We start from the raw sequence: 57,671 nt of genomic DNA, 5'->3' as shown, positions 1-57,671 counted from the left end.
CCGTGTCGGGGCAAATATCGTGAGACATGGCATCTCCCATCGTCTAGGCGAGTAACTCGGCCGCCGCAAACTCCTCGGGCGTATTGACGTTCTCGAAGCAGAGCGTCGAGCCCGCGGCCTTAACAATCTGCGGCTCATCCATATAACCAGCCTGAACGCGATTGATCAGGCAGCGAATGCGCTGGCGGTCGCAGGCAAGCAGCTCGTGGGCAACCGGCGCACACGCATCACAGCGCCAGACGGCGCAAAGCGGCTCAATCCCCCGCTCCTCGCGCGGCACGCACACATCGAGCGCCTCGGTCTCGACACGATCGGCAAGCGCGCCGATCAGTTCCGGCGAGACAAACGGCATGTCGCAGGCGACGATCGCCACGAGCGGCAATCGGGCCGCGGCCAACGAGCTCGCGATGCCACGCATGGCACCCGCCGGCCCTTCAAGGTCCGCCACCACATGCGGCACCAAGCCGCCAAACGCGTGCTCCTCAAGATAGGCAAGCTCGCTGGGACGCGACGTCGTCACGACCAGCTCGCCGGCAACCTGAGCCAGGCGGCCCAGCACGCGCTCGATCAAAGGCTCGCCGCAAAACAACATCCGTGCCTTATCGCAGCCCATGCGCGAGGACAGCCCGCCCGCTTGAACGACGCAAGAAAGATCGGCCCGTCTTACGGTAGTCATACGGCAAACCACCCCCATCGGCATGCTCGAAACCCAGTGCACGAAGCTAAATACAGCCGTCGAAATAGCGGCGCTACGAAAAGCTCGTGCAAAAACAAAACAGCGCCTTTGCGGCACGCAGCAAGACCGCGAGCACAAAAGCGCTGGTAGCGTATGGCGGGAACGTATGTGAATCGAACACATCCAAGACGTTTTGCACGCCTCGTAACGGTTTTGAGGACCGCAGAGCCCACCGGAGCCCATCCGTTCCCAAGTGCGGCGGTATTTTACCAAACCGAGCAGTCAATCTAGCGCAGGGAGCGCAGGCCGCCGGCCTCCTTGTCGAGCACTGTAAAGCGCACGGCATCCAGGTGTTCCAAGATGCTGATGGCCCGTTTGCGCGACACGCCCAGGGCCTCGCGCAGCACGCTCGTGGTGGCAGCGCCGCCGGCTGCCTCAATGGCGGCGGCGACGAGCTCGCGCGCATGGGCCTCGGCGGCAGCGGACAGGGCAACGTCGCGCTCGACCTTAACGATCGAGCGGTTGAGCGAAAGCTCGCGCAGGGCACGCGTCATGGTGTCGCGTCCGAGCTGCAGCCGTTCGCCAACCTCGGGAAGCGCCGGTGCATCCAGGCCGGCCTCGTCAAGCAGCGCGACGATCCGCTCGCAAGCCTCTCGCACCACGCGTGCCGCCGCGGCGGCCGAATGTGGATCGAATACCTCGGCGCCCTCGGCGGCGCACACACCACGCGAGCAGCCCTCGGCAATCAGAGCCGCGGCAACGCCTTCATCAGCGGCAGGCCACGCAGCATGGGCAACGGCGCCGGGCGTAAAGCCCGTCTCCTTGGGAGCCGCGGCGTGCATGGCTGACAAGGTCGCTGCCAGTGCATCCATCGCGGCGCCGAGAACCGCGGCGTCCGCGAAGAGGTCCGCATCACCCGCGGCAAGCTTGCGAACGGAGCCCTGCGCCACCAACCCGTGCAGCGCGGCATCGACCTCGCCGGCACCAAGATCCAGCGCCTCGGCAACATCAACCGCCGTAACCGGCAGCGCCTGCAGCGCCAGCAAAGCGGCCACACCGCCCGCGGTATCGCCGACCTCAAGCGCCGCAAACAGCGCGCGCTCGCCGGCAGAAAGCTCGCGCGAGCGACGGCAGCGCGAAAGCAGCACGCGCCCGCCGCCAATAAGCATCACGGGCGAATAGGACAGCACCACGGCATGGTCTCCGGCTCGAAGCGGCAGCGGCTCCTCCAAGCGCACCTGAACAATACGGGTCTCGCCCACCGCCATGGGGGCCTCGCCCTCCATGAACATGATGCGACCGACAACCTCGGCCGTACCCGCCATCACATGCACACGCGCACCCGACTCGAGCACACGCGGCTTGGCACCCTCACGACCCAAATACGTAAACGCCATCATAAAGCGCATCGTCTGGCCAAGGCGGCCCGCCACGCCAAGCATCTCACCGCGATCGAGCGCGGCGACGGCATCGCCCACCAGGTTGAGCGCCACACGCTGACCAGGCAGCGCGCGCGGCGTATCGCCATGCACTTGAATCCCGCGCACGCGGCAGACCGTACGCGAAGGCAGCGCGACGAGCTCATCCCCCACCGCGACGGGCGCATCGTGCAACGTTCCCGTCACCACGGTGCCGGCGCCCTTGATCGTAAAGCAGCGGTCGATGGGCAGACGCGGTGCGGCATCGGTGAGCTCGGCACGGGCACGGCAGGAATCCCAGCAAGCGGCAACCTGCTCGTCGAGCGCAGCCAGTAGGTCATCGATTCCCGCGCCGGTCTTGGATGACACGGGCACGATCGGCGCGTCCGCAAACACGGTACCCGACAAAAAGTCATCGACATCGAGCTCGGCAAGCTCGGTCATCTCGGCGTCGGCCAGGTCGCACATCGTCAGCGCGACCACCATATGCGTGACGCCCAGCAGCTCCAGCACATGCACGTGCTCGCGGGTCTGCGGCATCACGCCCTCGACGGCCGAAACCACCAGCACGGCCACGTCGATACCCGTGGCGCCCTGCACCATGGCGCGCAAGTAATGCGCATGGCCCGGCACGTCGACCAGGCCAACGATCTTGCCACTCGGCAGCGCCAGCTCACCAAAGCCAAGCTCAACGGTCATGCCGCGACGACGTTCAACTTCCAGGCGGTCGGGGTTTTTACCCGTCAGCGCCTCGATGAGCGCCGACTTACCGTGGTCAACATGTCCCGCCGTACCTACGATAACGGGACACTCCACCAGTGCTTGAACCTCACTCATCGAGCAATCGCCCTCTCAACGCACGCGACAAACGTCGATGCCGCCGTCTCGATATCGCGGTCGCCCACGAGCGTGCGCACATCAAACAGAATGCGGTCGTGCGAGGCGCGCGTGACGACCGGCGTATCGAAGTCTTGAACGAGCGAGCGTTTGAGCGCGTCGACGGACAGGCGCTCGTCAACAAGACGCACGGCAACGCACATCGTGGGCAACTCCACGGTAGGCAGCGAGCCGCCACCGGGGGCCGACGATTCCTCGACGATTTCCACCTGCACGGCACACGGGCAGCCAGCCTTATCGAGCCCGGCGACCATACGATCGCGCAGCTTGCGGGCACGTCGTTCCAAATGGGCCTGCGGCAGCGTGAGCATGCTGAGCACCGGAATATCGCGATGGGCCACGTCGGCGCCGTCCATGTAGATGCGCAGTGTGGCCTCGAGCGCCGTGAGCGCCAACTTGCCCGGACGCAGAGCGCGCATGAGCGGATGTGCGCCGCAGGCCTGGACCAGATCGCGACGGCCCATGATAATGCCCGCCTGTGCGGCACCGAGCAGCTTATCGCCCGAGCACGACACCACATCGAGCCCCGCCGAAACCGAAGCCGGCGTGGGTTCCTCGCCGCCGCGCACCAAGATGTCATCGGGCAGCAGCGCGCCCGAACCCTGGTCCTCGTAGAACAGCAGGCCATGCTTGTGAGCAAGCGCCGCAAGCTCCCGAGAACCCACCTCCTCGTGGAAACCCTCGATGCGATAGTTAGAAGGATGGACCTTAAGGATCATCGCCGTATCGGGCGTGATGGCACGCTCGTAGTCGACCAGATGCGTGCGGTTGGTGGCCCCGACCTCGACGAGCTTGGCACCCGAGGCCTCCATGACGTCGGGAATACGGAAGCTGCCGCCGATCTCAACAAGCTCGCCACGGCTGACTATGACCTCTTTGCCCGCGGCATGGGTTGCCAGCACCAGCAGCACCGCAGCGGCGTTGTTGTTGACCACGAGCGCGTCCTCGGCACCGGTGAGCGAGCGGATCAGTTGCGCGGCGTGCTCCTTGCGCGACCCGCGCGAACAGGTGTCAACGCTGTACTCGAGCGTGCTATACCCGCGCGCAACCTCGGCCACGGCCTTTGCCGCCGACTCCGCAAGCGGGGCACGGCCCAGATTGGTATGGATGACCACACCCGTGGCGTTGACGGCGGGACGCAGGCTCGGCAGCGCGGAGCGATGCGCACGCCACTCGATGGCCGAGGCCAGTTCGCGCTTGGAACGCGGGGCGGCACCGGCGCGAATCGCGGCGCGCTCCTCGTCGAGCTCGGCCGTCACGGCAGCATGGACCACCGCGTCGCAGGTCTCCCCCGCCGCCTTCACCACCGGCCACTCGGCAAGCAGCTCGTTGACGGAAGGAATGGCGCGCAGGCGGGCGCGCACCTCATCGGACATGTTCTGGCTATCGCTCATGTGCGGCCTTTCAAAAGAAACGTGGATCAGTCAAATACATCAGCTGAGTCAATTACTCGTCATTATCCTCGCGCGCCGCGATCTTTTCCACGCGAACGGCGTTTTCCTGGGTGAGCGCAGCACCCGTCAACGGGTCCCAACGTAACGGCGTATGGTCGAGCGGGCCCACGCCCAAGGCTTGAGCGCCACCGGCATCGGCACCAAACGAACGCCCACCGGGGGCGGCCGAGGTGAAGATGCACGCCGGATGCAGATACGGCGTCGTCTCCACGCGCACGCGGTCGCGGCCCATATCACTCACGAGTTCGACGATCTCGCCGTCGGCGATGCCCATGTGCGCGGCAGCATCGGCATTCATCTGCACGGCATCCAGGTCCGACCCAGCCTCGGCGGCACCTTGGGCTGCAAGCCTTCGCGAGGTATGCGACTCAAAGGGACGGTTGCCGCTAATGAGGCGAAACATCCCCGGGCCCGGCTCCACCATGGGGGCGATCCAGTTGGGTACACGACCCAGGCCAGCTCGTTCCCATACGTCGCTTGCCAGCGCAATTTTGCCGCCATCCAAGGGAATCGCCGGCTCGCCCGTGCGCGACGGCAACGCAACACCCGTGTCGGCCCAGCCGCGCTCCTTGAGCTCGTCCAGATCGATCCCAAAAGGCGCCACCTGGGCAGCCGCCAGGTCGTCAGACGTAAACCGGAAGTACTCGCCAGCCCCACACGCCTGCGCCAGACCGGCAAAAATCTCCCGACCGGGACGTGTGTCGTCATGCTGCACAGGCAGCACGGCGTTGCGGTAGAACACCCGCGAATCGTTGGCACCCACGACTGTGCCCACACCGCGGTCGGCCTCCAGATACGTCACATCGGGCAGCACGAAGTCAGAAGCGCGCGCTGTCTCGGACCAGCGGATATCAATCGTCACGAGCAAGTCGAGCTGCTGCAAAATACCCAACCACGCTCCGGCGTTGCCATAGCCTGCCCCGGGATTGCTAGCATAGACGATGAGCCCGCACAAATCGCCGGCCAGTATCGACTGACCGATGGTCGTGCACAGGCCGCGCACCGGATCGACCAGTGGATAGCGCTCGGACCCCAGCTTGGGCCCGCGAGGCACCGGCGGCATCGCAAAGCGTGCGGGATCGAGGTCGCCCAACACAAGCGGTGTGGACGGGTTGAGGGCACCGCCCGCGTGTCCGATGCAGCCCAGCAGCACATCGACCAAGCAGATAGCGCGCGCGGTCTGAGTGCTATTGGCATACGCGATACCGATGCCACCATGAAAGCCCGCATCCACCACAGCGGCAGGCGCGGCGGCAGCGAGATCGCGCGCCGTGGCGACAATCTCTGCGGCCGGCACGTCGCACATCGACTCGGCCCACTCGGGCGTCCAAGCACGGGCCGCCTGCGCCAGCTCGTCAAAGCCTGTGGTATAGCGGGCAACAAACTCGTGATCGTACAGGCCCTCGGCAATCAAGACATGGGCAATGCCCAGCAGCAAGGCCAGGTCGCAGCCCGGGCGCACGCGCAGCCAGCGGTCGGCAAGCGCAGCCGAGCCGCTGCGCCGGGGGTCGACAACGATGATCTTCGCCCCGCGCCGGCGTGCATCGTTGAGCGCATCAACGGACCCCATCGTCGACGAATCGACAATGGAACGCCCCAGGTACATGATGCAATCGGTATGTGCCAGGTCGGAAGCGGGGCTGTAGCCTAGGCTGTGCTCCCAGCCGGTGAGACGGCTTACCTCGCAGGCACCGTCGGCGCCATACACGTTGGGCGAGCCCAGCGCATGCATAAAGCGATGCGCCCAGTAGCGGTCGAACGAGGGCACGCCAAGCGTCATGCCCAGCGCACGCGGACCACACTCGTCAATAATCCCCCCAAGGCGCGCCGCAATCTGCGCGAACGCCTCGTCCCACGAAATCGCATCGAACCCCGAGCCATCAGCTCGCCGACGCATGGGGTGCACGATGCGGTCGCGCTCGTCAAACGGCATTGCCAGGCGATGCCGTCCGCGGGCGCACAGGGCACGCGCAGCGCACGGGTGCCCCGGCACCGGCAACTCGGCCACCACGCAGCCGTCCTCAACGCGTGCCGCAAAGGCACAATCGGCATAGCATCCCCCGCATGTGGTCACCACGGCGCGACCGTCACGCTCCACAGCAGATGCCATCTCGATTACCCCTTTCACCAGCCAAACACAACAGGTCAACAGCCCAGCAACGAGCCCAGACCAAAAAAGCCTCCCGCACGGCAACGCCCCGCGGGAGGCCCGACGTCAAACAGACGGTACCTTACGCCTCGGACTTCTTGGCGTAGATAAACCAGTAGCCGAGCGCGACCAGAACCGCGCCGCCCACGATGTTGCCCAGCGTGGCGGCGGACAGGTTAAACGCAATGCCCGCAGCGTTGAGCGCATCGGCGCCGGCGACGTCAGCACCATAGCCGCACGCGTGCATCACGGCACCCATGGGCAAAAAGTACATGTTGGCAACGCAGTGCTCAAAACCGCAGGCCACAAAGGCAGCGATCGGCAGCAAAATACCCACGACCTTATCGACCACGGTCTTGCCGGCGGTACCGATCCACACGGCCAGGCACACAAAGATGTTGCACAGGATGCCGCGGAAGAAGATCGTCACCCAGTCGATCGTCACCTTGCCGGCGGCGACGCTCACCATGGAATTGGCAACCGCCTCGCCGTTGAGCTTGTAAATGCCGGCCATGTACACCAAAAAGACAATGAACAGAGCACCGACAAAATTACCGACCCATACGACGACCCAAGCCTTGAGCATCTGAGCCAGGGTGATCTTTTTGCTCTTGAGCGCGCAGACCATAAGAGAATTGCCGGTGAACAGCTCGGCGCCGCACACCAGTACCAGCACCAGGCCCAGGCAAAAGCACAGGCCGCCCACGACGCGCTGGGCACCCCAACCGAGCGTGCTGTCGCTCAAAAACACCGTAAAGAACAGGCCGCCGAAGGCGATAAAAGCACCGGCGAACATTGCCAACAGAAAGGCCTTAGCGACCGGCAGGTTAGCCTTGGTCACGCCGGCGGTCTCGGTCTTGGCCTCGATCGCGGCGGGCGCCAGGCATTCGGGAGCGGGGTACTCCACCTTGGAATCTGCCATGTCAATCACTTCTTTCCTAATCAGCAGAGACAAGCGCTCCTATTGCTCTTGCCCCAAGCGGACAAAGTGGGAAAAGTCGTTGGCGGCCACGGCGTCGTACACGGCGTCGACGGCGTCAAAGACTTCCGGGGACATGGGGTTGTAGAACTCCGTGTCGCCCGGCTGAATCCCGACGAAGACGATATCATCGCACGATTGCTCGATTTCCTCGATCAGAATCGACAAGGGAAGCGAATGCGTGGTGAACATCGACTTGCGGGCCACATCGCGCTTGTCGAGCAAGCGGATGGACCCGACGGGCAGCGCCATGTCGGCGGCATCGACCAAGACCAGGCGAGGCGGACGCTCGCGCTTGACCTCGATGATGTCATCCTCGGGCGTTTGGCCGCCGTCGATGGTGTACCAACCGGCGATGGGTGCGTCCTCCATCTTTTTGGAGAGCACGGGGCCGGCGGCATCGTCGGCACGCAGTACGCTTCCCGCCGTGAGCACGATACCCGCAAACGGGGCTCCGTTCACACGTCCATCCACAACGCGACCCATTACTGCAACCTCCCCGTCAGATACACGCCCGACACATCGCGCACGCGCTCAACCAGATCGCGAAACTTCATTAAGAACGCGACCTGCTGGGCATGCAGGCCAAAGTCGTCGTCGAACACCGAGATGCCGGCCTTGGCCGACCCGCGAAAACCGCGCTCGTCGAGCAACGCATCGCAGGCCTCGAGCAGCGACGGCACCGCCGCCTTGTCGAGCTGGCACTCACCAAAGGAGCGGATGGCCTCAAACTTGGTTTTGGCCTCCCCCTCCGGCAGCGCGTCGACGAGCGAATAGAAGACGTTCACCGGCACCGACAGGCGCGGCTCAAAGCAGTCGAGCACGCCGGTGTGGTGGCCCACGGCGAGCGTGTAGTACAGCACGTCGCAGGCCTCCTGGGGAACGTCTTCCTCGGTCTCCACAAACTTACGCGTGAGCTCGTAGAAGACCACCTGGTCGGGCGCATGGCCCAGGCAGGGGTCGACGACGCCCTCGGCGGCCTCGTCGCTTGCGCGCGAGGCATCGCCAAAGGAGCCGCCGAGCATGCCGGGGCCCGCAAAGTAACCAGAGCGGTCCGTGAGTTCCATCTAGCGACCTCCGGCCAGCACCAGATCCTGCAGCGCCGAGTACACCTCGACGCGGCGCGGATCGTCCTGCTTGTCGATGAGCAGCGCCATGGCACCGCGGATATCGCCCTTGGGCGCACCCTCGAGCGTATCCATAAACTCGTTGGCCAGGTCGCGGCCATAACGGTAACCGCTCATGGCGCGAGCCTCGCGCTCGATGGCAACACGCAGCTTGTACGGCACGCCGGGGTGCAGGATATCGGCCTGCTCGCCAGCGGCCTCCACCGTGGTCTCGGCATGGAGCTTTTGGTCCAGCAGGCCAAGTGCCATGGCAAAGCCGTAGACGGTCTGCGCAGGGCTGGGCGGGCAGCCGGGGATGTAGACATCGACCGGCAGAATCTTGTCCGTGCCGCCCCAGACGCAGTAGTTGTCGTAGAAGATGCCGCCGGTGCAGCCGCACGCGCCATAGGACACCACGATCTTGGGATCGGGTGCGGCCTCAAAGGCGCGCAGCGCCGGCATGCGCATGGCGCGCGTCACGGCGCCGGTGTACAGCAGCACATCGGCGTGACGGGGCGAGGGCACGACCTTGATACCAAAGCGCTCGACGTCGAAGACGGGCGTGATGGAACCGAAGATCTCGATCTCGCAGCCGTTGCAGCCGCCGCAGTCAACACGGTAGACGTACACCGAGCGCTTGATCTTCTTAAGAAGGGTCGCCTTGGCCTTCTCGATGCTCTCGTCGAGCTCGATCTTGGTCGGGCGGTACTGGAGCCGCTCGGGCAAAAGCGTGGGTTCGGCCATGGTTACTCCTCCTTCGTTTCAAAATCCATGATGATGCCCTCGACCGGCGCAGGACCGGCGGGAATCTCGGGCGCATCGGGGTTGAGCTCGCGGTCGATATACTCCGGATTCACACCGTGGCCGCCCAGATACTCCATGCAGGGGCCCTGGGGCTCACCGGACGCAAGCGTCTCGTTGGCAGCCATGCCGCGCGCGTTACCGGTCTTTACGGCCGAGGCGGCGCGCAGGGCGTCGAGCTCGCGCTTGCACTCCTGGCACATACCAACGGTACGGGCAGCCTGGATGGCCTCCATGCCGCCGGCCTTTTGCAGCAGGCGCTTGGCGTAGTCGATCTCCTTGTGCGGGGCAAACGGCTTACCGCAACGCGAGCAGTGCTCGAGCGTATAGACGCTCTTGCTGGTGAGGTCGTCCTTGCTCATGACGGCCAGCTCAAACTCCTCGGTGAGCTTGATGGCCTCCATGGGGCAGGCTTCCTCACAGCGGCCACAGAAGATGCAGCGACCGTAGTCAATCGACCAGGTGATGGTATCGGCCGCAAGGTCGGTGTCCATGCGAATGGCATCGGCCGGGCACGCCACGCCGCAGGCACCGCAGGCGATGCAGAGCTCCGCGTTGTGCTCGGGCTTGCCGCGCATGTCCTTGTTGGTGGGGAACGGCGCAAACGGGTACTTGACCGTCGCGTCGCCGGCCTTGGCGTTGACCTTCCAAAGCTTCAGCATATTAGAGCGCCTCCTCATCGAGCGGAGCGGCCATGGTGCCCTCGCCCGCAAGCGGCGACTTGTCGCGCCAGACGTTCTCGAACTGCTCCTTGTCGAGCACGTGGTCGCGCTTGGCGGCGACATCGGTCACCGTCACACGGTCGGTGCAGGAGTAGCACGGGTCGAGCGAACCGACGATCAGCGCCGCGTCGCCCACGGTGTTGCCGCGGAACATGTAGCGCAGGACCGGCCAGTTGCTGTACGTGGCGGCCTTGGCGCGCCAGCGGTAGCACTTCTGGTTGTTGCCGAGCATCGCCCAGTGCACATCCTCGCCGCGCGGCGCCTCGGTGGCGCCGATGGCGTACTTGTGCGGGGTGTACTCCCAATCCGTGGTGAGGATGGGGCCCGACGGGCAGTTCTCGAGCATGGTCTCGATCATGTCGATCGAATCGTAGACCTCCTGGATGCGAACGGCGGTACGGCCGAAGGCATCGCAGGTGTCGGCCGTGGCGGCGTGCATCTTTTGGACGTCCGGATCGGCGTAGCCGTCGAAGGGGTGGTCAAAACGCACGTCGCGGGCATAGCCCGAGCCACGCATGAGCGGGCCGACCGGCGAGAAATCGCGTGCGATCTTGCGGTCCAAGATGCCAATGCCACTCGTACGCTCAATAAAGTTGGGCGTGGAGAGCAAGACGTCGACGAGTTCCTGAACCTCGGAGCGCAGCTGGTGGATGGTCGTAAGCGTGGAAAGCTTCTGCTCGGCCAAAATGTCTCGACGCACGCCGCCGATCACGTTGAGACCGTAGGTCTTACGGTGACCGGAGAGCTTCTCGGCCAGGTCCATGGACTTCTCGCGGACGCGGAAGAACTGCTGGAAGCCGGAGTCGAAGCCCGTGTAGTGCGATGCGAGGCCAATGTTGAGCAGATGCGAGTGCAGGCGCTCGACCTCGAGCATGATAGCGCGGATGTACTGGGCGCGCGGCGGGACATGAATGCCCTGGGCGCGCTCGACGGCCTCGGCATAGGCCACCGAGTGGGCGCAGCCGCAGATGCCGCAGATACGGTCGGCGAGGAACGTCACGGCATCATAGTTCAGGCGCGTCTCGGCAACCTTCTCCATGCCGCGGTGCACGTAGAACAGACGGTAGTCGGCGTCGACGATCGTCTCGCCCTCAACGAACAGACGGAAGTGGCCGGGCTCGTCGGAGGTAATGTGCAACGGGCCCATGGGGACGAGCGTCGTCTCCTTGCCCTTGGTATCGGCCAAGAACTCGTAGTTTTCCATATCGCTCGCGGGAGCGGGACGGAAGCGGTAGTCCATGGAGTCCTTGCGCAGCGGGTACAGGCCGCTGGGCCAATCGTCGGGCAGCACCAGGCGACGACGATCGGGCAGACCCTCGGGAATCAGGCCGAACATGTCGCGCAGCTCGCGCTCGCCCCACACGCAGGCGGGGACGAACGGCGTCACGGACGGGAACGTCATCTTGGCGGGATCGACCTCGGTGCGCACGGTCACCCAGCCGGGGTCCTCCCCCTCCATGGAGATGACGTAGTACACGGCGTAGCGGCCGCACAGGCTGCGCTCGTCGTTGCCGACGATCACGGGGATCCAGCCGTAGCGCTCGTAATACAGGTAGTGGACGGCCTCGGGCAGCTTGTCCTGCTTGACGGTAATCGTCAGCTGGTCCTCGCACTGCCACTCGACCTTCTCGATGCAGCCCGGAACGGCGCGGCGCAGGGCCTCGACATGGCTCTCGCAGCGGCGGGCATACACCTTGTTCTCAGTTTCAATCATTCGTTACTCCACCTCGCTCTGAGCGGTCTCGGTACCGAACACAGCGCGGTACATCGGCGTCGCGTGAAGTTCCTCGGTGCTCTGCTCGAGCACGATGCCGGTCGCGGTCTCCACACCGTGCACGAGGGGCAGCGGGGTGGCGATGCCAAACCACAAGATCATTACAGCCAGGATGATTTCGGGGATAAGCATGAGCGCCGGGGCCTCATGCTTGCCCATGCCCTGGGGCGCATGGCCGAATACCGACTTGAGTGCGATGCGGGTGAGCGCGGAGATGGCCACGGTAAGACCGAGGGCGACCACGACGACCAGCCACATGGGACCGGCGGTAACACCGGCGACAAAAGTCAGGAACTCGGAGATAAACATGCCAAAGGGCGGGAAGGCGGCAAGACCGAGCAGCGCCAGGATGGCGAGCGCGGCGGTTGCGGGGGCAACCTCGACGACACCCTGGATCTTGGCCAGGCTACGCGTGCCAAAGGCGTGCTGGATATTGCCGGACACGCAGAAGGCAAGCGTCTTGGTAAAGCCGTGGAACACGCAGTGCAGCAGGGCCGCGGCGATACCCAGCGGGCCACCGATACCCAGGCACAGGGCGATAACGCCCACGTTCTCCACAGACGAGTACGCAAAGCGGCGCTTGAGGTCGTCCTGGCGAAACATCGAAAGTGCCGCCACCAAAATGGACAGCGTGCCGACGATCAGCAGCAAAAGTTGCGGATACTCGGCGCCCACGGCCTGGATAGTAAAGCCGTAGAAGCGCATGATCACAAGCATGGCGCACTTAAGCAGCACGCCCGAGAGCAGGGCCGAGACAGGGCTCGGGGCCTGGGAGTGGGCATCGGGCAGCCAAGTGTGCATGGGGAACAGACCGGCCTTGGTGCCAAAGCCGATCACGATAAACGCAAAGGCGAGGCGCATGAGCGTCGGGTCGAACTGGTCGGCATACGGCAGCACGCACGACAGGAACGCGGCCTCGTGGGCGTTGGGAATCACGTCAGCTGCGTTGGCGTAGATCAGCAGCGTACCGAACAGGCCAAAGGCCACGCCGGCGGTGCAGACCATCGCATACTTCCAAGAAGCCTCGAGGGCCGTCTTGTTCTTGTAGATACCCACGAGGAACACGGTGGAAAGCGTGGTTGCCTCCACGGCGGCCCACGTGAGGATCATGTTGTTGGACAGGCACGCGAGCAGCATGGTGAACACAAACAGGCTAAACAGCGCAAAATACTGCTTGGCGCGCTCGGCGGGCATGGAGCCCTCCTCGATATCGGCCTTTACATAGGGCAGCGAGAACAGTCCCGTAAGAAAACCGATAAAGCCGATGAGCATCACAAAGATGGCGCCCAGCGAATCGAGGTGGAACCACAGGCCAAGAGCGCTCGCGGTGTCGCCGCTCATAAGGACGTCACCGGCCGTCATAATCGACAGCACCAGGACGGCTGCGACGGAGACCAGGTTGAGACCGGCAAACACGTTATAGGACGTGTTCTTGGGCAAAAACGCCATGACCAGCGAGAACACCAAAGGAGTCGCGAGCAGGGCGAGAATCAACGTTTCCATGGACTACCCCCTCAGCTCGGACAGGTCGCGCGCATCGAGCAAGTGGGAGTCGTCCCAAATGCGACGCACGACGATGGACATGATGATGACGGCAAAGATGGCGTCGGTGGCGATGCCGATCTCGATGATCTCGGGAGCGGTGGGGGCCAAAAGCGCGAGCGTCACATGGCTGCCGTTTTCCATAAGGCAGTATCCAAAGATCTGCTTCATGATGTTGCGCTGCGAGATGATGCAGGTGAGGCCCACAAAGAAGTGAGCGAAGCTAATGGCGAGCGCAGGCGTTGCGACCTCGGCCGTGGGCAGGCTGATCTGCGTCACGACGGCAAAGCAGATCGCGACCTCCACGGCGATGATGCAGATGGCCCACGCGGGCTTAAGGCCGGCCTTGAGCGATGCGTCGCTCGGCTCGCCCATCTTCTTATATGCGCGGTTGAGGATATAAGGGACCAGGACGACCTTGGTGATAAAGGCAGATCCGGCCCACATAAGCAGCTCCTGCGCACCGGTGGTGGCACCGAGCGTGGCGAGCAGCCCCACGAGCACCAGCGACTGCACCGCATACCAACGGATGGCGTGCTTGATGTTCTTGGAGACGACCACCATGGTGGACGTGACGATCAGAAGGCCGCCAAGGATGTTGACGATCGAATAACCCATGTCGTTCTACCTCCTAACCGATCCAGCTGGCCGAAAGCGGACCGCTGACGATGACCATGATGATGAGCACGATGAACACGAACGCCATCGCGCGGGGAAGCGGGGCTCCCGCAGCGACCTCTTCGCTCGGCTCGCCGGGCAGGCAATAGCCCATCCACTTAAGGAACCAGGCGAAGGTGGCGACGGTTTCGGCGACCATGATGCACACGAGCACCAGGATCGCGACATTGCCGGCACCCACGGAAAAGCCGCCGGCGATGATCTGAAACTTCGAGAAGAACGTGTTCATGGGCGGCACGCCGGCAATGGCGAGTGCCGCGACACCAAAGCCCACGCCCGAGATCGGGTACTTCTTCACGATGCCGCGAAGCTTGGGCAGCATACGCGTGCCGAGCGTAAAGGAGAACGAACCGGCGATCAGGAAGAACAGCGTCTTGGCGAAGGCGTGGTTAAAGATGTGGCACACGGCGCCATCAAAGGCCAGCTGGCTGCCAAAGACCGAAAGGCCCAGACCAAAGAACACATAGGAGAGCTGGGCGATCGTGGAGAAGGCCAGCAGGCGCTTCATGTCCTTTTGCGGCAGGTACATAAGGAAACCAAAGAGCATGGTGACCATGGCGTCGATAATGGCGACCCAGCCCACGATCTCGGGAATCTCGCCGGCAGAGACGAGCGCACGCGCGAACACGCACACGCCGACCTTAACCATCGAGGCGCCATGCAGGTAGGCCGAAACAGGCGTCGGCGCCTCCATGGCCGAAGGCAGCCACATGTACATGGGAACCTGTGCGGACTTGGCCCAGGCCGCAAACAGCACGAGCAAAAGGACGATAGCCTTGAGCTTGGCGTCGAGGCCGGCAATCGCGGTAATGGCGAAGGTGCCGGTGTGGGCAAACACGATGGCGGCGCCCAGATACAGGCCGAGCGCACCGATATGCGTAATGATCAGGGCCTTCATGCCGGCCTTCTTGGCCGTAGGCGACATGTAGTAGCTAATGAGGCCCCAAGAGCACGCACCCGTGATCTCAAAGAACACGAGCTGGCCCAAAAGGGTCGAGCTGTACACGAGACCGGCCATGGCACCGATGAAGGTCGCGAGGTACGCGTAGAAGCGACGACGCGGTGCGTCGGGGTGCTCACGGTTATTCTCGCTCATATAGGGAATCGAATAGATCACGACAAGCAGGCCGATACCCACAAAGGCGGGCGCGAGCAGCGTGCTCATGCGATCGAAGGTGAATCCCATGACGAGGGTCTGCCCAAACGAGATCAGGGGGACCTGCGTGTCGGGCATGCCGGCGCCGGCGAAATTCGCGGCGAGGGCGATGGTGCAGGCCGTCGAGACGGCGGCACCCAAAACGCTGAACCACTTGGCGTACGGACGGGGGAACAGGGCGACGAGCACCGAGGCCACCATCGGGGCCGCGATAGCGACCAAGCCGAGAAGGGACAGACTGACTGCAAATGACATTGTTTCTCCCTTCTCCTACACGCCGACGACCACGAAGACAAACGCCAGAACGGCGATGCCCACGACGGCCCAGGTCTGATTGCCAAGTACCTTAAAGCGCGAACGCGAGCAGGAGTTCTCGATCACGCCGCACACGACAAAGTCGACCAGGCACTTAACAAGGAAGATGACCGCGCCCAGAACAGCGGCGGCACCCACGGTCGCGGGCTCGCCCCAGGGGACGAAGATCGCGCAGAACCAGGCGACGACCAGGACCTGCTTCATGGACATGGCGAGCTTGGCCATGGCGAGCGACGGGCCGGAAAGCTCGGCGAGCGGACCTTCCTGAAGCTCCTGCTCGGCCTCGGCCTGGTCAAACGGCAGCTTGCCGAGTTCCATGTAGCAGGCGATCGCAAAGGCGATGCCGGCGAGGATCACGGCGACCGGCGCGTCGACGGCGCCCGCCATGATGTGCTGACCCATGGTGGCGATGTCGGTGGAACCGCACACCAGGGCGGCGGCAAACAGCGCAAGCAGCATGGACGGCTCGATGAGCACGCTCATGAGCAGCTCGCGAACGCCACCGATACCGGCGTAGGCGTTGGACGAATCCACACCGCAGAGGGCGAAGAAGAAGCGTGCGAGCGCCAGGCTGTACATGATGGTGATGGCGTCACCAAAGACCGGGATGGGGCTTTGCGCCGTAAAGAGCGGCAGGCCCATCGCGAGCATAAAGGCGACGGCGAAGAACAGCGGCGGCATGATGCGCAGCGCAAAGCTCGCATCCTCGCTCTGGGACTCGGGGCGCGCAAAGAGCTTGGCCAGGTCGCGGTAGTCCTGCATGATGCTGGGGCCGCGACGGTTGTGCATCTTGGCGCGAATCACGCGGCCGAGACCGGAGAAGAACGGCGCGACGGCCATGACGACCACGCCCTGCAGAACGGCAAGTACGATGTTGTTCATGCTCTCCCCTCCTTAACCCATTTGCACGGCGAGCACGAGGAACACCACGAGTGCCGCGACGATGTAGCAGATATAGATGCTGTAGTTGCCGCCCTCGAGCTTAGTCGCGAGGTCGGCGAGCTTCTCGACACCCTTATGCGGGGCATCGACGAGAACCTTGTCGGGTACGGGCTCCACAGCCTCGGCCACACCGGTGAGCTTCTGGAAGAAGTGTGCGACGGACCAGCAGACGGCCGTGCAGCGGTCGCGCAGCGTGTAGAGCGGCTGCATAAACCAGGACACCTCGGAGGCAAAGGTCGTGGCCACGACGGGCATATGCTCGTTGGGAGCATAGCCGCATGCCCACGGCTGGGACTTCTGCACCTTGCCGACGGTCTTGAGCTTGCGATAGCCGCAGGCAAGGCCGACGAGCACCACGAGCGCAATGGCGATCGCGGGCGTGGAGGTGGCAGCGCCGGAGTACTGGTTCATGAGCTCCATGCCCTCGGCGACAAACACGCCACCGTACGGATGCAGTACGGACGCGGCGACATCGACCAGCACGGGCGCGATCACGGGAGCGCCGATGCCCAGCACGACGCAGATGGCCGCGAGCAGGCCCTGTGCAAACACCATGGGGGCGGGAACCTCCTTGGCATTGGCCGCGGCCTCGGAGCGGGGCGCGGAGGCAAAGGAGACGCCATAGGCCTTGACGAAGCACGTGACAGCCAGCGCGCCGGTAATGGCAAGCGCGACGGCAGCGAACACGGCCACGATCATGACGGCCTTGTCGCCCTGCATGGCGGCGTTAAAGAGCGACTGGTAGGTAAACCACTCGGACACAAAGCCGTTGAAGGGCGGGATGGCCGAGATGGCAAGCGCGCCAATAAGGAAGCAGATGGCCGTTGCCGGCATACGACGGAACAGACCGCCCATCTTCTCCATATTGCGCGTACCCGTGGAGTACAGCAGCGCACCGGCGCCCAAGAACAGCTCGCCCTTAAACATCGCGTGGTTAAACGTGTGGTAGAGGGCGGCCATCAGAGCCAGGACGGCGATGCCGACCGAGTTGAGCGCCATGGCGGCCATGGAGGCGCCGACGCCGAGCAGAATGATGCCGATGTTCTCGACGGAGTGATAGGCCAGCAGGCGCTTGATGTCATGCTCCTGCAGTGCGAAGGCCACGCCGAGAACCGACGAGATCGCACCGAAGACCATGACCATAAGGCCCCACCAGACCTGAACGCCCGAGGCGGAGAGCAGGTCGAGACCCACCTTGAGGATGCCGAAGATACCAATCTTGATCATGCCGCCGGACATGAGGGCACTCACGTTGGACGGCGCCTCGGGATGTGCCTTGGGCAGCCAGCCGTGCAGCGGGATGATACCGGCCTTGGCACCAAAGCCAAAGAAGGCGAGCACGAAGCACACGGATGCGACCGCGGGGCTAAACTGCGTAGCGCGGAAATCCGCAAAGGCAAACGAACCACCGGCGAAGTTGGTCATGGTGAGGAAGCTCGCCATGATGAGCACAAAGCCCACGTGCGCGATTACAAAGTAGAGCCAACCGCCATGGATGGAGTTCTCATTCTCCTCGATCACGACCAGGAAGTACGAGGTCAGCGACATGAGCTCAAAGGCGACCAGGAACCAAAACACGTTGTCAGCAGTGATGACGAGCATCATGGACGCCACGAAGGTGTTAAAGAAGAAGCCAGCGCGGCCCCTTTTGCCCGGGTACTCATCAAAGTAGTTGAGACCGTAGATCGAACCGGCAAACGCGAGCACCGAGATGAGCGCCACGAACAGGCCGGACAGCTGATTGAGCAGCAGCTGGAAATGGGCAAACGGGAAGAACACGATGGTGTCGACCGACGTGACATCGCCCAGCATGGCCTGGATACCGGCCACAAACGAAAGCACCGCAGCGACGGCGCCGATAAGGCAGCCGGCGGTCTTGGCGGCATTATCGGCCTTGATCAGCAGAACCGAGGCGAGCGCACCGATGCACGAGACGGCAAGCGATGCGATAAACAGCGTCATGCTATCCATTGTTTACGCTCCCTTCTGCTTTCTCGGACAGGCCCTGGGCCACGGCGGTAACGTCGACAGTCGGGCCGTTTTCGATCGAGCGCAGGCGCTTGGCCTCGTCGAGCTCGCGATCGGCCGCGCCGCCCATGACGGTCAGCGCCTTGGTGGGGCACGCCGCCACGCAATGCGGGCCGTCCGGATCGAAGGCGCACAGGTCGCACTTGACAGCGCAGGTGTACTGGCCAGGAGCCCACGTAAGCAGGCTGCTCAGGGACTTAGGATACGAAGGCGTCGGGTCGCACATGCCTGCGACACCGGCGATAGACGTGCCATCGGGATGGATGGCTCCAAAGGGGCACGCGATGGCGCACAGCCTGCACCCGACGCACTCCTGCTCCTTGACGTGGATGCGGTCGCCATCGTGCTCGATGGCATTCACCGGGCAAACCTCGGCGCAGGGGGCACCCTCGCAATGGTGGCAGGCAAGGGCGGCCGAAATACCGCCGGTCTTCACGAGCGCCAGGCGCGGCGTATCCTGAAGACCCTGCATCCGGTGGGCGTCGGCACAGGCGGACTGGCATGTTCCGCAGCCGATGCACCTCTCCGGGTTGATGTCGATGAAGCGGTTCATCCCCACTTCCTTTCAAAATAACGGGCCGGGCTCCCGAACGTACGGGACGCCCGGCCCAAAAAGCCAACGAGAACGGGACTACACGATTTGATTCACGTGCGTCTCGTCGTCGAACTTGGCGGCGCCGGGCTCAACGTCCTGGGGAGCGGCGGCGTCAACCAGAGCCTGCTTGAGCTCGGTGTACTGACGCTCGACTTCGCCCTCGGCCCAAACCTGGTCGGCAATGGCGTCGACCTGGCAGGCAGAGAACTTGTCCTCGGGCGTATGCGAGACCGGGTCGACCTTGTGCATGGTCAGCTCGTTGCACTTGCCGATCCACCACTGGTAGGTCATATAGACCGTGCCCTTGTTGATACGGTCGCTCACGTCGGCGCGGCTGTATACCTGGCCGCGGCGGCTGTGAATCGAGACGATGTCGCCGTTCTTGATGCCGCGCGCCTGGGCGTCCGCGGGATTCATGCGGACAAAGCCGGGCTCGTCGGCAAGCAGCGCCAGCGTCTTGCAGTTGCCGGTCATCGAGCGGCAGCTGTAGTGGCCGACCTCGCGGACGGTGCACAGGATGAGTGGGTACTCATCGTCGGGAAGCTCGGAGGGCGCCTCCCAGTCGTGCGCCATCAGGTTGGCGCGGCCGTCCTTGGTGGTGAACTTGCCACCAGCGAACATGTCGGCCGTACCGTGGTCGTTCACATCGGTGCTCTTGACGGGCCACTGAGCGTAACCGCCCTCGGGAGCCATCTTCTCGTAGGTTGCGCCCACAAAGTTGGGGCACAGGCTAATGCACTCGTTCCAGATCTGCTCGGTGTTGTCGTAGTGCATGGGGTAGCCCATGCGCGTGGACAGGTCCGCGAAGATCTCCCAGTCGTGGCGGCACTCGCCCTTGGGCGGAACGGCCGCGTCAAAGTGCTGGAAGCTACGGTCGGATGCGGTAAAGACACCCTCGTGCTCGCCCCAAGAGGTGGCAGGCAGGATGACGTCGGCGAGCATGGTCGTCTGCGTCATAAAGATGTCCTGGCAAATGAACAGATCCAGCTCGGAGAGCGTCTTGCGCATACCGGCCGAATCGGGCTCGGTCTGTACCGGGTCCTCGCCGTAGTTGTAGAAGCAGTGCACCTTGCCCTCGTCGACCAGGTGGCCCAGGTCGGTGAGCTTATAGCCCTCCTCGAGCGGGAGCTTTTCCTCGGGCACGCCCCAAGCCTTGGCAAACTTGGCACGCACAGCCGGGTCGGTGACCTTCTGGTAGCCAGGGTACAGGTTGGGCAGCATGCCCATATCGCAGGAGCCCTGGACGTTATTCTGACCGCGCACGGGCGCGAGGCCGGAATTGGGTTTGCCGATCTGGCCGGCAACGCAGGCGATGGAGGCGATGGTGTGCACCGTCTTCAGGTTCTGCTTCTGCTGGCATACGCCCATGCCCCAGCCAATGATGGCAGAAGGCTTCGCCGTGGCGTACATCTCGGCAGCTTGGTGGATCAGCGCGGGATCGACACCCGTGATGTCCTGTACGGATTCGGGAGTGTAGTTCTTGATGGTCTCCCACCACTCGTCAAAGCCGTTCGTGTGCTCGGCGACGAATTCCTTGTCGTAGAGGCCATCGTTGACCAGACAGTTGGCAAAGGCGTTGAGGAACGCAACATTGCAACCGTTCTTGATCGGAAGGTAGAGATCGGCGATACGCGCGGTTTCGATATGGCGCGGGTCGGCGACGATGATCTTGCAACCCTTTTCTTTGGCTCGCACGATACGCCTTGCGACGATGGGGTGCGAATCGGCAGGGTTATAGCCGAAGAGGAAAATGCAGCCCGCATCCTCCATACCGGGGATGGAGCATGACATGCAACCTGAACCAACCGTGTCCATCAGACCGAGGACAGTAGGGCCGTGTCAAGTACGAGCGCAGTTGTCTACGCTGTGGGTGCCGATGCACGCACGCGTAAACTTCTGCATGACGTAGTTCGCCTCATTGCCGCCGCCTCGCGAAGAGCCGGTGGTCATGACAGCGTTAGGACCATATTCGTCAATTATGGCCTGCATCTTAGATGCGGTGAAATCCAGTGCCTCGTCCCAGCTTACGCGCTCAAGATCCGCGCCCTTGGTGCGGCGGATCATCGGGTGCAGTACGCGAGGAGTCAAGATCTTGGTGTCGTTGATGAAGTCGTAGCCGCTCATGCCCTTAAGGCACAGCTCGCCCTGATTGGTGATGCCGTTGAGCGGTTCGGTACCCACGACCTGGCCGTTTTGGACCAAGAGGTTAAACTGGCAACCGGCACCGCAGTACGGGCAGATCACTTTATGCTTCTCCATGACACCCTCCTTCCTTTCTCTGCTACCGATTAATCGGTACGTATTTGACAATCGTCGGGCCTGTATGGCCGCCCGCCTACGCCTCGTTTTCGATGGTGGCGCGGGCACGCTCGGCGGTCAGTTCCGCCAGGCGCTCCTCGTCTACCAGGGTGAGGCCCTTAGTCGGGCACGCCTCGGCACACGCCGGACCGCCGGGACGGTCCACGCACAGGTCGCACTTGAGCACGAAGCTCTTAGTCTGCGAACCCACGCGCACGTCGCCCATCAAGACGGGGACCTGCGTGGTCGCCACGCTCACGGCGCCAAAGGGGCAGGCCATGACGCAGCTCTTGCAGCCGATGCAGTTGTCCTCGTTGACGCCGATGCGATGGTTCTTTGGATCAAAGAACAAGGCACCCGTGGGGCAGGCCTTAGCGCACGGGGCATCCTCGCAGTGATGGCAAGCCACCGGTGCGGAGATCTCGTACGTACGCGTCACGCGCAGACGCGGCGCGGCAATGTTGCCGGGGATGTCGTGTGCCTCGATACACGCTGCCATGCAGGTTTGACACCCAATGCAGCGCGAGGAATCGGCTACGACTCGTTTATTGCCCATGTTGTTCACTCCCTCCTGAATCCCATGCCGGAGAGACCCTGTCGACGTTGCCCCGGACCGCCCGTGGTCCGGCATCGGCGTATCGAGAGCATGCGGCGAAACAGGCACTCGGTAGAATATCTCCAACGGTATACAGGTTAAATATACGCAGTTGCAGGGGGTAAACTTGAGCATAGGCCCTGCATTACGAGTGTATTGCAGGGGTTTGGGCTGGTTAGGATTATTCTCAATAGGATATAAAAGCGAGTGTATTACACGCGTACGTCCGAGAGAGATTTTGCGCCATTTCTGAAGGATGTAGTACGTTTGTAATATCGTTTACACTCAATTACTCGAGTGCAATAAAGTAGTTGTTATAAAATTGGCAATTACTAGCCGAAGCTGTATTTGACTATTCATATTGCACGCTCATTAAGGGAGGCCAGTGATGTCATCGACTCAAAAACGAGCCATCCTGCAGGTGCGCATTCGCGAGGAAGACAAGCAGCATGCCGAGCGTCTCTACGACGCCATGGGCACATCGCTCGCCGAGGCTGTCCGTCTATTTGTCGCGCAGAGCATTTTGATGCGCAAGCTCCCCTTTCAGCCGGTCGCCGTGCGCTCAAAGGACGGCACCGCCGCCTATGGATCGCTCAAAGCATATGGGGACCCCAATCGCCGCTCCAAGGAGCGCAATGCCTGGATTGAATACCTTGCTACAGAAAGCGACGATTCGATTTTGGGTCCCGAGGAAGTAGATATCCATGAGTAGCACCATCATCGACGAGACCGTCATCCTGCGCTATCTGCTCGACGACGACGAGGTCCTGTCGCCGCGCGCCGCCAAGGTCATCGCCACGCGCACCGCTCGTGTCTACCCCGAGATCATCACGCGCGTCGTGGTCACGCTGCGCGACGTCTATAAGGTTCCACGCGTTGAGATTGCTGCGGCCATGAAAAGGCTGATCGATGACGTCATGGTCGACGAGCCCACCGTTGTCGCCCTTGCCGTCAAACTCTTTGGCAAGACCCATATGGACTTTACCGACTGCCTCCTCGCAGCCCGAACAGCCATCTACAACGATGATGTCGTGAGCTTTGGCAAGCCCATCATCCAAGGCATGATCGATTACCGCCGCAAGCGCCAAACCGCAGCCGACGCCCGCGACCGCGCCGCCGAAGCCCGCAGCCACGGCACCGACGCCACCATCGACAAGCTCCGCCACCACGGTCGCCACTAACCCCATCCCCTCCTAAGTTGCGGTGAAATACGGACTGATTTATGCCTTTAAAGGCCTCAACAGTCCGTATTTCACCGCAACTTATTGAAGGTGGACCGCGAACGATTTCGCTATCGGGATTCGGCGTAGGGTTTTGTTGTCGGAATGCCGTAACCGCGCATCATGGCACCGAACGATTCTACGTCGTAGGTGTCCGAGAGTTTGAAATGAATGACGTTGTGGCCCATGGCGCGAAGGTTCGCGTCGCGCATGAGGGCCGCTCGATACGTTTTTGCCGCCGCCCGCTCTGGATCATTTTGAGCCTCGTCTTCAAACTTGCCTAGCCCATGCAGCTCTGCCAGCGTCCATGAGCCGTCTGGCATCTGCCAGCCATAATCTGCTAGATAATAGCCAACGTTTCCCGGTCGCGTTATCTCAACTTGAAGCTCGGGCGCGGCAACCCCAGCGAGAATCATCGCTGCTCTCGCCTCAGACTCGCCGCCATTGTCTGACCTGCCGTCCATAAACTCAAAAACGTCAAAAGCACGCGCGATGCCATGTAACCCTCGACAATTTGCCTGCGCATATGCTCGCAGCTCTTCGCGTTCGACATCGTACTCACGGGCCAAGCCATCGACATAGCCCAGCGCATAGCGAAAGGCGCTCGTTCGAGCGATATCAACAACCGTTCGACACGGATCCGTCAGTGTAAACAGACCTAGCCCCCACACTTCGCCCGCCCGCCAGCGCTTGTATTCAACGAACTCGTACGTATCACGCCTTGTAGACCGTGGCAGCAGTACTTGCACTTTATCCAGAAGCGTATACGCCGAGCCGATGCCGTAGAGCAGCGCTGCTGTCGATCCGCAAAACACAGCATCCGGTTCAACGACCGCAATAGCGGATGCCAGCTGAAAGATGCGATCTTCAACCCCAAGATTATTCCAATAGACCGGATCCGCATACACGTGGTTGTAAAGACGAAGCATGAGCTCTTCCTGCATAAGCTCACGCGCACGGCGTTCATCCCAAGGATCAATTGTTATAAGCAGCTGTCCATCTTGATGAATTCCAACGGCCGAGAATAGCATCCTTGCATATGACTGCGGAAAATGTTTGCCTTTATCGAGCATGGCCAACCCCATAACCATCATGGCGGAGAGAATACCATTACGCTATCGCATGCTTCCGTCCGCAGGCCTTGCCAAAAGCTGACCAAAAGCTTGACGCCGCAGGTCAAAGCTTCAAAAAATATTTCCACTCTCGGTAGACGGTCGCTACGACCCTCCCAACGGCATCAAAATCCAACCTTACAAATCGTTGCGGTGAAATACGGACTACATGGGCCATAAAAGCCGAAAAACAGTCCGTAATTCACCGCAACTTAGGAGGGGATGTGGGGTCCCGGCATGCATATGAAAACAGCTCTGGTCCCAAAAGGAGCCAGAGCCGTTCGTCTATCTAATGGAGCGGGCGACGGGAATCGAACCCGCGTCATCAGCTTGGAAGGCTGGGGTTCTACCATTGAACTACGCCCGCAAGATATGGTCGGGACGACAGGATTTGAACCTGCGACATCCTGCTCCCAAAGCAGGCGCGCTACCAAACTGCGCCACGTCCCGAAGGTGTTGAGCAGCTAAGGTCTAAACCTTGCGTGTCCCAAAGCGAAGGAAATTATAGGGGAGACTCCCCGCCTGTGCAAGCATTGATGCCTTAGCTCCTCGAATGTGCAACAAAACGACTATGGAGCAGACCGATCACAAATGCCACCACGGCAACCGGCGCCCACGCGGCACCGATATCTGCCAGCGGCAACGCATCGAACGGCAGCCACGCGCCAGCAAAGAACGCGTCGCGAACCGAGGTGATCACACTCTGCACGGCAACCACACCGCCAACCCAGACCCACACCTGCGGATGCGCGTCGCAAAAGCCGTGCACCAGGCCCATCAGTACCAGCACGATGGCAACGGGATACAAGGCGTTGAGCATAGGCACCGAGAACATGAGGATCACGTCGAGACCCACGTTGGAGAGCACGCACGAAAACGCTGCGAACACAAAGGCGAGAACCGCAAAGGGACGGCGCATGGCCTCCTCGGAGGCCTCCGCTCCCCCTTTAACCACATACGTCTCGCAGAAGTAACGCGAGCAGCAGCTGATGAGGCCGATGCACACGTTCATGCAGGCAAGGAAGAAGATGGCGAAGACCACGACCGTGCCGGCAAGCCCAAAATGCATGGAGGCCGAACGGGCGAGGATGGCGGCGCCGTTGGTAGCGTCGGGCATCACGGTGCCGAGCTGCATACCGGCAAGACCCAAGCCGCAGTAGATGATAGCCATGAGCACGCCGGCGATCACACCGGAACGCGAAATCTCAAAGGCCACGCGCTTGTCATCGGTAACACCCAGCTCGTGGATGGTCTCGGCGATGATGATGCCAAAGGCGAGCGACGCGAGCAGGTCCATGGTCTGATAGCCAGTCAGAAAGCCCTGCACGGCAGCACCGGCATCGTAAGGGGCCTGCGGCGCGGCAGCCGGTCCCAGCGGCGAGATCACGGCAGCACCCACGACCAGCACGATGAGCGCAATGAGCGCAGGGCCCGTAATGCGGCCGAGCACACGCGTGATGACGCCTGGACGCAGCGTGAGCGCAAACGCGACGACGAAGAACCCGATGGCAAACACCAGACGTGCCGTGCCGAGCGAAACGCCCTCGGGTAGCAGCGGCACCAGCATTTCGAACGCCGTAGAGCTTGTGCGCGGAATGGCCAGGCACGGACCGATGGCCAGGTAGACCGCCGCAACGAAGAATTCGCCAAACTTAGGATGCACACGCCCGGCCAGCTCTCGGGCCGTGCCAGCGAGCGCGACGGCGATAAATCCCATAACGGGCAGACCGATAGCGGCAATCAAAAAGCCGATCATGGCAACCGGCGTGGCAGAACCTGCCTGCAGCGCCAGCAGCGGCGGAATAATGAGATTACCGGCGCCAAAGAGCATCGAGAACAGCGCAATGCCGACGGTAACGACATGGTCGGAACGCAGACCGCGCGGGGCGGATGAAGCCATAGGCACACCTTTCGGGTCGAAACAAAAACGGGACGGGCAAAATACCCGTCCCGCAAGTATAAACGGTCCAGCAGCTTTAGCAGGCTAAATTGCGCAGAGCATCGATAGCCGTGTCGACTTCTTCGGTCGTGTTGAAATACCCAAACGAGAAGCGGACGACACCCTGGCGCTCGGTCCCCAGCGCACGGTGCATGAGCGGAGCGCAATGGGCACCGGGGCGCGTCGCAATCCCCCACCCCTGCATGAGCGCGTCCGAAATCTCGGCCGAATCGATATTGCCCACGTTGAGCGAGACGATCGCCGAGCGTGCTGACTGGTCGAAGGCACCGTAGAGTTTGATTTCCGGAATCTCACGAACACCGGCGAGAAAGCGATCGGCCAGGGCGCGTTCGTGAGTCGCAATCGCTTCAACTCCACCCTGTGCCTCGATAAAATCAAGGCCTGCGGAAAGGCCCGCTATGCCGTGACCGTTGAGCGTGCCCGCCTCGAGCCGCGTGGGCCACTCCATGGGCTGCAACGCATCGAAGCTGTGCACGCCCGTGCCGCCCATGGCCCAGGGCGCCACGTCGACGCCCTCCGCCACGGCCAGGCCGCCGGTGCCCTGCGGGCCCATGAGCCCCTTGTGGCCGGTAAAGCACACCACGTCGAGCCCCATGGCCTGCATATCGATATGCGCCGTACCGGCAGACTGCGAGGCATCGACGATCACAAGCGCACCCGCGGCATGTGCCAAGGCCGCCACGCGCGCAATGTCGACCGCGTTGCCGGTCACATTAGAGGCATGCGTCACCACCACGGCACGCGTACCGGGCGTGACCAGCCGCTCGAGCTCGTCACAGTCGAGCACGCCGTTCGCGTCACAGCCCGCATGCTCAACGGTCACACCCCGCTCCGCTGCCAGGCGGTTGAGCGGACGCAGCACGGAGTTGTGCTCGAGCACCGTCGTGACCACGCGGTCGCCGGGGCGCACCACGCCACAGATGGCGGTGTTGAGCGCCGCCGTAGAGTTGGGCGTAAAGCACACATGGTCCGCCCTCGGGCAACCTAAAAGGCGCGCGAACTTGGCACGGCAACCGTGAATCGTACGAGCGGCATCGAGGGCACCCGACGTGGCGCCGCGCCCGGCATTGCCGAGCGAGCACATCGCCTGCGTCACGGCATCGATGACCGTCTGCGGCTTGTGCATGGTCGTCGCCGCGTTATCCAGGTAGATCATCGCACGACCTCCCACATATCAATCACGGCATAGCCCTCGGCGGGAATGCCCGCCGCGGCAAGCTCGCCGCGCAGCAAGTCCTCATCCGAAGGTAGCGCCTTCCACGCCAGACCGCAGCCGGCAGCGACCTCCCCGGGCACGGGAATCGTTCGCCCGGGAAGGCCGCGCTCGATGCACAGGGACTCGCAACCCATGGCGGCCGCCGTGGTGGGAAACGTAATGACAAGCGCCGGGCGCTTCTCCCTCATGGCAACTCCAACCAATACGCTACGGGCGCACGACGCGCACGGCCTGCTCCATCTTCTCCACGATCACATACATGTTCGTGACCTCGCCCACGGCAAGCTGGTCCTTAATGCCATAGTGGTCGAGGCAGGTGCCACAGGTGAGGATTTCGACGCCCTGCTCAGCCAGCCCCTTCAGGTCGTCGAGTACCGGCGAGCCCTCGACGGTGAGCTTGGCTCCGCCGTTGTAGAACAGCATGGTCGCGGGCAGCTCCTCCTGCTGCGTCACTGCAAAGATGAAGGCCTTCATGAGCTTGTGGCCCAGCTCGTCGTCGCCACGGCCCATGCAGTCGGTGTAGACGGAAATGACGAGCCTGCCCTTGCCGGCGCTGGCATCACAGAAGGCAGCGCCATCCTGCTCGGGATCGGCCATGGCAACGGCGCAGGAGGTCGCCACGGTCACGTGCCACTCGGCGTCAGAAACCTTCTCGACCGAGGCCGTGCAGCCTTTCTCCTGCGCCATCTTGGAGATGTTCTTGACGGCGGTCTCGTTGTCGACCGAGGTCACGACGGCGCCCTCGCCATCGAGCTGCTTCAGAGCTTTGAGCGTCTTGACGACGGGCAGCGGGCAGGCATCGCCCATGGCATTGACTTCAATCTTGGTAGACATAGCAAATTCCTTTCGAAAGAGCCGTTCTAGAGAACGGCAAACAGTTACATAAACGTGCGGGCTAGCGAACAACGCGGACGGCAGGACCGCCCGGCTCCGCCTCGCACACGCGCCCGACAACGGCCGCGATGCGCCCCTCGGCATGCAGGCGACGCGCAAGCCCATCCACATCGGCAGCAGGCGCCGCGATGAGCAAACCGCCCGAGGTCTGCGGATCGTACAGCGCATCCAACCTGCCCGGCTCCAGGTCCTCGTCGGCAGCCACGCGCGGGCCAAAGAAGTCCTGGTTGCGGTAGGCACCGGCAGGAATAATGCCCAGACGCGCCATATCGAGCACCTGGTCAAAGAGCGGCACCGCCCCCGACGCAAGTTCAATCTGCACGCCCGAGCCCTCGGCCATCTCGCACGCATGCCCGATCAGGCCAAAGCCCGTGATGTCGGTGCAGCCGTGAAGCTCGAGTCCCTCGGCCAGGCGAATCGGGGCCTCGTTGAGGGTACACATCGAGTCAAACATGGCTGCGGCCTCGTCCTGCTCGATGAGCTCGCCCTTAATGGCCGTGGTGATAATGCCCGAGCCGATCGCCTTGGTCAGCAGCAGAACATCGCCCACGCGTGCGCCGCTGTTGGCGAGCATGTGGTCGAGTGGCACAAAACCGCTCACGGACAGACCGTACTTGGGCTCGTCGTCGTTGATGGTGTGGCCGCCCGCGATGGAGCAACCCGCCTCGACGCACTTATCGGCACCGCCCGCCAGAATCTGACCGGCAACCTCAACGCCCAGGCAACTGGGTATGCAAAGCAGGTTCATGGCATGGCTCGGCCGCCCGCCCATGGCGTAGATGTCCGACAGCGAGTTGGCCGCAGCGATCTGGCCAAACAGGAACGGGTCATCGACCATCGGTGGGAAGAAGTCGATGGACTGCACGAGCCCCAGGTTCTCCCCTACGCGGAAGACGCTCGCATCGTCGGAGGTATCGAACCCCACGAGCAAGTTGTCGTTATGCACATTGGGTAAGTCGCCCAGGACCTGGGCGAGGGCTCCGGGAGCCAACTTAGCGGCTCAACCGCTCGCGGCCGTCATGGACGTGAGCCTCATGGTGTCCTTAGCCATACGAACCCCCTTCCAACAAATCAACGACTTTAAGTATACGCGCCAGGCACGCTTCCCAAGAGACCGCCGACGGCTCGAACGTCGAAGGCGGAGCCGCAAGCGCCTGCGCGATAGCATCTGCCAGTGCGCGCTCAAACAACGGAAGGTCGGCCGCCACGGGCGTGTCGACATCCGTCATACGCGGCGACGCCACCCACGTCACGGGAGCACCGGGAAGCATCGCCTCCATCCAGGGACGAACGCCGGGCAAATCGGTCGCCACAACTTTGCAGCCGCACGCGAGGGCCTCGATCGTCACGAGCGGCAGACCCTCGTAAAACGAAGGCAGCACAAAGACGTCGGAACTGCGGTAAGCACGCACGAGCCCATCGCTATCCAGGCGCCCCGCCAGCGTCACCGGCACATCCGAGGCCGCGGTCAAGCGCTCAATACGCGCGTACTCGGCATCGTCCCCGCGGCCGCCCACAAGTACCAAGCCAGATGGGCAGACGTCATCGTCAATCGGCAATGACACGGCTCGAACCAGCGACTCGACGCCCTTTTTAAAGCAAATCTTACCCACGTACACAAGCGATCCCGGCTGCCTCGCCACGCTTGCATCACGGCAGAAGACGCGATGGTCGTAGCCCGTCCCAATCACGTGGATGCGATCGACATCGACGCCGCACACCAGGCCAATCTGCTCAGCCTGCTCAGCATGGAGCGCAAAGACGGCATCGAGCCGACGAACCGCGCTTACGATGCGATCGCGCTCGAGCGCATGCGAACGCAGCTGGCGCAGGTCGGTCGAATGGCATACGGCAACAACCGGCACGCCCCGGACGCGCTCGCGCGCCAATGCGGTCACCAGATACAGGTGATGGCAGAGCACCAGATCGGGCCGAAACTCAGCCACCGCCCGATCGATTGCAGCAGCAAATGCCCGCTCAAATGCCTTGAGCATCGAAGGCGTCAGGTCACGGTAGCGTGTGGAGGGATAGGGCATGACATCGGACATACCGCAGATGGGAAACGGCAGCTCGGGCGACTCGAACGGTACGGCAAACACGGCAGCACGCCGGTCCAGCTCGCCTTGGGTATCACCCGGTGCCGCGCCGCAAAGCACGGCGGCGCGATGCCCCGTCTCGATCTGCTCGCGCACGAGCGCGGCAAGGTAGGTGCCGCTGCCAGTGCTATCTGGTTTTTGTGCCGAGATATTGAGGATGCGCATGTCGCGGTACACCCCTAGGCCAAGGCGGCGGCGCGGACAGCCGCGCCGATCGCTCCGGCAAAGCGAGCCTGGGGCGAGGTGGTCACCGGCGACCCCAGCAGCTCGCCCAACCGCTCCACCACGAAGGCGTTCTCGCACAGGCCACCGGTCAGGTAGTACGGGGCGCCCGCGGCCTGCCCGGCCATGGTCGCCACGCGCGAGACCACGCTGTCGATCACGCCACGCGCAATGTTCTCGCGCGGCTCGCCGCGGCCGATCAGGCTGATGACCTCGCTTTCGGCAAACACCGTGCACATGCTGCTGATCTTGGTGGGCTCGCCGGAACGCGCCAGGTCGGCCATCTGCTGCTGGGTAATGCCCAGGCGGTCGGCCATGATCTCCAGAAAGCGCCCCGTGCCTGCGGCGCACTTGTCGTTCATGGCGAACTTGGCCACGCGGCCGCCCTTGAGTTGGATGACCTTGGTATCCTGACCGCCCACGTCGATCACCGTGCCGTGATCGCCAAACAGGCGCACGGCACCGGTGCCGTGGCAGGTGATCTCGGTCACTACCTTGTTGGCATAGGGCACCGCGACACGGCCGTAGCCAGTCGCGACCACGCGAACATCGTCGCCCGTCACGTCATAGCCGGCTGCGGCGAGTTCACCGCGTAGGCGCTCGGCCGCATCGACCGACGAATACCCCGTCGGCATGACGCAGGTCCACGCAATGGCGTTGTCCGTCTCCACCACCGCAGCCTTCGCGGCCGTCGAGCCTATGTCGATACCAATGCCAACCACGGCATCCTCCTTCTATGCGGCAAAGCAGCTATCCCTTTGCCGCATTTGTCCTACAGGGTCTCGATAAAGGCAGCAATGCGCGTCTCGATCTGGCCCATGTCTCCGTTGCTGTAGTCGGTCTCAATCTTCATATACGGAATACCCGCACCCTCGACAGCCTCCTGCATGCGCGCACTCTCCACGTTAAAGGTGTGGCACGCCTGGAGTACGCTCTCCACTACGCCATCGACGTGATACTTCTCGCACATGGCCAGCGTGTTTTCCATACGACCGTCGTTGGGCGTCATGACCGAGCAGTTGATGTCCAGGTAGCGGTCGGCGATGGCGCGCAGGATATCGGGAGCCTCCGGGTCGATCATCATGGCCGCCGTGCGCTCGCCCGAGCAGTCGTCCATGCACACGACCACGCCGCCGTTGGACTCGATGGTGCGGCCGATCTTGTTGATCACGCCGCCCACCGGGCAGCCGGTGATCAGAATGCGCTTGGCATCCGCCGCAACCGGGCGCTCGCCCGCGTCGTAGGCCTCGCGCAGCTTGGCGACCTTTTGCTCCAGCTGCTGCGTATAGGCCTCGATATCGAAGTTGAACGTACCGGCGAACATGGTGCTCATCAGGTCGACGCCGCTCATGGCAGCCGGCTGGTTGGCCTGCAGCGCAAACATCTCGAGCTGGGCCGCACGCAGACGGTTGCGACGACGGACGGCAGCGCGCAGGTCATCGTCGGCAATCGTGATGCCGTAGAAGCCCTCGAGCTCCTCCTTGAGCAGGCGGCACTCCTCGTACCAGCGTTTACGCTCGTAGGCGCGATCGCGACCCTGCGGAAGATGCAGAATGTGCGTGCGCTTGAGCTCGTTGAGCAGTTCGTACATCTTCTTCTTGCCGTCGCAGGTGGTCTCGCCGATGATCATGTCGCTAAAGTACGTAAACGGGCACTTTTGCGAATAGGCAAAACCATACGTAGACTTGATGAGCGGGCACAGGTTTGCCGGCAGCACCTTCTCGGCCTCGGGAATCACCTCATCGGACGTACCGCACAGAGCCACGCTCGAGGCGCCCGCGGCATCGATAATCTCGAGCGGCGTATAGCTGCACAAAAAGCCGACCAGGCGATTACCCGCCTGCTTATAATCCTTGACGCGAATAAACGCCGCCTTGCGTTGCTCGTTGAACTCCTCAAACGTGCGCGGCAACGGCTGTTCAATATTTTCCGACATATAACTCCTTAACAAACCTTTTAACCAACCAAGGAGACGGCTTTCCCAGGTGCCCGAGGTTGCCGTGAAAGAGGAGCGCCGCGTACTTCTGATACGCAAGCGACGGTTTGACGGCAAGATCGGGCACCTGGGAAAGCCACCGGGACGGATAGTCCTAAATGGTTTCCAAGAAAGCCTCGATCCTGGTTTGCAGTTGGCCTGCATCCTCGCCGGCGTAGTCGGTCGTGATGTGCATAAACGGAATGCCGACCTCCTCGGCGGCCTTCTCCACGGCAAACGACTCCATCTCGTAGAGCGTGCAGAACTGCAGGGCCACGTCGACAATGCCGTCGGCATGCAGATCCTTGGCCATCTGGACAATGTCCTTCATACGCTGGTCGTTGGGCGTAAAGACGGCACAGTTGATCTTAAAGTAGCGCTCGGCGATAGCATCGAGCATCTCGTCAACCGTCTCACCGGACTCATCGACCAAATCCTTGTAATAGCGCGAACCCGTGCAGGACTCCTCGCCCACCACAACGCCGCCGGCCTTCTCGATGAGGTTGAACAGCTTCCAGTTGGGCACGGCCATGGGCGTGCCGGTGTACAGGATGCGCTTGGTCCCCTTGGGCGCCACGCCCTCTCCGGCCTCGACACGCTGCTCACACTCGGCCGCCATATCGTTGATGGCTCCGGTCAGACGCGGCGTGTCGTCCATAAAGGCGGCCTGAACGGTCAGCAGGCTGTCGAGACCGCTAATGGGCGCTGGGTCGGCAGCGCGCGTGGCAGCGAGGCGCTGCAGGGCGCGACGCTTCTCATTGACGGCGCGGATGGCGGCCTTCAGACGCTCAGGCGTAATCGTGACGCCGCACTCTTCCTCAATCTTGGTGGCGAGCTTCTTGACCTCGGCCTTCCAGGTCACGAGCGTCGACTCGTCGTGCACGTTGGGAATATCCATGACGTACATGTTCTTTTGCGTGGCAAAAAACTCGTAGGCCTTCTTCTTGCCATCGCAGGTGTTCTCGCCTACCACCAAGTCACTCGACTCAATGTAGGGGCAGACCTCGCCCAGCTTAAAGCCGGCAAAGCTCTTGATGAGCGGACAAGTGTTGCGCGGCAAGTGCTCCTCGACCTTGTCGGTCGCCCAATCGGCACCCGAGCACAGACCCACGGGGATACCGTCGCAGGCGAGCACAATCTCCTCGGGCACGTAGACGCAGAAGCTGCCCACGATCTTGGTGGCCTCGCCGGTCTCCTTCTTGTCGAGCATCTCCTTAATACGGCCGCTGTGGATGTTGGTGGCGACAAAATCCAGGTAGGACGTGGACTTGGGGCGATTGTTCTGCGTCAGGAACATATCGCCGTACATCTGGCCCACGGCGCCCAGCAGCATATCGTGGTCGGCAAGATTCATGCCGAGGCTCTCCCACATCGAATGGAAATCAAATTCTTCAGCCATAACGGTTCCCCTCTCGAACCAAAAACGGATAACAGCGGTATCGATGCACGACGGACGGCGATTGCCCGACCGTGCTCAAACCCGGAATTTTGGGGAACCTGCTTTGCGGTCGATTATTTAGTTGTGCGTCGTCTCTCCCGGAGCCGTGAACATACCTGCTCATATGCGACTCCGAGCCATGTATAGGGCACGCGCGGCAATGCGGCGAATATATGTCGTCTGCGGCATGTGCGCACCCTCCTTAACCAGTCGAGGTCAACTATATCAACGGTCATCGCCCCTGCGAACACCGTTGACATTCGTACGACAGCCTCGTGTGCCGTCGTTTAATAAATAATTATCTTGATTGATAAGAGTTTGTCATCCTTCATTCGGCGAACGGCAAGACAAAGCCGCCGAGGCTTATATCCCCGACGGCATTACCCGGCGCTATCGACAAACCAAGTGGATCTTACTCGCATCGAAGTGCATGCGCAGGGTCTCGTCGGCCTGCGGCAGCCCGTCGGCAGCTACGTTCACTTTGTTGACCTTCCACTGCAGGCGCGTCGGCGCATCGACACGTGGCACGTCCAACAGCACCAAGCGCTCAAAACGCGAATCGCTCACGCGAGCCACATGCAGGTCGTAGCTGTTACGACCCCGCTCTGCGCGGTTGTCCATATGGAAGTAGCTCGCACGAATACCGAGGTACGCCACGTTATCGGGAACCTCACGGCCCACGTTGAAGGTCATGCCCCAGTCGAGGGCCTCAACTTCCTCGTCGCCGATCTTACGCGCGCGGCTCGTATTCTTGCAGCCCGTCAGGCGCAGCGCAGCCAAGGTTTGCGGCCGGCGGACCACGTCCTCGACGGAGCCGATCTCCTCCACATGCCCGTTATGCATCACGCAAATGCGCTCGCACAGGCGGCATGCCTCGTCAATATCGTGGCTCACGTAGAGCACGGTACGGTTACAGACGTCGAACAGGTCGAGCATGTTCTGCTCAAGCGCGCTCTTGAGATACGCGTCGAGCGCGCTCATGGGCTCGTCGAACATAAAAATGCCCGGGTGTGCCGCCACCATGCGAGCAAGCGCCACACGCTGCTGCTGGCCGCCCGAGAGGCGCGCGGGATAACGGTCGGCAAAGTCGGCCAGTCCAAAGATACCCAAGTAGCGCTCGGCAAGTTGTCTGCGCGCTGCGGCGTCGCCTGCACCCTCAACGCCGGCACATACGTTATCGGCCACCGTCATGTTTGGAAACAGCTGATAGCTTTGAAACATCAGGGCGCATTTTCGCTCCTGGGGCGAAAGGTTGATGCCCGTCGCAGAGTCAAAAAAGGTCACGCCGTTGACGACGATCTTGCCCTCGTCGGGTGCCTCCACGCCGGCAATGCAGCGCAGCGTGCAGCTCTTGCCGCAACCCGAGGCGCCCAGCAGCGCCACACGCTCCTCGCCGGCATCGAGCTGAATGTCGAGGGTAAAGCCGGGATAGCGCTTTTTGATATCCAAGACAAGCGACATGGTCTATCGACCTCCCTTCGAGACGGCGTCATCGCGCATAAGCTCGGCCAGCGCCTCGCGATCGATACGCAAGGCATCGCCGCCCGCCGGGTCGAGCGAATCGCCCTGTCCGGCGAGATCTTTGGCCTGTTTGCGCTCTGCACGGGAGAGGCCACGCTCGCGATACTTTTGCGAATGCGCCGTATACATGTTGATGAACAGAATGACCAGGAAGCTGAACGCAATTACGACCACGACCCAAAAGAGGGCCACCGACGTGTTGCCGCCCATCCACTCAAAGTAGATGGCGATGGGGATGGTCTGGGTAATGCCGGCGTAGTTGCCCGCAAAGAACAGGGTGCAGCCAAACTCGCCCATGGCACGCGCGAAGGCAAGCACCGCGCCGGCGGCAATCGAGGGCCAGCCAAGCGGCATCATAAGCTTGGTAAAGATGCGACGCTCGGACCATCCCAGGGTTCGCGCGGCATCGAGCATCTGCGTGTCAAGGCTCTCAAAGGCTCCGAGCGCCGTGCGGTAGACCAGCGGAAACGACACAACGACGGCCGAAATGACCGCCGCGGGCCAGGTAAAGACGATCGAGATGCCGTGCGCGATGAGCCACTGGCCCACCCCGGTCGAGCGGCCAAACAGCATGAGGAGCAGAAAGCCGCAGACCGTGGGCGGCAGCACCATAGGAATCGTAAAGACTGAATCGAGCAGGCCCTTGATGCGACTCGAGGTACCCATAGTCTTCCACGCGGCAAACAGGCCCAGCGCAAAGGCAATCACCAGGGCAAGGCCACTCGTTTTAATGGACACCCAAAACGGGCGATAGTCGATGTCGCCCAAAAAGGAAGCCAGAGAGGTCAAGGGGCCCTGCTCATCCCGCAATACGACAGACGATGCTTCTACCATTTGAGCGCTATCAAGCCAACGCGCGCCGCCCTTGGCATCACCCGAGGCCGATGCAATCACCACATAGCGGTCCCCATCCGCACCGCGCTCGTCAAAGCCATAGGTATACCCGCCGGCATCAAACGTTGTTTCCGCCGTAACATACCAAGGAAGATCAACGTCCCCTAGCTGCGCACCTCCCATGGAGTTTGCGCTGTCGAGCTCACAGACGAGGGCCTTGAGACCCGATACGCACTCGTTGTCCTGCGGATCCAATCCATACTTCTCGGCCGCCTTGGGCGATATCCACACCACAACGCGATCGGCAGCAGGCGCCACTACAAGGTCCACATCCTCGTCAACGGGAAACCGGTAGCCCTCGGGCTGGCCCTCCATAGCACGAGCGGTCCCCTTGGCCAACCGCTCAAAACCCTCGATCCCATAGGAAAGCCCATGAGCGGTCGCAGCAACCTGGGCCCCGTCCTCAGCGACCCCAGCAAACGCAAATCCCGGCACCCAGCAAAGCGCGAAGGTCAAAGCACAGGCGACAAGCATGCGGAATCTATTAAGCACGAAAAGCTCCAAGCGAATACAAGGACGGAGTGAAACACAAAACGATGGAATTATCGCGCCAAGCCGCACTACTCGGAAAGCTCAAAGCCGTACTTAGCCCAAATCTTCTGAGCCTTCTTGTTGGTCAGACAGAAGTCGATAAACGCCTTGGCCTCGTCGGCGTGCTCGGAGCTCTCGGCAACGGCGCCCGGGTACACGATGGGCTTGTGCGAATCCTCGGGGCACACGAAGGCCTCCTCGATGCCGTCATAGCGGAAGATATCGGAGCTGTAGACAAAACCGGCCACGCAGTCGCCCGTAGAGACGTAAGACGCAGCGGTACCAACTTTGTCGGCCAGTGCGACCTTGTCGGCGATCTCGGGTGCGTACCCGCCGTCGTCACCCTCGGTACCGGTGTAGAGGCCCACAGAAGCCAGCGCCTGGTTGGCGTACTTGCCGGCAGGAACGGTCTTGGCGTCGCCGATGGCGATCTTGCCGTCCAGATTCGCGACGTCGGCGATGGCCTCGACCTTGGTGTCGGAGCCCTCGGCGCGAATGATCACGAGGTCGTTGACGAACATGTCCTCACGAGTGTCGGTGTCGACGAGCTCGGCGGCCTCGGCGTCGTCCATGGTGCCCTTGGAGGCCGTGATGAGCACGTCGACGGCGGCACCGGCGCGCATCTGCTCAACGAGGTCGCCGGAGGCCTTAAACTGCGAGTCGGCAAACGTGGTACCGGTCTGCTCGGTGTAAAGCTCCTGAACCTCGGGCAGAGCCTTCTCGAGCGAGTTGGCGGCAAAGACCTGCAGCTCGACGGTTTCCTTCTTGGAAGAGGCCTTGGCGGAGCCGGCATCGGAGCCGGTCGCCTCAGGCTCCTTGTTGCCGGAGCAGCCGGCAAGCCCAAGGCCGGCAGCGGCGACAGCAGAGAGCGAGACGAATCCGCGGCGAGAAACCATATCGAACATGTTCAACCCTTTCGGACCTTATGCCCGGGTACCCCACCGCGGGCTTTATTCTGTAATTAGATTATACTTCGGTGCGAATAATGATTATGAGAAATTATTCTCGTCTGAGAATATAGTTTCAGGCATGTCTACAGAATGTCGTCCCCTTGGGCGCAAATAAAAGGTGGAGCAGCCGTTCAGGTCGCTCCACCGCAGGTAAACCCGCTTAGTTGGTATGTCCGCCGCCCGCTGTCATCTGAGCCGCATGCTCCAGCTGGTCCGCTATGGCCTCCCAGCTTTCGCGGGCGGCCTTCGTAGAACCGGGAAAGTTTACGACAAGTGTATAACCTCGTTGCATGCAAATAGCGCGCGAGAGCATGGCGCGGCGCGTCTTGGTCATGGAGTACGCACGGATTGCCTCCGCAATACCCGGCACATCGCGCTCGCAGACGGCACGCGTCGCCTCGGGCGTCACATCGCGCATCGAAAGCCCCGTGCCGCCGCAGGTGAGCACGACATTGGCGTGGCACTCATCGGCAGCTTCCACAATGGCATCACCGATTTCGCTGACGTCGTCGCGCACGACCACATGTGAGGCGACCGTCCATCCCTGCGCCTCGATAAGTTCCTCGAGCGCAGCACCCGCCTCGTCCTGGGCAAGATCGCGCGTGTCCGAGCACGTCACGATCGATATCTTCAGCTCCATGGCATTCCTCCTATTGCACCGTTCCCTCAGGCAGATCGACGCGCACAACGTCCACGACATCTCCCGCCTTGAGCTCACACGGCCCTTCGTCAATACGCAGCAGACAGTTGGCCCGCTGCATCGTGCCGAGCAGCGCCGAATTCTGCGTCTTGGCCTCGGTCACCAACAGCTCACCGGTCTCGGGGTCGCGCAAAACCGTGGCGCGATCGAAGAAGCGGCGATGCTGGCGCTTCTTCACGCCGTGCGTCAATATCGCCTGCTGTACGGGACGCACGCCCTCGGCAAAGCCGCGCATCTTGCGAATCGCCGGACGCGCAAGCATCTCAAAGCCTACATACGCCGCGGCCGGATTTCCTGAAAGTCCCAGGTAGGGCTTACCCCCAAGCAAGCCAAACGTGATGGCCTTGCCCGGACGCATCGAGATGCGGTCAAACAGCACATCGCCCTCGCGCCGGACGAGCGCCGTCACGTAGTCGTAGTCGCCTGCCGAGGCGCCACCGCTCGTAATGACAAAATCGCACTCCAGCACGGCGCGATGCACCAGCTCGGCAATCGCCTGCTCATCATCGGGCGCAATGCCGTAGAACACGGGCTCGGCTCCTGCATCGAGCGCTTCGGCCATCAACGCCGACGAGTTGGAGTCGCGAATCTGCCCGCGCGCCGGCAGCTCACCCGGCGCGACCAGCTCCGTGCCCAGCGAGATAATGCCCACACGCGGCGCGGCATGCACCTTCACGCTCGCATACCCGGCGCTCGCCAACAAGCCGGCGCCCGCCGGAGCCACAACCTCGCCGGCGTGCATCACAACATCGCCGGCATGGGCCTCCTCGGCGGCAGAGCGAACGTTCTCCCCTACCTTGGCAGGCGCCGAGAACCTCACACGCGAGCCCTCGTTGCCGTCGCCATCGAGCACATCGACGATCTCATATTTCACCGCGGCATCGGCACCTTCGGGTACCGGCGCGCCCGTCATGATGCGGACCGTCTCGCCCGCGCCGATTGTGCCCTCAAACACATGGCCCGCAGCCTCGTGTCCGATAACGTCGAGCGTCACCGGCGCCTCGCCAGATGCCTGCGCCAAGTCCGACGAGCGCACGGCATATCCGTCCATAGCGCTGTTGGCAAACGGCGAGATGTCGATATCGGCCACCGCATCCTCTGCCAAGGGAAGACCGGCGGCCTGCCACACAGGAATCTCGACGACTTCGGTGCGATTCACGTGCGACAAGACGATCGCCTGCGCGTCCTCCAACGGAATGAGTTTCTCAACCATATACACCTCAAGCATGCTGCGGCGCGCAACAAAAGCGCCGATTCTTTATGTTTCTCTCAGTATAATCCCTCGACGCGCGACCGCGACTTGGCCTGTACCCGCAAATACACCTGTCGGCCGCAAGCCGCGAAACAAAACCAAAACCAACCCACCGGCTCGTCGCGTTTACCGCGTTTTATAATGCTCGTGTTGCAACCCAAAAGAGGAACGTATGACTTTTACCGACAAACCCGAAAGCGCAAACGAAGCGCAGGATCATTCTCAGTCGCTCGACGACGGCGGCTTTTTCTCCCTGAACGACGTCATCATGGCCGGCAGGCATCAGCTCACCCGCTCCGAGCATCTCTTGGCCGCCGACACGCGCCGCAACGCCCGCAACCTACTCGCGAGCGCCAAGTTGCTCACACTCGTCGTCATCGTCTCGCTCGCCATGGGCGTTGCCGCCTGGGCGTTTTTGACCTCGCTGAATATCGCAACCGACTATCGCGAGCACCATGCATGGGTCTACGCCTTGCTTCCCGTTGTGGGCGTTGCCACCGCATGGGTGTACAAAAACCACGGCCTTGCCGCCAAACGCGGTAACAACCTGGTCATCGACTCCGCTCTGGGCACACGCCTCATCCATATGCGTATGGCCGTTCTCACCTTCGTCTGCTCCACGCTCACGCACCTAACGGGCGGATCTGCCGGTCGCGAGGGGGCCGCGGTGCAGATTGGCGGCACCATCGCCAGCAACATCTCGAACCTCGCCCACCTCAAAAAGCATGACCACCACGACCTCATGCTCGCCGGCATCTCGTCGGCCTTTGGCGCCGTATTCGGTTCGCCCCTTGCTGGAGCTTTCTTTGGCATGGAGATGTGCTTTATCGGCAAGATCGACTACACCGCGGGCATCTACTGCCTGGTCGCCTCGTTTACCGGCTACTTTACGTCGCTTGCCTTGGGAACCGAGTACGAGGCGAATGTCATCGCCAGCGTTCCCAACATGACACCACGGACAGTTGTCATCGTTGTTATCAGCGCCATTATCTTCGGCCTGACGGCACGCCTCTTTGCCTGGTCGGTTCGAACCGTCAAAAGCCTGTACAGTCGCTTTATCGCCAATTACCTCGTCCGCGCACTCATAGGCGCACTCGTGGTTTTGGCCGCCTATGCCCTCCTCGACGCCTGGAACTACGCCGGCCTTTCCACGTGGCTTTCCGGCGCCGGATTTGCAGGCAACGCCACCCTGGCGGACGCAGCCATCAAGTTGGTCGTCACAGCGCTTACCCTGGGCGCGGGCTTCCAAGGCGGCGAGGTCACGCCCCTGTTTGGCATCGGTGCGGCACTCGGTGGCTGGATCGGTTGCCTTACCGGGCTTGACCCCAGTTTTCTGGCGGCTCTCGGCATGCTCGGCGTGTTCTGCGCCGGCCTCAACGTGCCCATCACCACCTGCATGATGGCCATCGACCTGTTCCACGGCACGGCCGCCGGGTTCTTTGTCATCGTGGCCTTTATCAGCTACCTAACCGGCGGACACCGCGGCGTGTACCCCGCCCAGCGCATCATCTCACCCAAGCGCCGCTCGCTTATTGTGGATGAGGGCGGTACGGTAGCGGATGCTATCGAGCGCCACAACGACCTGATAGAGTAGATGTAATAATCGCCGTGCAGCCACAATCGGGGGCAATTCGACCTGAGCGCGACCGCACTGTCATGTCACACGCCGGGAGTCGCCCCATGCACGCAACTGATTTTGGTCGCACGCTCATCATCGCCAACCCAGCCGCCCAGTCGGGTGCGGCACGCGAAGTTGCCGAGCGCCTGCAACGCTTTTTGGATATGACCGCGCGCGCATCCCAGTTTGACCTGGTGCTAACCGAGCACATGGGACACGCCAAGGAGCTTGCCGCACAGACTCAGGGCTATCGCACCGTTATCGCACTCGGCGGCGACGGCGTGATCCACGAAGTCGTCAACGGGCTTATGACGCAAAAGGAGGACGCCCGCCCCGCTCTTGCCGTCCTGCCCGTGGGCTCCGGCAACGATTTTGCCCAGACGCTCGATATCGAAGATTTCTCCGGCAAGGATTTTGGCGCGCTACTCACCTGTGAGCTGCAGCGTCAGGACATCGGGCGCATTCGCTCATGGAACCCCGCAAGCGGCAGCGGCGAGGCGATCGTCGAGTATTACGACCAGACGCTCTCCGTCGGTATTGATGCCGCCATCGGCCTTGGCACCACCGAGCTGCGCAAAAAGACCGGCTTGACGGGTGCTCCGCTCTACACCCTTTCGGGACTTGAGCAGTTTGGCCTGCGCTATCGCAACTACCCCATGACAGTCAGCTTTGACGGCGCGCCCGCCGAGCGCGTGAGGGCGATCATCATGGCGATTCAGCTTGGTCCTACCTATGGCTCGGGCTATCGCATCTGCCCCGATGCAGACCCCTGCGACGGCATGCTCGACGTCTGCTACGCCTGCGGCCCCGTCCCTCGCGCGGTAGCCCTGCCTATGTTCCTTTCGGCCAAGGACGGCCACCATACCAAGTTGCCACCGGTTCGCATGCGCCGCTGCCGCCATGCCGAGCTAACTTTTGAGGAGCCCGACTACCCCATCCAGGCCGACGGCGAGCCCGTTGTCGCCTCGCGCATCGAGGTCGACATCCTTCCCGCCGTCCTCGAGGTCTGGCACCCAACCCGCTAACCCCACCTAAGTTGCGGTGAAATAGGGACTGTTTATGCAGCTAAAGCCGCAAAACAGTCCCTATTTCACCGCAACTTATTGAGAAGGTCATTCCTCCCCGCCCGGTTTGCGGCGGTTGGCCTTTTTAATCGCGTTGAAGTGCTTGTCATTGAGCCTGCGCTGGCGAGAGCGCAGAGGCACTTTGGTCTTGACGCGTCGGCGCGGTGGACGCCCGCGACGCTCCAGCTCAGCGCGCAGCTTACGCAGGCAGCTCGCGCGATTCTGAAACTGACTACGGCTCTCGCGCGCCGTCACAACAATCCCCGTGGGCCCATGCTTCATACGCACCGCCGAGTCCGTCGTGTTCACGCCCTGTCCGCCCGGACCTGTCGCGCGAAACACCTGCACCTCGCAATCTCGCGCCAACTCCTCGACCGACATCTCGGCATAGCGCGCATACTCGCGCCATCCCATCTTGTTCTCATCCATATCAACACCTCCCCTCATAAAAAATGTGACAAAGGGAAAGTCCCTTTGTCACATCGCATACCAATCGCTTGTGTTGCGCGCTTAGGCGAAGGTGATCTCGCCGGTATCGCAGTCCATATCGGCGATACGGGCCAGGCTCTCGACGCGGAAGCCGCGCTCGCGGAGCTTATCGCCACCGCCCTGGAAGCCCTTCTCCACCGCAATGCCAATGCCGGATACCTCGGCACCTGCAGCCTCGCAGATCTTGATAAGACCCTCGAGCGCGCAGCCGTTGGCCAAAAAGTCGTCGATGATCAGGACCTTGTCGCCCTCGGACAGGAAGCGTTTGCCAACGATGACCGGGTACTCCTTCTGCTTGGTAAAGGAGTAGATGGTCGTGGCGTACTGCTCGCCGTCGAGGTTGATGGACTGTGCCTTCTTGGCAAAGACCACCGGCACGCCGCCAAAATGCTGAGCCGCGATGCAAGCCATACCAATGCCCGAAGCCTCAATCGTCAGGATCTTGTTGATCTCGACATCCTTGAACAGACGGGCCCACTCGGCACCCATGTGGTCGAACAGCTCAACGTCGCACTGGTGGTTGAGGAAGGCATCAACCTTAAGGACGTTACCGGCCTTTACGATGCCGTCATGGCGAATACGATCCTCAAGCTCCTGCATGGCGCAACCCCTTCTCGCGGCAAGGATACCGCGCGATTAATAAACGTTGTTCGATAGTCTACCACGGACCGACCCCCGCCCGCCCCACAAGCCGCATCGCACCACAAACCAGTCTTTTTGGGACGGCGCGGATACGTGGCAGGCAGCCTCCCAACACGCTAATGACGGGCGCGCATCCTCACCAAACGAACCATCGAGAGGACAAAGCCCACGGCTGCCACGGCCATCAACACATAGAACACCGAACGAAAACCAAACAGGAACACATCCGGACGGCCTGCAACAAAACTGGTCACGACCTCGCCCATCGCCACGCTCATCTGCCCATACAGGATATGCGACGCCACCGTAATGCCCACTGCCATACCCGCATAGCGCGCCAGGCTACCCAGGCTGCCCGCAAAGCCGAGCGCTTCGCGCGGAGCCGAGCCCATGTACAGCGAGTTGTTGGGGCTCTGGAAAATCGACGTTCCGCACGACATAAACGCGACACAGCACACGATCACAGGGATGGAAGAGTGCTCGTCGAGCGTACTTACCGCAAAGAGACCGCACACGTACACACCCAGGCCCACCGCCGTGGGACCCTCGCAGCCAACACGGTCCGAAACCGTACCCGAAAGCGGGCCGATAAAGGCATTCACCGTTGGCAGCGCCAAAAAGAGCAGTCCGGAAATGTCAGACCCAAACCCATGCGCATCCTGAAAATAGAATGGCAGGATAAACTCGGATGCGCCGATGCCAACGAACACGATGAGCATGCAGGCAAGATTGATGGTGAAGGCCGAATTTGCAAAGCAGCGACGAGCAGCCTCGATCAGGGACATGGGGCGCTCGCCAGCCTCCGGCTTAACATGCGGCAGCGTATAGAGCCCCACGATAAACGAGATGACGCCAATGGGCAGGTTGATGAGGAAGATGCTCTCCCAGGGAAAGCTTGCCACCAGCATGCCGCCCAGCACGGGGCCACACATCATGCCGAGGGCCACGAAGGTCGCGAGAATACCCATGGCACGACCGCGCTCTCGCGCCGGAAACGACTCGGTGATGATACCCATGTTGTTAGCCATGGCCGCCGCGCAGCCGACGCCCTGCACAATGCGTGCCAGAATAAGAACTTCGAGCGAACTCGAAAGGCCGCAAAGCAGCGAGCCGGCCGTAAAAACGATTACGCCCAGCTGGAATACGCCCACCTTGCCGCGCACGTCGCCCAAGCGGCCAAACGGCAGCATAGCCACGCATGTCGCAAGCAGGTACACCGAGCTCACCAGCTGGATGCGGTCGAGGCCCACGCCCAGCTCCTTTTGCATCACGGGCAACGCCACGGTCACGACGGTCGAATCCAGACACGACATAAACGTCATGATGAGCACGGTAAACAGAATCGCCCATTTGTTCTTGCCATGGGTTTCGCCCTCAAGGGCAATGTGCTCGCGGCGCAGCTGCTCTGCAGTTTTCTCCATATCCATCCTTTCGAGTGGTGCAACGCAAAAACGGGGCCCCAATCGCCTGCGAACAGTCGCGATTGGGGCCCCGCCTACGGAATCGGAACTATATGTCAACAGAACCCCAAGAGGCTCCGTCGCTTCATACAAGAAGCTAGCCTAGCACTGCTCGAGCGCCTGCTCAAGGTCGGCAATCAGATCGGCCGTGTCCTCGAGGCCGCACGACAGGCGCACCATGTCGGCGGAGATGCCGCAGGCGATGAGCTCCTCATCGTTCATCTGACGATGCGTGGCATTAGCGGGATGCAGGCAGCAGGTGCGAGCATCGGCCACATGCGTGGCGATCTGGGCGAGTTTAAGGCTCTTCATAAAGGTCTCGGCCGCCGCGCGACCACCGTTAAAGCCAAAGCTCACGACGCCGCAGGTACCGTTGGGCATGTACTTCTGAGCCAGGTCATAGTACTTATCGCCCTCCAGGCCCGGATAGCTCACAAAGCGCACCTTGGGATGGCTCTGCAGGAACTTAGCAACGGCCAGGCCGTTCTCACAATGACGCGGCATACGCACATGCAGGCTCTCGAGCGAGCTGTTCAGGAAAAACGCCGCTTGCGGGTTCTGCATGGGGCCGAGGTCGCGCATGAGCTGAGCGGTTGCCTTGGTAATGAAGGCACCCTCGCGACCGAACTTCTCGGCATAGGTCACGCCGTGATAGCTCTCGTCGGGCGTGGTGAGACCCGGGAACTTGCCTGCATGGGCCATCCAGTCAAACTGGCCGTGGTCGACGATCACGCCACCCAGGTAGGCCGCATGCCCATCCATGTACTTGGTGGTAGAGTGCGTGACGATGTCGGCGCCCCACTCAAAGGGACGGCACATCACGGGCGTCGGGAAGGTGTTGTCGACCATCAGCGGCACGCCGTGGTCATGCGCGGCCTTGGCAAAGCGCTCAATATCGAGCACGGCAAGGGCGGGGTTGGCAATCGTCTCGCCAAAGACGAGCTTGGTATTGGGCTCAAAGGCTGCCTCAAGCTCCTCGTCGGTGCAGTCGGGGGCGACAAACGTGCAAGTCACGCCCATGCGGCCCATGGTGTGGGCGAGCAGGTTATACGTACCGCCGTAGATAGCAGAGCTCGCGACCACGTGATCACCGGCACCGGCCACGTTAAAGATCGCGAGGAAGTTCGCGGCCATGCCCGAACTCGTGAGCATCGCAGCGGTGCCGCCCTCCATCTCGCAGATCTTGGCGGCAACCAGATCGCACGTGGGATTCTGCAGACGGCTGTAGAAGTAGCCCGACTCCTCCAGGTCAAACAGCTTGCCCATGTGCTCGGACGTGTCGTATTTCCACGTGGTGGACTGGTAGATGGGCACCTGGCGCGGCTCCGCGTCGCCCGGGTGATAGCCGCCCTGAACACATGTAGTACCGATGGTCTGCTCGCTCATATCCAACTCCCTTACTTGGGTTTTGTTTTTATTCGGTTCACGATACCGCTACCCCGCACCCCTCTCAACCCATCCCGCCGATAGGTTATGGGACAAATTAATCAGGTTTATTTGTCCCAAATCTTAAGAAAGTGTTCGATGGCGAAAAACAATGAGATATGCACTGCGGTCTCGATAAGCGAATGCGCCGGCAAGGGTACCATAGGCGGGTACACCATGAACAAGGAGACAACGATGAAGCAGATCGATACCACCCAGCTCAACACTGCCGCCTGCCAGGCTCAGGCTGCCGAATACCACGCCCGTGGCTTTAACTGTGCCCAGGCCGTCGCCTGTACGCTCGCGCCAGCCGTCGGCCTCGATCCCCAGATTGCCTTCACCCTCACCGAGGGCTTTGGCGCCGGCATGGGCGGCATGACCGAAACCTGCGGCGCCATCTCGGGCGCCGTGGCCATCATGGGCTTCGTGATGAGCGACGGCATGGAAAACCCCAAGACCAAGGGCCAGACCTACAAGCTGTCGCGCGAGGTCGCCAAGCGTTTTGGCGAGAAAAACACGACGACCATCTGCGGCACGCTCAAGGGCATCGGATCGGATAAGGGACCGCTGCGCAGCTGCCCCGGCTGCATCGACGATGCGGTCGAGATCGCCTGCGATGTGCTAAAGCAGCTCGCCGAGTAAACGGCAGCGACATAAAACGACGGCCGGCGCGCTTGGGATCCATCCAAAAGCACGCCGGCCCTCGTCGTTAGAACTCGGCAAATTCGGGGGCGCCGGCCTCAATCTGCTCGCGCCCCGCCATAAGCTCGCGCATCTTAGCGCAAAACGGTTCCTGCTCCCCCGCCTTAAACACCAAATGAATCGTCACGGCGTCCGCGTAATCGGCATCCGCAACCTTGGCACCGCAATCCTGCGCCAAACGAAGCACCTGCTCATACTGCGGATAGGCCACATGCGCGTCAACGGGCACGACGCTCGTCATCTCGACGATCTGCCCGGCATCCTGAGCCGCGGCCACCGCCGCCTGCGTCGCCGCGGTATAGGCGCGTACCAAGCCTCCGGGCCCCAGCAGCGTGCCGCCAAAATAGCGCGTCACCACGCAGCAAACATTTTTGAGTCCTGCGCCGCGCAGCACCTCGAGCGTCGGCATGCCGCTCGTACGGCTCGGCTCACCGTCATCGCTCTGGCGCTCGCGTCCATCGACCAAAATCCACGCGGGAACATTGTGTCGAGCGTCGTAATGGCGCTTTCGAACCGTCTCGATAAAGGCATTTGCCTCATCTTCGGACTCAATATGGACCAGCTGGGCAATAAACCGACTCTTACGATCGACGAACTCACCCGTAGCCTCAATATTCGATTGCAGAGTAAAATAGCTGTCCAACAAAGCCCCTCAACAACAAGCAAAGCAACAAACAGTCTCAATAATACGGCAAAGCCCGCACCGATAACCCCGGCGAAAAGAATGGCAACGCCGATGAATCCGTCACCAACAGCGAGAACCCGTCAGCACGAGCAAGGTGCCTTGAAAGACAAGTTTGCGACAAAAATGGGGCCGCCGATGACCAGGCAAAAACAGCGAGACGGCGTCAGCTGAGTCGATTTGGCCCGAAAGAGGAGGGAGCACGCCTTATGGCGGCGACCGACGAATGAGCGCCAAATCGGCCAGCTGACGCCGTCGCAGCGTCAACAAGAAAGCTGAGTGGGCTTGTAAGCCGGGTTCTGTCGTGAACGGTCATTTATCTTGTCTGCACGTTACCGTGCAGCTCCACGCACGCTACCCGAACGCGGACCGGGCCGGCCCATAGCGTTCCTATTCGCGCTTGCTCCGGATGGGGCTTGCCAAGCCGCCATGTTGCCACGACGCTGGTGGTCTCTTACACCACCGTTTCAGCTTTTCCCTTTACGCCTTGCGGCGCAGGTGGGAGTCTTCTTTTCTGCGGCGCTTTCCGTCGGATCACTCCGCCCGGCCGTTAGCCGGCATCCCGCCCTCTGGAGCCCGGACTTTCCTCACGCGTACTGCAAGCAGCACATCGCGCGACCGTCTGGCCCACTCAGCAGTGCAAGAGTGTAACACACCGTTACCGCAGGCAATGGCACAACGCAAACGCTCGACACGATAAACCAAGAACCGCCATGCGTTACAATGATCCTGTCGATGGGCAACGTCGTCAGTCGAGACGCGACCGCGCTCCGCACCCCTCCGTCTACTCGGTGTGTTCCCGCCTCCTCCCCGAGGCGGGATGTCGGCTTTTTTCATGCACCGACAATCCAATAGCCTGTGGACAGCCCGGCAGCATTGCGCATCTCGGTGCCAAATGCAAAAAGGGACCCGTCCATTACGGACGGATCCCTTAAAACAAGTGATCGTCAAACCGATTTACTCGGCGTCGGTCTCCTCGTCCTTCTTCTCGGAAGGCAGCGGGGTAACCTCGATCTCGACGCCCAGAGTCTCAGCAGCAGACTTCATGGACAGGGAGATACGACGACGGTCGAGGTCGATCTCCATGACCTTGACCTGAACCTTGTCGCCAACGTGGGTGACCTGAGAAGGCTGGTCCACGTGCTTGTTGGCCATCTCGGAGATGTGCACCAGGCCCTCGATGCCCTCGCCCAGGTCGACGAAAGCGCCGAACGGGACAAGCTTGGTCACCGTGCCCTCGACGATAGCGCCGACGGGGTACTTCTTGACCAGTGCGCGCCACGGATCCTCGGTGGTCTGCTTGAGACCCAGGGAGATGCGCTCGCGGTTGAGGTCGACGTCGAGAACCTCGACCTCGACCTCCTGGCCGACCTTGACAACCTCGGAAGGATGGTTGACGTGGTTCCAGGAGAGCTCGGAGATGTGGATGAGGCCGTCGATACCGCCGAGGTCGACGAAGGCGCCGAAGTCGACGATGGAGGAAACGGTGCCCTGGAGACGCATGCCAGACTTGAGCTTGGACAGGATCTCGGAGCGCTCGGCCTTACGGGACTCCTCGAGCACGACGCGACGGGAGAGGACAACGTTGTTGCGGTTGCGGTCCATCTCGATGACGCGGGCCTCGATGCGGGTGCCCATGTAGGAGGTGAGGTCCTTGACGCGACGGAGGTCGACGAGGGAAGCGGGCAGGAAGCCACGCAGGCCGATGTCGAGGATCAGGCCGCCCTTGACAACCTCGATAACCTCGCCCTCGACGTTCTCGCCGGAGTTGAACTTCTCCTCGATGCGGTTCCAAGCACGCTCGTACTCGGCACGCTTCTTGGACAGGACCAGACGACCGTCCTTGTCCTCCTTCTGGAGAACCAGAGCCTCGATGGGATCACCGAGTGCAACGATGTCTGCAGGGTTAGCGTCCTTGCGGATGGACAGCTCGCGGACCGGGATAACGCCCTCGGACTTGAATCCGATGTCAACGAGCACCTCGTCATGCTCGATCTTAACGACAGTGCCGTTAACGAGATCGCCCTCATCAAAGTCGGTAATCGTACCGTCGATGAGGTTGTTCATCTCCTCCTCGTTGACATCGTCAAGAGAGAAAATGGACGAGTTCTGAATCTCACTCAAAGGTGGACCCCTTTCGAACTACGGGGCCCCGATTGCTAGGACCTACAGAAGGGTGCGACAAGCACACAACGTTTAGGAACACTCGGGAGCCGACAGATACTAATGTGACGCTTATGCAATCACGTTCGTATAGGTTACGGGGAAATGAGTTCGATTTCAAGCGTGAACTGCGATTTTTTACTCGTGTGGAGACTTTTTCGTAATCTTATGAACACACGTCTCCGCAACTTGACGATAACCAGCCAGGCATTCGGCTTTGGGGTAAAGTATCCGGAGCCAACGATTCTAGATCGATTTTTCGAGAAAGGTGCCCGCGTGCTCAAAGCAGTCGTTTTCGATATGGACGAAACGCTTCTTAGCATCAACCTCAACGCGTTCATCCTTCGATATTTTAAGGATGTCTCTTCGATGCTCGCGGATATCGGGCGCCGCAGCCGCGGTGGCACGATGGCACGCCTCGGCACCATCCTGGTCGACCTCAACGCCAATCGCCGCAGCAGCACGGACAATCGCACCAATCTTGAGTTTTACCAAGAAGAGGTCGAGCGCCGATGCGGCATTTGCCTCTCGGACCCACTTATCTACGAGGCGTTTACCTACTACGACCGCGAAGTTCTTCCGTACAAGAATGACGAACTCATCAACGCCCATGCCATGCCGGGCGCACACGCCGCACTCCAGGCCGTACAGGACGCAGGGCTGCGCTGTGCGCTCTTCACCAACCCCAGCTTTCCCCAGGGGGCTATTGAGTGCCGTATGGGCTGGGGCGACCTGGCCGACGCCCCCTTTGAGCTCGTGACGCACATGGGAAATGCCACCCGCTGCAAGCCCGATGCCACCTATTACCTCGAGCAGCTGCAGGCAATGGGGCTCGAGCCGCACGAGGTCCTTATGGTAGGCAACGACCCCAAGCGCGACTTCCCCAGTCCCGCCTGCGGTATCCAAACTGCCTATGTTGGCCAGGGAAAGCCGGGACTCGCCACCTGGCGCGGAACCATGGAAGACTTCGCCCGCGACTTTAACGCCGTAGTCGAAGCCTTCTACGAGCACCAAGTAGCCGACGAACTAAGCTAGTCCCCAAATCAGGAATGGGGCGCACGTTTGCCTCACGCTTCGTTACGTGGGCAACGGCTTGAGGGCAAGATGCGATGCCCCAGTGTCCTAGGCCGTGATCATTTTGACGCGTTCGCCGATTTTGGCGTCGCGCTTGTCGGAAATAACAGTAAAGCCCTCCAGGTCGCACACCTTTACATTTGAAAACACGTGGAACTTGGAGCTATCGGCGAGCACGTAACTCGCCTGGGAATTCTGCATCACGATACGTTTTTTGATAGCCTCGGGATAACCTGGCGTCATGATGCCGCGGTCCTCGTCCACCGCGTTGACACCTATAAACGCCCGGTCAAAGTACAGCTCGCGCAGCGCGCTCTCAACCATAGGACCGGTGAGCGAGCAGGTAACGGGGTTGAAGTCGCCGCCAATTACCACCACCTTAGCAGCAAGCTCGCCCGTAAACCAACATGCATAGCCGTTGGTGGTGTAGATAGTCACCGGCTTGTCGACGAGCAGGCTCAGGAGCGCCATCGCGGTGGTACCGGAGTCGACATAGACCGTCTCACCGTCCTCGACCTCCGCCGCCGCACAACGCGCGATCAGGTCCTTCTCGCTGCTCCGCTGCGCACCCTTCTCAAAAACGCTCGCCTCGTGAGCCGCGGAATGCAACTTAACCGCGCCGCCGGTCAGATACTCGATGCTCCCCCGCTTCTCAAGTTCTTTGAGGTCACGGCGAAGCGTAGACATCGACACATCGGGCATAAAGGCCGCGAGCTCGTCGATCTTGAGCAGATCGACCTCCTTAAGCTTATTGAGAATCAGTTCATGCGCTCATACGGAATCATCGGCGTTCCGTCCTTTTCATCTGTTTTCAAAGTTTACTCCAATCATGTCAATCAAAAGAAAAAAAGGGCCGCTGCGATATAAACAGCGACCCTTTATTAGATGGAAGTCGGTCTTAGCCTTGGACACATGGTGTGGGGCCTCAAAGCAAGACTAGGCGAGCTGATCGTCCTTACCGGTGAAGATGTAGCCGAGCACGCCGACGACAACAGCCGAGATAACCATACCGATCATGGCGAAGGCGAAGTTCATCGGATCGGAGGAGACGAAGGCCGGGAACGTGGTGACGGAGCCAAAGACAAAGGCAGTGGTGACAACCTTGAAAACGCCGAGGAACGCGCCACCGCAGGCACCGCCGATAATCTGAGCCAGGAAGAGCTTCTTATTCTTGAGGAGCATGCCAAAGAGCGTGGGCTCGATGATGGCAGAGAGGCAGATGGTCACGGCGCCGGTCATAGCAAAGCTCTTGAGCTTCTGGTCGCGGGCCTTGAGGAAGACGCCGAGGGCGCAGCCGATAACGGCAAAGTTGCAGGCAAAGGTGGCCGGGCAAATGTAGTCGAAGCCGTTGGAAGCGATGTTGTTGATCATGATAGGGTTGACGGCCCAGTGAATACCCATCGAGACGAGCACGGACCAGCCGCCGCCCACCAGGATGCCAGCAAGTACGTTGGAGCGGGCGATGAGCCAGTTGACCACGAAGGCAATGCCCTCGCCGGCATAGACGCCCAAGGGACCAATCACGAGCATAGTGGCGGGAACCATGATGATCAGCGAGACCGCGGGGAGCACGACGAGCCTGAGAGTCTCGGGCACATGCTCATCCAGGAACTTATAGAGGAACGAGTAAACCCAGATGGCGATGATGGCCGGGATAACGGTGGAGTTGTAGCTCATGAGCACCACGGGGATGCCGAAGAACTCGCTCATGGCGCCGTTGCCCGCATCGCCCATCAAGCCGATAAAATCGGGATAGAGCAAACAGGCGCAGATCAGAGCCGACAGGTACGGGCTCGCACCGAAGCGTTTGCCCGAGGAGAAGCCTAGAAGCACCGGCAGGAAGTAGAACACGCTCATCGAGAGGGTGTAGAGGATGGTGTAGGTACCCGTGCCCTCGGTGATAAGGCCAAGCTGAACCGCAAGGATTAGCAGGCCACGGAGGATACCGGAGCCGGCCATGGCGGGCAGCAGCGGAGCAAAGACGCCCGAGATAGCAGAGAAGATCCTGGAGACGATACCCTCATCGGAGGAGGTGCTCGTGGAGACCTCGGCGCCCGAGCCCTTGACGAGCGGCTCGAACTTCTCATAGAGCTTGGGCACCTCGGTGCCGATCAGCACTTGATACTGGCCGGCCGAGTTGACGGTGTTGACCACGCCGTCGACCTCCTTGACGGCCGCGTCGTCACACTTGGAATCGTCGCGTAGGTTCAGGCGAAGACGAGTGGCGCAGTGCGTCATGCCCGAGATGTTCTCGGGGCCGCCCACGGCGGCAAGAATGCCCTTGGCAGTAGCTTCCCAATCGCGTTTCATATAATGATTACCCCCCATCGTGCAGAAGAGCTCGCGCACGAGCGCGGCCGCTGCAAGCGCATCGTTTGCATCGATCACGGACTGAATCTTTTCCTGGCCCACGCTTTCCAGGGCGTCATTCATAAGCTTCATCATAACGAGGTTATGAGCGCACTCCCCTTCCGCATCCTCGATAATCGGGAACGTATCGAAGTAGACGGCGCGGTCAAAGGCGTACTTCTTGAGATAGAAGAGCATTTCGAGCATCTTGACAGGCGTAGCCATGCCAATCATGAGTCCGTCGTCCATCACGCCGTAACCATCGTTGAGGTGAATGCCGTAGAGCTTGCCGGCACGGCCGAAGATATCGGTAGCCATCGCGGGGTTCTCGTGCTTCATGAGCATGTGACAGTAATCGAGCGTGACACCCAGATTCTCGCGGTCCGCCGCGTTGAGGATCATGCCGGTGAGGCCCATCGTATCGATATAGGCGTAGCTGCGCTCCTCATAGGGCTTGTACTCGATGAAGATATGCAGGTCGGGCGCATAGTCGCAGACCGCCTGGAACGCCTTAACGAGGTTGTCAAACACGTGGGTGTAGTCGATCTGGAAGCTGTAGTCGAAGCCATCGTGGCCGAGCCAGATCGTCACGGTATCGCCGCCGCAGGTGCGACAGTAATCGCAGGCCTCATAGCAGAGCTTAAGCGCCTCTCCAGCGAGCGCGGGATCCTGGTTGCCCAGGTCCCCATTGATAAAATCGCTGCGAAAGCGAAGAGCCGTGCCGTTGAGCTTAAGATCGTGTGCGTCGAGCTTGGCCTTCATCTCCTCGGCGGGGATGCCCACCACGTGCTCAGGGTAATTAAGGTCCACATGGGTGAGGCCGACAAGGGCCACATCCACCATCGCCTGATCCAGGAGGGCTACGACCAGCGCCAGGCGGTCCTGCTCATCTACGCATGGTGTCTACTGCTCTCCCTCGGCGCCATGGTGATCAACCAGGTCCCCGTGGGAGCCCGCGTGGTGATCTTCCTCTTGCTGTTCGCGTGCTCGGCGCTATTCGCCGCGCGCCTGCACCTGTTTGAGCCAGTACTGCGTCACCACTACAATCCCAAGACTCAGCGAGATGAGACCGTCACGCCCGAAGACCACGCTTTCGCCGCCGAGGAGCGCGCGGCGCACGTGGCCCATGAGGAGCGGCTCGAGCATATCGAGGGGCTCCTTCCCAAGAAGGGAAACGACCCTGCGGGACGACAAGGCGAAAACCATCGTTGATTCCGGCAAGAGACGCCGTTTCTCTGGTAGCTTCATCTTCAACCAAGACCGACAATGCCGGCCGGGCACTCAACCCAAAAGGAGACAGCATGCCCAACGAACTCAGCTATGAGGTCAGCCTCGAGCGCAGCAACCAGATCCGCGCCGACCTGCCGCAGCACCCCGAGAAGTACACCATGCTCACCGGCGACCGCCCCACCGGCCGCCTGCACCTCGGCCACTACTTCGGCACGCTCAAGAGCCGTGTCGAGCTGCAGGACATGGCCGTGCATACCAACGTGCTCATCGCCGACTACCAGGTCATCACCGACCGCGACAGCACCGATAACATCCAGGACAACGTGTACAACATGGTCATGGACTACCTTGCCTGCGGTATCGATCCCGACAAGACCATGATCTACGCGCACTCCGCCGTGCCCGCAGCCAACCAGCTCATGCTGCCGTTCCTGTCGCTGGTGTCCGAGGCCGAGCTGGCTCGCAACCCCACGGTCAAGGCCGAGATGAAGGCCTCGGGCCATGAGCTCACCGGCCTTCTGCTCACCTACCCGGTGCACCAGGCCTGCGACATCCTGTTCTGCAAGGGCAACGTCGTGCCGTCGGCCGCGACCAGCTGCCGCACATCGAGCTCACCCGCACCATCGCCCGCCGCTTTAACAACCGCTACGGCAAGGTGTTCCCCGAGGTCGAAGCGCTGCTTTCCGAGACCCCGCTACTGCCGGGCCTGGACGGTCGCAAGATGAGCAAGAGCTACGGCAACGCCATCAACATCTCGATGACCCCCGAGGAGACGGCCAAGCGCATCAAGAAGAGCCAGACCGACTCCGAGCGCATGATCACATTCGATCCCGAGAACCGCCCCGGCGTGTCCGGTCTGCTTTCGACGGCCGCCATCTGCACCGGTCGTTCCGAGGTCGAGATTGCCGAGGAGATCGGCATGGGCGGCTCCGGCCAGCTCAAGAAGTGCGTGACCGAGGCCGTCAACGAGCACTTCGCCCCCATCCGCGCGCGCCGCGAGGAGCTCGTGCAGGATATGGACTACGTCAAGGACGTCCTGCACGAGGGCAACCGCCGCGCTAACGAGGTCGCCGAGGCCACGCTCGCCGAGGTGCGCGAGGCCATGGGCATGGTGTACTAGCATGTACCGCCTTGTTGCAAGCGATATGGACGAGACCTTCCTCGACTCCAATCACGCCATCCCCGAGGCGAACATCCGCGCGCTCAAGCGCATGAAGGAGCTGGGGGGGTTCTGCTCGTCCCCTCAAGCGGGCGCTGGTACTCGTAGATGCGCAGCGCCAACGGTCAGGTGGAATGGATCTTGCGAGACGCCCTCAAACGCGCGGGAAGGCTGCCAAAGAAAGAGCCCTCGTTCAAGGGCACGCCCAAAGGCGAGGAGGGCTAAGCCGGGAAGACAGGGCTCGGGCGCGGCCGACGTCGGGGCAAAGCCGCGCTCTGCCTCGCCAGCGCCGAGGCAGAGTTGAGCCCCGCCGCTCCAAAGTCGAGCCGAGCGGCGGGGCCAACACCAACCCAAAGCAAGCTCGCCCCCTCTATACGCACCAACCGGTCCCCGGAGGCACCCGCCTTTGGAGACCGTTCTTTTCCCAGCTAGATGTCGTATATAAAGCCTTTTGACAGCTCGATTTTGCCCCGTGGGGGTCAAATATAAAGACCTTTGATGGTACGATGCTCGCGTCAATGACATGGTGGCTCTCGACAGGGGTCACCCCGACCCTCTAGGGAGCAAACGCATGGAGCTGGGCTCGCACATCAAGGAGCATCGCACGGAGCTCGGACTGTCCCAAGACGATCTGGCGGAGCGCATCTACGTGTCGCGCCAGACCATCAGCAACTGGGAGTGCGGCCGTACGTATCCGGATGTCCAGAGCCTGCTGCTGCTTTCCAACGTGTTCGGGGTGACCGTGGACTCCCTCATCAAAGGAGATGTGGAAACCATGGCACAGGTAATGAACGAAGCGGTCAAGAAGTACAACGCCCTCTCCACAATCACGGTCGTGAGCGCGGTCGTGTTTTTGGTGCTGAGCGCGTGGGCGGCGTTCCAGTTCGAATGGGGCTGGGGCATGCACATCGCGCCCACCGCGGCGTTTGCCGCCGTGGCGCTCGTCGTGATGCTCGTGGCGTTCGTGTATATGGAACGCATGAAGAAGCAGCACGACCTCGTCACGTACCGCGAGGTGTTGGCGTTTAGCCGCGGCGAGCAGGTCGATCGCGACACGCTCGAGGGGCGCCGTGAGCGCGAGATGAACCCTTGGGTCAAGGGCACGCGCAACGCGGTGCAGATCATCATCGGCGCCATCGCCGGCGGACTGGTGGGCGTCGGCATCGGCATGCTCGCCAAGATGCTGAGTTAAAAGCGCGGGTACGCACCCGTTCCCCGAAATGGTATCCCCCTTAGCCCCCCCCATTCTGAAGATGTATGCCAGAATGGGGGCGATTCCCGTTAGGAGGTGCCCCATGAACGTCACCGTACGCGCGTCCCTCATCGCATTGATCGCAATCGTTGGCGTCTGCTGGGCAATCCCCGTCCTCCTGGTGAGCGTCGTCCCATCCGATGCCGGCATGATCGCCATGATGGCGCTGATCTACCCCGTGCTCCCCGCAACTGCAATCACCCTCGGTCTGCTCGCCGCGAACTCCGCGAGGACGCTCTTCTGGGTACCCGCAGCG

Annotated in this window: 50 protein-coding genes, 3 tRNA genes, 1 other RNA gene and 4 pseudogenes (2 of these 58 cut by a window edge); 12 read left to right on the top strand and 46 right to left on the bottom strand. The window is 61.6% G+C overall.

Annotated elements, in window-relative coordinates; genetic code table 11:
- The 20 genes from DW796_RS02250 to DW796_RS02160 all read right to left on the bottom strand — a co-directional run.
- On the bottom strand, window positions 1-28 hold the 5' end (the start) of the coding sequence (locus DW796_RS02250) for a DUF3343 domain-containing protein (protein ID WP_158567667.1). The gene continues 368 nt to the left of window position 1, outside the view; the window shows 28 of its 396 coding nt (coding positions 1-28); the start codon lies at window positions 26-28; its stop codon lies off the left edge, out of view.
- 15 nt (window positions 29-43) lie between these two features.
- Window positions 44-676, bottom strand: coding sequence for a molybdenum cofactor guanylyltransferase (locus DW796_RS02245; RefSeq protein WP_158567666.1), 633 nt, complete (start codon window positions 674-676; stop codon window positions 44-46).
- A 154-nt stretch (window positions 677-830) separates the two neighbouring features.
- Window positions 831-927, bottom strand: a tRNA-Sec gene (locus DW796_RS10405).
- Window positions 928-963: 36 nt separating this feature from the next.
- Window positions 964-2,931: a selenocysteine-specific translation elongation factor gene (gene selB, locus DW796_RS02240; RefSeq protein ID WP_118094119.1), complete on the bottom strand. Its 1,968-nt coding sequence runs from the start codon at window positions 2,929-2,931 to the stop codon at window positions 964-966.
- Window positions 2,928-4,385: an L-seryl-tRNA(Sec) selenium transferase gene (gene selA / locus DW796_RS02235; protein ID WP_199579821.1), complete on the bottom strand. Its 1,458-nt coding sequence runs from the start codon at window positions 4,383-4,385 to the stop codon at window positions 2,928-2,930. The genes selB and selA overlap by 4 nt, the downstream gene beginning before the upstream one ends.
- 52 nt (window positions 4,386-4,437) lie before the next feature.
- On the bottom strand, window positions 4,438-6,555 hold the full coding sequence (locus tag DW796_RS02230) for a molybdopterin-dependent oxidoreductase (RefSeq protein ID WP_118094118.1): 2,118 nt from the start codon (window positions 6,553-6,555) through the stop codon (window positions 4,438-4,440).
- 121 nt (window positions 6,556-6,676) lie between these two features.
- On the bottom strand, window positions 6,677-7,516 hold the full coding sequence (locus DW796_RS02225) for a formate/nitrite transporter family protein (protein ID WP_118094117.1): 840 nt from the start codon (window positions 7,514-7,516) through the stop codon (window positions 6,677-6,679).
- 39 nt (window positions 7,517-7,555) lie between these two features.
- Window positions 7,556-8,059, bottom strand: a complete 504-nt coding sequence (gene hycI, locus DW796_RS02220) for a hydrogenase maturation peptidase HycI (protein WP_055286177.1) — start codon at window positions 8,057-8,059, stop codon at window positions 7,556-7,558.
- Complete coding sequence (locus DW796_RS02215; RefSeq protein ID WP_118094116.1) at window positions 8,059-8,640, bottom strand: formate hydrogenlyase maturation HycH family protein; 582 nt, start codon at window positions 8,638-8,640, stop codon at window positions 8,059-8,061. The genes hycI and DW796_RS02215 overlap by 1 nt, the downstream gene beginning before the upstream one ends.
- Window positions 8,641-9,423 carry an NADH-quinone oxidoreductase subunit B family protein gene (locus DW796_RS02210; RefSeq protein ID WP_006234107.1) on the bottom strand — a complete coding sequence of 261 codons (783 nt, stop codon included), beginning with the start codon at window positions 9,421-9,423 and terminating at the stop codon, window positions 8,641-8,643. It lies immediately after the preceding gene.
- Between the two features lie 2 nt (window positions 9,424-9,425).
- Entirely contained in the window at window positions 9,426-10,142 is a 717-nt protein-coding gene (locus DW796_RS02205) for a formate hydrogenlyase complex iron-sulfur subunit (RefSeq protein WP_118094115.1), read from the bottom strand.
- A gap of 1 nt (window position 10,143) precedes the next feature.
- On the bottom strand, window positions 10,144-11,916 hold the full coding sequence (locus DW796_RS02200) for an NADH-quinone oxidoreductase subunit C (protein ID WP_118094114.1): 1,773 nt from the start codon (window positions 11,914-11,916) through the stop codon (window positions 10,144-10,146).
- A gap of 3 nt (window positions 11,917-11,919) precedes the next feature.
- On the bottom strand, window positions 11,920-13,479 hold the full coding sequence (locus DW796_RS02195; RefSeq protein WP_118094113.1) for a hydrogenase 4 subunit F: 1,560 nt from the start codon (window positions 13,477-13,479) through the stop codon (window positions 11,920-11,922).
- Between the two features lie 3 nt (window positions 13,480-13,482).
- Window positions 13,483-14,136, bottom strand: a complete 654-nt coding sequence (gene hyfE, locus DW796_RS02190; RefSeq protein ID WP_118094112.1) for a hydrogenase 4 membrane subunit — start codon at window positions 14,134-14,136, stop codon at window positions 13,483-13,485.
- A gap of 13 nt (window positions 14,137-14,149) precedes the next feature.
- Window positions 14,150-15,607, bottom strand: coding sequence for a hydrogenase 4 subunit D (locus DW796_RS02185; RefSeq protein WP_118094111.1), 1,458 nt, complete (start codon window positions 15,605-15,607; stop codon window positions 14,150-14,152).
- 15 nt (window positions 15,608-15,622) lie between these two features.
- The gene (locus DW796_RS02180) at window positions 15,623-16,549 is read right to left on the bottom strand and encodes a respiratory chain complex I subunit 1 family protein (RefSeq protein ID WP_118094110.1); all 927 of its coding nucleotides are present in this window, start codon (window positions 16,547-16,549) and stop codon (window positions 15,623-15,625) included.
- A gap of 12 nt (window positions 16,550-16,561) precedes the next feature.
- Window positions 16,562-18,580: a hydrogenase 4 subunit B gene (gene hyfB, locus DW796_RS02175; RefSeq protein WP_118094109.1), complete on the bottom strand. Its 2,019-nt coding sequence runs from the start codon at window positions 18,578-18,580 to the stop codon at window positions 16,562-16,564.
- Window positions 18,573-19,190, bottom strand: a complete 618-nt coding sequence (locus DW796_RS02170) for a 4Fe-4S dicluster domain-containing protein (RefSeq protein ID WP_118094108.1) — start codon at window positions 19,188-19,190, stop codon at window positions 18,573-18,575. The genes hyfB and DW796_RS02170 overlap by 8 nt, the downstream gene beginning before the upstream one ends.
- A gap of 78 nt (window positions 19,191-19,268) precedes the next feature.
- Window positions 19,269-21,491 (bottom strand): formate dehydrogenase subunit alpha, encoded by a 2,223-nt coding sequence (fdhF, locus tag DW796_RS10730; RefSeq protein WP_118094107.1) that lies wholly within the window; start codon window positions 21,489-21,491, stop codon window positions 19,269-19,271.
- Window positions 21,492-21,567: 76 nt separating this feature from the next.
- On the bottom strand, window positions 21,568-22,086 hold the full coding sequence (locus tag DW796_RS02160; protein WP_022095206.1) for a 4Fe-4S dicluster domain-containing protein: 519 nt from the start codon (window positions 22,084-22,086) through the stop codon (window positions 21,568-21,570).
- A 427-nt stretch (window positions 22,087-22,513) separates the two neighbouring features.
- Between DW796_RS02160 and DW796_RS02155 the strand changes: the two genes are divergently transcribed.
- Both DW796_RS02155 and DW796_RS02150 read left to right on the top strand, forming a co-directional pair.
- Complete coding sequence (locus DW796_RS02155) at window positions 22,514-22,837, top strand: type II toxin-antitoxin system RelB/DinJ family antitoxin (protein WP_099431570.1); 324 nt, start codon at window positions 22,514-22,516, stop codon at window positions 22,835-22,837.
- A complete protein-coding gene (locus DW796_RS02150; RefSeq protein WP_187362354.1) occupies window positions 22,830-23,306 on the top strand; it encodes a PIN domain-containing protein in 477 nt (158 codons plus the stop codon). The genes DW796_RS02155 and DW796_RS02150 overlap by 8 nt, the downstream gene beginning before the upstream one ends.
- 110 nt (window positions 23,307-23,416) lie before the next feature.
- On the opposite strand, the gene DW796_RS02145 is transcribed toward DW796_RS02150, so the two are convergent.
- The 17 genes from DW796_RS02145 to glp all read right to left on the bottom strand — a co-directional run bounded on the left by DW796_RS02145 (window position 23,417) and on the right by glp (window position 40,067).
- Entirely contained in the window at window positions 23,417-24,418 is a 1,002-nt protein-coding gene (locus DW796_RS02145) for a hypothetical protein (RefSeq protein ID WP_147351003.1), read from the bottom strand.
- 332 nt (window positions 24,419-24,750) lie between these two features.
- A tRNA-Gly gene (locus DW796_RS02140) sits at window positions 24,751-24,824 on the bottom strand.
- Between the two features lie 6 nt (window positions 24,825-24,830).
- Window positions 24,831-24,907 (bottom strand) — tRNA-Pro (locus DW796_RS02135).
- Window positions 24,908-24,998: 91 nt separating this feature from the next.
- Window positions 24,999-26,357 (bottom strand): branched-chain amino acid transport system II carrier protein, encoded by a 1,359-nt coding sequence (gene brnQ, locus DW796_RS02130; RefSeq protein WP_117779327.1) that lies wholly within the window; start codon window positions 26,355-26,357, stop codon window positions 24,999-25,001.
- Between the two features lie 76 nt (window positions 26,358-26,433).
- Entirely contained in the window at window positions 26,434-27,573 is a 1,140-nt protein-coding gene (locus DW796_RS02125; protein ID WP_118094105.1) for an aminotransferase class V-fold PLP-dependent enzyme, read from the bottom strand.
- On the bottom strand, window positions 27,570-27,821 hold the full coding sequence (locus tag DW796_RS02120; protein ID WP_118094104.1) for a DUF3343 domain-containing protein: 252 nt from the start codon (window positions 27,819-27,821) through the stop codon (window positions 27,570-27,572). The genes DW796_RS02125 and DW796_RS02120 overlap by 4 nt, the downstream gene beginning before the upstream one ends.
- 19 nt (window positions 27,822-27,840) lie before the next feature.
- Window positions 27,841-28,467 carry a sulfurtransferase-like selenium metabolism protein YedF gene (gene yedF / locus DW796_RS02115; protein ID WP_118094103.1) on the bottom strand — a complete coding sequence of 209 codons (627 nt, stop codon included), beginning with the start codon at window positions 28,465-28,467 and terminating at the stop codon, window positions 27,841-27,843.
- Window positions 28,468-28,528: 61 nt separating this feature from the next.
- Window positions 28,529-29,578: a selenide, water dikinase SelD gene (gene selD, locus DW796_RS02110; RefSeq protein WP_089571622.1), complete on the bottom strand. Its 1,050-nt coding sequence runs from the start codon at window positions 29,576-29,578 to the stop codon at window positions 28,529-28,531.
- Entirely contained in the window at window positions 29,571-30,788 is a 1,218-nt protein-coding gene (locus tag DW796_RS02105; RefSeq protein WP_089571621.1) for a glycosyltransferase family 4 protein, read from the bottom strand. Before DW796_RS02105 ends, selD begins: the two co-directional genes overlap by 8 nt.
- A gap of 14 nt (window positions 30,789-30,802) precedes the next feature.
- The gene (locus DW796_RS02100) at window positions 30,803-31,567 is read right to left on the bottom strand and encodes an acyl-CoA dehydratase activase (protein WP_118094101.1); all 765 of its coding nucleotides are present in this window, start codon (window positions 31,565-31,567) and stop codon (window positions 30,803-30,805) included.
- 50 nt (window positions 31,568-31,617) lie between these two features.
- The gene (locus DW796_RS02095) at window positions 31,618-32,781 is read right to left on the bottom strand and encodes a double-cubane-cluster-containing anaerobic reductase (protein WP_118094100.1); all 1,164 of its coding nucleotides are present in this window, start codon (window positions 32,779-32,781) and stop codon (window positions 31,618-31,620) included.
- A gap of 154 nt (window positions 32,782-32,935) precedes the next feature.
- Window positions 32,936-34,219, bottom strand: a complete 1,284-nt coding sequence (locus tag DW796_RS02090) for a double-cubane-cluster-containing anaerobic reductase (RefSeq protein WP_118094099.1) — start codon at window positions 34,217-34,219, stop codon at window positions 32,936-32,938.
- A 429-nt stretch (window positions 34,220-34,648) separates the two neighbouring features.
- The gene (locus DW796_RS02085) at window positions 34,649-35,719 is read right to left on the bottom strand and encodes a sulfate/molybdate ABC transporter ATP-binding protein (protein ID WP_117779333.1); all 1,071 of its coding nucleotides are present in this window, start codon (window positions 35,717-35,719) and stop codon (window positions 34,649-34,651) included.
- Between the two features lie 3 nt (window positions 35,720-35,722).
- Window positions 35,723-37,165 carry a molybdate ABC transporter permease subunit gene (gene modB / locus DW796_RS02080; protein WP_233509176.1) on the bottom strand — a complete coding sequence of 481 codons (1,443 nt, stop codon included), beginning with the start codon at window positions 37,163-37,165 and terminating at the stop codon, window positions 35,723-35,725.
- 68 nt (window positions 37,166-37,233) lie between these two features.
- Window positions 37,234-38,109, bottom strand: coding sequence for a molybdate ABC transporter substrate-binding protein (modA, locus tag DW796_RS02075; RefSeq protein WP_118094098.1), 876 nt, complete (start codon window positions 38,107-38,109; stop codon window positions 37,234-37,236).
- Between the two features lie 205 nt (window positions 38,110-38,314).
- Window positions 38,315-38,794 (bottom strand): molybdenum cofactor biosynthesis protein B, encoded by a 480-nt coding sequence (locus DW796_RS02070; RefSeq protein ID WP_118094097.1) that lies wholly within the window; start codon window positions 38,792-38,794, stop codon window positions 38,315-38,317.
- A 10-nt stretch (window positions 38,795-38,804) separates the two neighbouring features.
- Complete coding sequence (gene glp / locus DW796_RS02065) at window positions 38,805-40,067, bottom strand: gephyrin-like molybdotransferase Glp (protein ID WP_118094150.1); 1,263 nt, start codon at window positions 40,065-40,067, stop codon at window positions 38,805-38,807.
- 211 nt (window positions 40,068-40,278) lie between these two features.
- Between glp and DW796_RS02060 the strand changes: the two genes are divergently transcribed.
- Together DW796_RS02060 and DW796_RS02055 are read left to right on the top strand one after the other, a co-directional pair.
- Complete coding sequence (locus DW796_RS02060; RefSeq protein WP_187362353.1) at window positions 40,279-41,700, top strand: chloride channel protein; 1,422 nt, start codon at window positions 40,279-40,281, stop codon at window positions 41,698-41,700.
- A gap of 86 nt (window positions 41,701-41,786) precedes the next feature.
- Window positions 41,787-42,749 (top strand): diacylglycerol kinase family protein, encoded by a 963-nt coding sequence (locus tag DW796_RS02055; protein WP_118094096.1) that lies wholly within the window; start codon window positions 41,787-41,789, stop codon window positions 42,747-42,749.
- A gap of 87 nt (window positions 42,750-42,836) precedes the next feature.
- Here the strand turns inward: DW796_RS02055 and DW796_RS02050 are convergent.
- From DW796_RS02050 to DW796_RS02035, 4 genes and pseudogenes are all read right to left on the bottom strand, one after another.
- Window positions 42,837-43,148: pseudogene (locus DW796_RS02050) on the bottom strand (peptide chain release factor-like protein); the annotation flags it as partial.
- 150 nt (window positions 43,149-43,298) lie between these two features.
- Window positions 43,299-43,877 (bottom strand): xanthine phosphoribosyltransferase, encoded by a 579-nt coding sequence (locus DW796_RS02045; RefSeq protein WP_118094095.1) that lies wholly within the window; start codon window positions 43,875-43,877, stop codon window positions 43,299-43,301.
- Window positions 43,878-44,035: 158 nt separating this feature from the next.
- Window positions 44,036-45,340, bottom strand: a complete 1,305-nt coding sequence (locus tag DW796_RS02040) for an MFS transporter (protein WP_118094094.1) — start codon at window positions 45,338-45,340, stop codon at window positions 44,036-44,038.
- A 141-nt stretch (window positions 45,341-45,481) separates the two neighbouring features.
- Entirely contained in the window at window positions 45,482-46,765 is a 1,284-nt protein-coding gene (locus tag DW796_RS02035; protein ID WP_117806439.1) for an O-acetylhomoserine aminocarboxypropyltransferase/cysteine synthase family protein, read from the bottom strand.
- A gap of 234 nt (window positions 46,766-46,999) precedes the next feature.
- Between DW796_RS02035 and DW796_RS02030 the strand changes: the two genes are divergently transcribed.
- Complete coding sequence (locus DW796_RS02030; RefSeq protein ID WP_118094093.1) at window positions 47,000-47,446, top strand: C-GCAxxG-C-C family protein; 447 nt, start codon at window positions 47,000-47,002, stop codon at window positions 47,444-47,446.
- Between the two features lie 67 nt (window positions 47,447-47,513).
- On the opposite strand, the gene DW796_RS02025 is transcribed toward DW796_RS02030, so the two are convergent.
- The 3 genes from DW796_RS02025 to rpsA form a co-directional block, all read right to left on the bottom strand.
- On the bottom strand, window positions 47,514-48,152 hold the full coding sequence (locus DW796_RS02025) for a YigZ family protein (protein ID WP_187362351.1): 639 nt from the start codon (window positions 48,150-48,152) through the stop codon (window positions 47,514-47,516).
- A 308-nt stretch (window positions 48,153-48,460) separates the two neighbouring features.
- An RNA gene (rnpB, locus tag DW796_RS02020) (RNase P RNA component class A) lies at window positions 48,461-48,822 on the bottom strand.
- Window positions 48,823-49,145: 323 nt separating this feature from the next.
- A complete protein-coding gene (gene rpsA / locus DW796_RS02015; RefSeq protein ID WP_022095232.1) occupies window positions 49,146-50,312 on the bottom strand; it encodes a 30S ribosomal protein S1 in 1,167 nt (388 codons plus the stop codon).
- Between the two features lie 315 nt (window positions 50,313-50,627).
- Here rpsA and DW796_RS02010 point away from each other — a divergent pair, with 315 nt between their 5' ends.
- A complete protein-coding gene (locus DW796_RS02010; RefSeq protein ID WP_117786459.1) occupies window positions 50,628-51,386 on the top strand; it encodes an HAD family hydrolase in 759 nt (252 codons plus the stop codon).
- A gap of 87 nt (window positions 51,387-51,473) precedes the next feature.
- On the opposite strand, the gene DW796_RS02005 is transcribed toward DW796_RS02010, so the two are convergent.
- Window positions 51,474-52,148, bottom strand: coding sequence for a DeoR/GlpR family DNA-binding transcription regulator (locus DW796_RS02005; RefSeq protein WP_233539157.1), 675 nt, complete (start codon window positions 52,146-52,148; stop codon window positions 51,474-51,476).
- Between the two features lie 213 nt (window positions 52,149-52,361).
- On the bottom strand, window positions 52,362-54,608 hold the full coding sequence (locus tag DW796_RS10515) for a PTS transporter subunit EIIC (RefSeq protein ID WP_233539635.1): 2,247 nt from the start codon (window positions 54,606-54,608) through the stop codon (window positions 52,362-52,364).
- Between DW796_RS10515 and DW796_RS01990 the strand changes: the two genes are divergently transcribed.
- The 6 genes and pseudogenes from DW796_RS01990 to DW796_RS01965 form a co-directional block, all read left to right on the top strand.
- Window positions 54,585-54,986: a hypothetical protein gene (locus tag DW796_RS01990; RefSeq protein ID WP_233539156.1), complete on the top strand. Its 402-nt coding sequence runs from the start codon at window positions 54,585-54,587 to the stop codon at window positions 54,984-54,986. The genes DW796_RS10515 and DW796_RS01990 overlap by 24 nt on opposite strands.
- Before the next feature lie 89 nt (window positions 54,987-55,075).
- Window positions 55,076-56,124: pseudogene (gene trpS, locus DW796_RS10750) on the top strand (tryptophan--tRNA ligase).
- 1 nt (window position 56,125) lies between these two features.
- Window positions 56,126-56,188, top strand: a pseudogene (locus tag DW796_RS10785) (hypothetical protein); the annotation flags it as partial.
- Between the two features lie 83 nt (window positions 56,189-56,271).
- Window positions 56,272-56,388: pseudogene (locus DW796_RS10780) on the top strand (Arc family DNA binding domain-containing protein); the annotation flags it as partial.
- Between the two features lie 346 nt (window positions 56,389-56,734).
- Entirely contained in the window at window positions 56,735-57,355 is a 621-nt protein-coding gene (locus tag DW796_RS01970; protein WP_117762863.1) for a helix-turn-helix domain-containing protein, read from the top strand.
- Between the two features lie 103 nt (window positions 57,356-57,458).
- Window positions 57,459-57,671 carry the 5' portion of a hypothetical protein gene (locus DW796_RS01965; RefSeq protein WP_118094091.1) on the top strand. 141 nt of this gene lie beyond the right edge of the window, so only the first 213 of its 354 coding nucleotides appear in the window; its start codon is at window positions 57,459-57,461; the stop codon falls past the right edge of the window.

This window comes from Collinsella sp. AM31-2AC (assembly GCF_003469285.1).
Lineage (GTDB): Bacteria > Actinomycetota > Coriobacteriia > Coriobacteriales > Coriobacteriaceae > Collinsella > Collinsella aerofaciens_AT.
The sequence above is the reverse complement of the archived record's forward strand: the minus strand, read 5'-3'. Positions and strand labels throughout refer to the sequence as shown.

Bases quoted from the DNA above. Each gene is read 5' to 3' on its own strand.
- DW796_RS02245 (WP_158567666.1), bottom strand. From the start codon at position 676: ATGACTACCGTAAGACGGGCCGATCTTTCTTGCGTCGTTCAAGCGGGC.
- selB (WP_118094119.1), bottom strand. From the start codon at position 2,931: ATGAGTGAGGTTCAAGCACTGGTGGAGTGTCCCGTTATCGTAGGTACG.
- selA (WP_199579821.1), bottom strand. From the start codon at position 4,385: ATGAGCGATAGCCAGAACATGTCCGATGAGGTGCGCGCCCGCCTGCGC.
- DW796_RS02230 (WP_118094118.1), bottom strand. From the start codon at position 6,555: ATGGCATCTGCTGTGGAGCGTGACGGTCGCGCCGTGGTGACCACATGC.
- DW796_RS02225 (WP_118094117.1), bottom strand. From the start codon at position 7,516: ATGGCAGATTCCAAGGTGGAGTACCCCGCTCCCGAATGCCTGGCGCCC.
- hycI (WP_055286177.1), bottom strand. From the start codon at position 8,059: ATGGGTCGCGTTGTGGATGGACGTGTGAACGGAGCCCCGTTTGCGGGT.
- DW796_RS02215 (WP_118094116.1), bottom strand. From the start codon at position 8,640: ATGGAACTCACGGACCGCTCTGGTTACTTTGCGGGCCCCGGCATGCTC.
- DW796_RS02210 (WP_006234107.1), bottom strand. From the start codon at position 9,423: ATGGCCGAACCCACGCTTTTGCCCGAGCGGCTCCAGTACCGCCCGACC.
- DW796_RS02205 (WP_118094115.1), bottom strand. From the start codon at position 10,142: ATGCTGAAGCTTTGGAAGGTCAACGCCAAGGCCGGCGACGCGACGGTC.
- DW796_RS02200 (WP_118094114.1), bottom strand. From the start codon at position 11,916: ATGATTGAAACTGAGAACAAGGTGTATGCCCGCCGCTGCGAGAGCCAT.
- DW796_RS02195 (WP_118094113.1), bottom strand. From the start codon at position 13,479: ATGGAAACGTTGATTCTCGCCCTGCTCGCGACTCCTTTGGTGTTCTCG.
- hyfE (WP_118094112.1), bottom strand. From the start codon at position 14,136: ATGGGTTATTCGATCGTCAACATCCTTGGCGGCCTTCTGATCGTCACG.
- DW796_RS02185 (WP_118094111.1), bottom strand. From the start codon at position 15,607: ATGTCATTTGCAGTCAGTCTGTCCCTTCTCGGCTTGGTCGCTATCGCG.
- DW796_RS02180 (WP_118094110.1), bottom strand. From the start codon at position 16,549: ATGAACAACATCGTACTTGCCGTTCTGCAGGGCGTGGTCGTCATGGCC.
- hyfB (WP_118094109.1), bottom strand. From the start codon at position 18,580: ATGGATAGCATGACGCTGTTTATCGCATCGCTTGCCGTCTCGTGCATC.
- DW796_RS02170 (WP_118094108.1), bottom strand. From the start codon at position 19,190: ATGAACCGCTTCATCGACATCAACCCGGAGAGGTGCATCGGCTGCGGA.
- DW796_RS02160 (WP_022095206.1), bottom strand. From the start codon at position 22,086: ATGGGCAATAAACGAGTCGTAGCCGATTCCTCGCGCTGCATTGGGTGT.
- DW796_RS02155 (WP_099431570.1), top strand. From the start codon at position 22,514: ATGTCATCGACTCAAAAACGAGCCATCCTGCAGGTGCGCATTCGCGAG.
- DW796_RS02150 (WP_187362354.1), top strand. From the start codon at position 22,830: ATGAGTAGCACCATCATCGACGAGACCGTCATCCTGCGCTATCTGCTC.
- DW796_RS02145 (WP_147351003.1), bottom strand. From the start codon at position 24,418: ATGCTCGATAAAGGCAAACATTTTCCGCAGTCATATGCAAGGATGCTA.
- brnQ (WP_117779327.1), bottom strand. From the start codon at position 26,357: ATGGCTTCATCCGCCCCGCGCGGTCTGCGTTCCGACCATGTCGTTACC.
- DW796_RS02125 (WP_118094105.1), bottom strand. From the start codon at position 27,573: ATGATCTACCTGGATAACGCGGCGACGACCATGCACAAGCCGCAGACG.
- DW796_RS02120 (WP_118094104.1), bottom strand. From the start codon at position 27,821: ATGAGGGAGAAGCGCCCGGCGCTTGTCATTACGTTTCCCACCACGGCG.
- yedF (WP_118094103.1), bottom strand. From the start codon at position 28,467: ATGTCTACCAAGATTGAAGTCAATGCCATGGGCGATGCCTGCCCGCTG.
- DW796_RS02105 (WP_089571621.1), bottom strand. From the start codon at position 30,788: ATGCGCATCCTCAATATCTCGGCACAAAAACCAGATAGCACTGGCAGC.
- DW796_RS02095 (WP_118094100.1), bottom strand. From the start codon at position 32,781: ATGTCGGAAAATATTGAACAGCCGTTGCCGCGCACGTTTGAGGAGTTC.
- DW796_RS02090 (WP_118094099.1), bottom strand. From the start codon at position 34,219: ATGGCTGAAGAATTTGATTTCCATTCGATGTGGGAGAGCCTCGGCATG.
- DW796_RS02085 (WP_117779333.1), bottom strand. From the start codon at position 35,719: ATGTCGCTTGTCTTGGATATCAAAAAGCGCTATCCCGGCTTTACCCTC.
- modA (WP_118094098.1), bottom strand. From the start codon at position 38,109: ATGTTCGATATGGTTTCTCGCCGCGGATTCGTCTCGCTCTCTGCTGTC.
- DW796_RS02070 (WP_118094097.1), bottom strand. From the start codon at position 38,794: ATGGAGCTGAAGATATCGATCGTGACGTGCTCGGACACGCGCGATCTT.
- glp (WP_118094150.1), bottom strand. From the start codon at position 40,067: ATGGTTGAGAAACTCATTCCGTTGGAGGACGCGCAGGCGATCGTCTTG.
- DW796_RS02060 (WP_187362353.1), top strand. From the start codon at position 40,279: ATGACTTTTACCGACAAACCCGAAAGCGCAAACGAAGCGCAGGATCAT.
- DW796_RS02055 (WP_118094096.1), top strand. From the start codon at position 41,787: ATGCACGCAACTGATTTTGGTCGCACGCTCATCATCGCCAACCCAGCC.
- DW796_RS02045 (WP_118094095.1), bottom strand. From the start codon at position 43,877: ATGCAGGAGCTTGAGGATCGTATTCGCCATGACGGCATCGTAAAGGCC.
- DW796_RS02040 (WP_118094094.1), bottom strand. From the start codon at position 45,340: ATGGAGAAAACTGCAGAGCAGCTGCGCCGCGAGCACATTGCCCTTGAG.
- DW796_RS02035 (WP_117806439.1), bottom strand. From the start codon at position 46,765: ATGAGCGAGCAGACCATCGGTACTACATGTGTTCAGGGCGGCTATCAC.
- DW796_RS02030 (WP_118094093.1), top strand. From the start codon at position 47,000: ATGAAGCAGATCGATACCACCCAGCTCAACACTGCCGCCTGCCAGGCT.
- DW796_RS01990 (WP_233539156.1), top strand. From the start codon at position 54,585: ATGGGTGAGGCCGACAAGGGCCACATCCACCATCGCCTGATCCAGGAG.
- DW796_RS01970 (WP_117762863.1), top strand. From the start codon at position 56,735: ATGGAGCTGGGCTCGCACATCAAGGAGCATCGCACGGAGCTCGGACTG.